This is a genomic window from Ornithinimicrobium sp. CNJ-824 (assembly GCF_001942405.1).
Taxonomy (GTDB): Bacteria; Actinomycetota; Actinomycetes; order Actinomycetales; family Dermatophilaceae; genus Ornithinicoccus; species Ornithinicoccus kibberensis.
In genome coordinates, this window is sequence record NZ_MKKA01000008.1 from 1 (window position 1) to 55819 (window position 55819).

The following is a 55819-nucleotide window of genomic DNA, read 5'->3' on the forward strand; positions in this document are numbered from 1 at the left end:
GGCTGCTCGTCGACCACACCAACATCATCCCGGCCAACCGCCCACCAGCCCCGCACGCCACCCCGGCACCGCGAAATGATCAGCGCTTCCCTAGGTCCGCCCACTCCTCGGGGGCATGCTCGGCGACCAAGGCATGCAGCCGGGTGATTCCGCCCAGCCCCTCGGGCAGGCGTCTTCGCGCGAGGATCCGACCCTGGCCGTCGACGAGCTCGACGTCGTGGTGGTCCTCGGCCCAGTCATCACCTATGAACAACATCGCTACTGCCCTCCTTCGCCTCGTTGCGATCCTTGCTCAGCAGCGTGGAGGAGGACTCCCGGCGATCTAATGGTCAAGTGCTCACCCGAATGATCTGGGGGCACGTCATCCCAGCAGCGGTCACGCCTCCTCACGACCGGCGGGCGCACGGTCTGCCGCAAGACCTCAACGATCAGATTCGGAGAGTGCTGACCCGCCGGCCGCTACCGGAACCGAGCCTGCCAGAGGATCGGTACAACCCATTAGATCCGGTCGTGGCGGTCGGCCCGCCAGGAGCCCAGGCATAGGATCCGGGCTGTGAGGGGTACCGGACTACGAGCCACCGCGGTGGCTTGCCTCGTAGTCGTTTTGGGTTGCGTGGCCCTGTTCGTCGCCTCTGCTGTGAACTGGCGAGCTGCAGAGCAGAAATGCGGGCTGCTCTTCGGATTCGATGAGCGCTTCGCTGACGCTCAAGAGGTCAGCTTCGAGAATCGCCTGTTTCCGTTGCCGGTTGAGTGTCGATTCGACAACGGCGTGACGCTCGCCAAGCGTTGGTGGCCCACCGCCTCTCCGTAGCCAGATACACGTGTCGCGACTCGCGGCATTTGAGGATGCGGCATGATGACCCGGTGATTGAGGACAGCTCCCTGACATCGGGTGGTAAGGGTTGGCCGCGCTCCCTGGAGCGTAGTGCTACGGCCGTAGGTCTAGGTGGGGTCGCCGCTTTCCAAGTTGCACTTGCCGCTGGCGCCCCTTGGGGTCGCGCCAGTTACGGCGGCGCTCACGGCGGTGTGCTGCCAAACCGCCTTAGGGTCGTGAGCGCTGGAGCGGCCCTGTTCTATTCGGGGCTCTCTATTGCGGTCGCGAACCGTCACACTTCGGTGAAGGTGCGCCGCCAGGTGCTCACTGGCGTCAGTGCGCTCATGGGGGTCGGCGCCATCATGAACGGCATCTCGCCGTCTTGGCCGGAGCGGACCATTTGGACACCTACTACTGCTGTGCTGGCGGCGTTAGCCTGGCGAGCTCGCAGGGACTCCTAAGGACGGTCGCCCTCCCCGCGGCAGTAGCGCGCACTGGATGAAGGCCCGCCGTGCCAGACTCGGGCATGCCTGACCAGCGCCTGCACACCCTTGTCGCCGTTAACGAAGCTCTGAAGGACCCCATCCGAGTTCTGCAGACGGTGACGGCATCGGCTGACTTCGAGGACGCCCTGCACGCGCTGCAGGATTCCTTCGGCTGGGATGAAGTTCAGGCGCGGCTGGTGATGCAGTTGCCCATAGGCAATACGCACAAGGACTTCAGGGATCGAGTCGCACAGGACCTGCAGCAACACGACCACTGACTCCGCGCTCCACGCGGCATGTCAGTGAGTTCGGATCAGTTGCTCGACGACGTCGGCTAGGTCGTTGACCGGGCGGGTGCCATCTACTTCAAGGGTCGCTCCGCGGCGGAGCAGGGGCTCGACGGTCTCCGCATACTCACGGATCTCCATCTGGTCACGCGTTGTCTTGCCGTAGGGGTTGTTGGTCCGACCTCGCACGCGGTCGAGCAGGACGCTGACCGGTGCACTAAGCAGAATGATGTGCTCGAATCGGTCGTAGAAGAGGACCTGGTTCTCAACGGTTCCGGAGACGACGATCGTGTCGTGCTCCGCAAGCAGGCTTGACATGCGTGTTTCGTCCCACCGCCCCGGATGGTCCTCCCACCCGCCGTAGTCGGTGTCGACCGTTTGATGGCCCCGCCGGCGAAGCTCGTGCAAGAGGGTCGTCTTGCCAGCACCCGACATCCCGGTCACCAAGATCCGTGCCATGACCGCAACCTACTGGCTGGGCGAAACTTCCCGGAAGCGGCAGAAGAGGATGCCGGGACGTCGGCCTCAGTGCAGCCTTCGGGAACCGCGAGCGATGGATGGACCAGTGACCGGAGATGAACCGACGAGGGCGGCAGTCCGGTTCGATGCTGTGTCCGAGCGGCGGGCGGCTCGTCGCCCCTCGCCAGCAGCCGGTTCCGGTCAGGGTCAGAAAAGCAAGGGTTGCGATCCACCATCCGGGGTGGCTCGGTTCCCAGTCCTGCAAGTACGCGGGGTCGGCCAACTGCGCGTTCAAGTGCGCCTGCTGTGCCGCGTAAGTATGCTCGCCGATCACTTCACCGAGGATGACTCCCACGCCGTATCCACCAAGGCTCCAAGGCACTGAGCGGGGCGCGAGCAGGGCCGCGATCAGGGCCAAGGGCCCAAATAGAACGGGGATTGCCTCGGCGGCCCAGTGGGGGGTGTAGAGCAGGGCCAGTGGTCCGGTGCCGAGCCAGAAGGCTAGGCCGAAGCTGGCGGTGAGGACGAGGACCGCGGTTCCCCTGCTGCGCATGACTGAACGTAGCGCCAGTTCGTCTGACCGCACCAGGACAGAGGGTAGAACGCGACCGAACCGTGACGTTGCGACCAGACCCGTCCGCATCTCGACGGCGATCCGAGCCTCCTCACCAGACTCATGGTCGGACGCTGCGCGCCGACAGCGGCAGGAGAGTAAGTCAAGCCCGGGTGGAGCGCACGTAGTCGACCTGTCCCTGCGCTCTCCAGAGCACAGTCGCTGGAGGGGCGAACGCACGAGCGACAACGGGTTGTCAGGACCCGTCGCTAGGCTTCGGTAATTGACCGAGAGCAGCAGAAGGGGCGTCATGTCATCCATCGAGTACTCCTTTCCAGTCGCGGTGTCACAACTGGGCGATCAGGACTCGCGAGAGACACAGAATCGGCGTGCGATTTCATGGCTGTTGAAGCAATCTGGAGGTTCGATCGTCGTGGTGACTCCTCGACGGCAGATCCCAGAAGAGAGCCTCCGGCGGTTGGTCTCACGACACGACGCGACGCATCTCACTTGGCGGGGATTGGCCGTAGAGTCGCTCGCACACCGGCGTGTCCTACATGCCTGGCCCGACCGTCAGCATCTCAACGATCTGTGGGGCGTCGACTGCGATGCACTCGTGGTGATCGAGTGGAACGTGGCGGAGACTGAGACTTGGGTTGAGGATGCTAGAGCCACGAGGCTCCTTCCGGGGGGTGAACTCAGGCCGTCTCTTGGGGTGGTCGAGGAGCAGTCCGTTGATGTGTTGCCCAATGGGGTCGGCGAGATTCTCGAGCACCTCGCGGCCTGGGCTGCCGGTTATGACTCAGGCCTCAAGTGGAACGAGGAGGACAAGCTAAAGGCGGACATGATGAACAGGCCTGAGCGATGGGCTCCCGTGACCGTCGAGCAGGTTCGAACGAAGTGCCGGGCGTGAAGATGCGGCCGAACGACATCGACAAGATCACTAGCCTCTTGGAGCGCCGGAAGCAGGGGCGTCGGTTCCAGGTAAGAAGTTCTTACCGGAACTTCCGCTTCGAATAGCATGGCTTGCCAGTCGACGCTTTGGAAAGGGAAGCCGTGAACCAAGTCTTTATTGCATCACTGTTGGTCTTAGGCACGGGTATGCAAATGGGTAGGTGGGTATACGAAACCGCGCGCGAGCAGAACCGCCAAGCGAGGTTGGCAGAGAGTCGATCTGAACGGAAGCGCTGGGAGCGGGCAGGCGCGCCACGCTATGACGGGGCGGCGTGGGGGTTCCTCTTCATGCCTGCCGTCGCCCATCTTGGAAACGTCGCTGGGTGGTGGACGATCGGGTAGCGCAAGCATGACCACGCTCAGAGCTGGTCGGCCCCGGTGCGTTGCGCTCGGAGCGGCAGAACAGGATGCCTACAGCTCGTCGAGTACGGCAAGGTCGTGGAGGTCTACGGCACGCATGGGATAGCCCCTTCGAAGCTCGCGGGCTCGCCCGGCACTGGCCACGACGACCGCTTGGCCGTCGATTAGGCCGGTAACTCTCTGCTCAGAAGGGTGGAGGTACACCTCGCCGTCCAGACCTTGCTGGACTCCGTTGCCGGCCGGGTCCAAGCGCATTGCATGGACGTCTACTTGCCCTGAGTGACTCGATAGCTGCACGCGGACTGGTCGCCAATCCTCGGTGACCCGATAGCCGCGGGAGGTGAGCCAGGCCATGAACTCGGCCTCGTGATCTTCGTCGATGAACACGTCGAGATCTTGGTGGGAGCGAGTCTGTCGTCCGACCAACGCATCGACACCCCATCCGCCGTTGACCTGATAGACCACCCCGTTGGCGTGAAGCCAGGCGACGATCTGCACCACCTCGGCGGCGGTCATCCGGGAGGAGTTCTTCATAGGAGAAGTCTCCCTTCCCGTGTACTAGGGTCCGTACGACCCGCGGCAGATCCGCGTGCTGTCTCCATGACGCACGCGCGCCCAGAGCCAGCCAGAATACGCGTACCAAGAGGAGGCCTTCCTTGCGTGATTCGACGCGACTACGTCAGTCCGCTCTCGGCCGGCCCTCCGGGAACCCTTCTGAAGCGTCTGACCCATCCGCATGATCGATCGCCTCGGCATCTTCCGTCTCCAGGAGGTCAAGATCCTGAGAGTCCTCGGACCCAGGCCCCACCAATGGCAGTGGCGACAGTGCGATGTTCATCTCGCTCATCTGCGTGAGGAGGCGTGAACGCACCAGCGGATGAACTAGGCGCTGTGCGGTCGAGAGCCAGGCCGCACTAGAAGCAATGGCGCCAGCACTTTCCGGGTCGCCACACGTCATAACTACAACGTACTGGAAAGAGGACCGGGCTATCTCGGTCGCGCCCTGTTCTCCGGGCTCACGAATAGAGAAATCGTTGATGATGCGAAAGAAAACGCTGTCTTCAACGGAAGCCCTGCTGTGGGCCCTTGCCCAGTCGACCTCGAGCCGTGACTCGTCCTCAATCGAACCCAGCCGTTGACACGATTCTGCATGCAGGGTGATCATATTGAGAGTCACATCGTTCACGTCTACGCCGTCTACGGCGTTACTCGCCTCAGAGGTCACTGCGGCGTCAATTCTCGTAGCGCAGTTCGGCCTGGCTCACTGACGCCGGCGCTTGGCTGAGGACGCCCATAAGTCCGAGCAATGGAGGCCATCGAATCGGCCTGCCTTGGCTCTCCCACTGGTTGCACGTCGTGCCCTCTGGCATGAACAAATCCGTAGGAGAGTTCATCCACCCCTTCGCTGGAGATGAACTTCTGCACCCACTGCTTGCTCTTAGAGGGGGACCGTCGAGCGGCCCGCGGACTCGAAGTGATCGGCACAAGTCCACTCCGGTCAACGCACGCGCTCGTGAGCGGTAGATCGTTGGCAACCATCTGGGCCCACTCGGCGGGACGAGCCCTCAGTTCGAGGCTGTAACCGAGAGCCGCAAGGGTCTTCGCCAGCGTGGCTACGTACAAGTTCCCGTCGGTCTGCTTGATTTGCGTGACCCGAGCTTCGGAAACTCCCAGAATTTGTGCGATCTCTGCCTGACTAATCGAAGCGTCCTTGAAAGTTTCTTGGATCAAGGATGCTACCTCGTCAGCGAAATCAGCCGCAATAAGTTCGACGCGCAAGCGGGGATCCGCCATGACCGATTCGAACACGGAATCAGGAGTCTCCCGGGCACTGGGTCGTCTTTCGCCCGATCGCCTTTCACGCCTTCTGGTCATGCTCCAGATCCTCCTCTCGCACTCTCAATGTTTGAGTGATGTCTTCAGGTGTAGTACGTTGTCCCGTCTTCCCGAAACAGTGGCCCAATCTAAGATCTTCATCGAAGTCGGGAACCTCGGGGAAGGCATTCTCCTCGCACCAGTCGGGGTCGCCTTCTCGGAGCTTCCCCTTCGGCACATACCCCCCCGTTACCGTCAGTGTCGAAGAATGAGACACGCATCTCTGCTCGCTTGAATTCCCATATGCCATCTTCCAAGGCGTTAACGTGGCCAGGCCGGCGAGGCTCACCGTTAATGGCGAAGTAGCGGAAGTTGGCCAGGAGTGCAGCATGGTCACTTATCTGGTCGTCAGCGCTGTTTGACGGTGGCCCCGGGAATCGTCCCTGAGAGAGGGCGGTCATGAACTCCTGCGCAGGCGCAGACCGGTCCGCACGGAGGGCGTAGGAGATGCGATACACCCTTCCCACTACAACGAGCTGCCTGGGTACGCATCCCCCCACTTTAGCCAAAACTTAACTCCTCCGCCACCGCCCTGACCTGCTGTGATGCGCAAACTACCCAAGTGATCGTACGCCTGCAACAGTAGTAGCCGCACGACCGGCGGCCTCCCAGCCGGAGGGGATCGCCGGAGGTTGGCGGCACCGAGGGGTGGCATACCCATCGAGTGGAGTCGACCGCCGGCCCTCCGGCGTAGTCGCCCACGATCCCGAAGCGGTTCTGGCCCGCCAGCGTCAGGTACCAGCGTCCTGACATGGGCGTGTCGGGCATCCGGAGGAAGTTCTCGAGCATCCGGACATCGGCGGAGTCGCGATGTCACGCACCTCGGCGGTACAGCGATGTATCGACCGCGCGCGCTTTCCGCATCCTTTGTGATCGACGTACGGTCATCGCGAAGGACCAGACGGCTGGCGGGTAGCACCGTCATGGAGTCGGTGGCGCTCTGCCTGTCGTTGACCGGCTCGGAGCCTGTCGGGCGCGGCGTCTACCGTGGACGCGGAGGAGACCGGTGACGGCACCGTCAGTCGGCGGATGAGTCGGCTCTGGTGCCTGGCTGCCTGGGGTTCCTTGATGGGCGGACCCGCCGGGCTGGGCTCCGTGTCGGGGATCTCGTGGGCGGCTCGCCAGGCGGCGAGGTCGCTGATGAGCTGGTCGTCGACGTCCGGGGGCAGGGTCCGCCGCCATGGCGTGCGGTCGAACGCGCCGGCCTGGCTGGCTTCGTCGGCGAGGCGCTGCTTGAGGTCGTCGATCCGACGGGTGAGTCGGTCGAGGTAGTCGCTCGTCTCCGCGCCCTGCCGTAGGACGTCCGGGATGTCGGGCAGCCAGGGCAGGGGTGCGTCGCGGTGGGACGGTGCGGTGGCGCCGGCGATGCGCCAGGCGAGAGCGGCTGCGGGGTCGTCGGCCTCGGTGAGGGTCTGGGTGCCGCGGTACCAGGTTGCCTGCTCGACCACCCTGAGCGGCGAGGTTCCGTCGACCCAGCGCAGCGCGAGCTGGCCCCGCAGGTGGGGGTAGGCGGGTGCTCCGGTGATGCTGGGAACCCGCTGCTCGAGCGCGGCGTCCAGGTCCGCCATGCGCTCGGGTCCGAGGTGCTGCTGGGCCAGGACGGGCAGGGCGTCCTGGTAGGCCAGCACCGCCTGCCGCAGCATCCGGGCGGCGTCGCCGCGCTCGACGGTGGTGGCCGAGAGCCCGCGGCCGTCGCGGGAGAGGATGTCGATCAGCACCTGCCGCGGATCGAGCACCGTGCCTTGCCCCTCCGGGCCAACACCGTCCAGCGAGGCGCTGGGCGTGTCGAGGTAGAGGTGGTTGGTGGCCCGGCCGCGGGAGAGGGCGACGTACAGCGCCTGCCGGGACTCGGTTCCCGTGAGGACGGTGTGGGTGGTGTCCACGGTGGCGCCCTGGGCGCCGTGGATGGTGCTGGCGTACCCCAGCTGTACGTGCTCCGCCACGTACCCGGCCGGCAGGGTGAAGTTGGCAGGGCGGCTCCTGCGGCCGTCGCGGTGGCGTTCGACAATGATGCTCCCGGCAGGGTGGACGGCGAGGACGTGCCACCGGTCGCCGTTCTTGACCCAGGACCCATCTCCAGCGCGCAGGGCGCGGTCGTTGCGGCGGGTGATGATCGTGTCGCCGGCGCTTGCGCGGGTGCCGTCGGCCAGGGCCACCTCGCGTCCGGGCGGTTGCCCGGCGGTGTCGAGGCGGTCGGTCCGGGCGCGCTGGTTCAGCTCACGCATGGTGTCCCGGGTCGCGGCCAGCAGCAGGCTCGACAAGCCGGCCTCCTGGTCGGCGGACCAGGCGGCGTACGCCGCCTCGACCACGTCCCCGGTGTCACCGGCGTGGACCCGGCCGTGGTCGAGGTAGTGGTCCAGTCCGGCGGGGTCACCATCGCGGACGGCGAGGGTGGCGATTCCTTCGGCGGGGGCGGTGAACCGGTGCAGCTCGGTCAGGGTCGCAGTGGTGCCGTGCGCGTGGCCCTGCTCGGCCAGGTCCCGGGAGATGCCACCGGCCGCCACGGCGGCCAGCTGCTGGTCGTCCCCGACCAGCCGCACGCTGCCACCGGCGTCGACGACATGCTGGACCACGGCCGCGAGGTCGCCGGTGCCGGCCATGCCTGCCTCGTCGATCAGCACCAACGTCCCCGGGCCGACGGCTCCGCCCAAGTCAGACGTCGTCCCGGTTCCCGGTGAGGCACCTGCCGCGCCCTTCTGGTGGAGGTGGTTGGCAAGGGTGTCGGCATGAATGCCGGTGGCGCGTCCGAGCTCCTCGGCCGCGACCGCCGTAGGTGCCAGCCCGAGGACGGTGCCGCCTGATTCCTCCCAGATCCGAGCCAGCACCCGTAGGGCAGCGGTCTTCCCCGCGCCGGCCGGGGCGAGAGCGACCTGGATCCGGCACCCGCTCGTGGCCAGGGTGCCGACCATTGCCACCTGAGACCGGTCCAGTCCCGGACCGTCTCCACTCTGGCCGGCCAGGACGTCCTCCACGACGACCCGGTCGGCCTGGCGGCCGTCGCGGCGCAACCCCAGGCCGAGGAGCTCCTCTTCGGCGGCCAGGATCGCCCTCGAGGTGTAGGCCTGCTGCCGTGCACCGTGTGCGCGGACTGCCCGTCCGGGCGGCGCAGAACCTCCGGCTCGCCCAGCTCCGGCGGCACCCCGACCGGCACCGAGAAGCCGTGCAAGACCCATCGCTGGACGTCACGTTGGTACGCCTCGAGCTTCTCCAGGGGGACCTGCGCGGTGCGGAGCTGGCGCAGGGTCTCGGCGCGCACGTGCCACACCTGCCACGTCGCCCGCGCGCCCTCCAGGACCTTCAGGACACGTGCGGCGACGACCTGGGGACGCACGTCCCCACCACGTCCCCGGAAACGTCCCTGGAGCGTCCCCACCCCGTGACCTGCGGCGATGCCCGCGTCTCTGCCACGTCCACGGTCGCGTCCCCACCCCGCCCCCAGTGCCGACGCGACCATCTCCTCCGGGGTCTTTCCGGGAATCGACCTGGGCGGCAGTCTCTAGGCGTCAGCAACTCATTGACCTGCACAGATGTGACGTGCCCCCGGCAGGATTCGAACCTGCGACACCCGCTTTAGGAGAGCGGTGCTCTATCCCCTGAGCTACGAGGGCAGACCCGGCCGGGTGGCCGGGCGCGGGGTCGATCTTCTCACGTCGGGCGCTCAGGAGGCGACGGCGGCCGCGAGCCGGTTGAGGCTCTCCTCCATCTGCTCCTCGGAGACGAGCGGAAGGCTGATCTTCTTGAGCAGCTCCTGGTCGGTGACGTTGCTCCAGTCGTAGGTGTGGCGCACCTCGGTGCTGTCCGGCCCCTGCGGCACCAGCTCCCACACCCACTGCCAGCCCTTGGGCTCGGTCCCTGCGGGGGCGGTCTGCCAGGCGAGCAGCTTGCCCTCCTCGTATCCGGTCACGTGGTTGTCGGTCTGGTAGTCCCCGCCCATGTGCTCCCCGGACATGTTCATCGTGAACGTCTGGCCGGTGCCGGTGATCCGGTCGCCGTGGTCGACCGACCGGACGAAACCTGCCCCGTCGATCTGGACGTGGTGCTCGGGGAGGGACAGGACGTCGAAGATGTCCTTGGCGGAGGCGTCGATGGTGCGGGTCACGGTGATGCTCTTCTGGTCGCTCATCCTTCGACGCTAACGGGGCTTCCGGACACGCGCGACCGGGCACCGCCCCCGGACAGCTCCGCCGCCGGCCGGCGCCGACCCGTGGGCGCTCAGGCGCTCCGGTCCAGGGAGGCGGGCCGTCGGTCCTCGACGTCCGCGCGACCTGAAGACACTGCGACCGGGTCCTCCGGGTCCAGCCGGATCGTGCGGGCGCCGGGCACGGAGGCGTAGCGACCCGGGGTGCAGGTGAGCAGGACCACCTGCAGGTCCGTGTCCGGCCCGGCGGTCGCTCCCAGCACCTCCCCCATCCTCCGCAGCCGCGCCGGGTCGCTGTAGCCGAGGGCGTCGTCGATGACGACGGGCACCCCCTGCGCCGGCTCGACCAGCCTCGACACGGCCAACCGGGCCAGGATGCCCAGCTGCTCCTTGGCCCCGCCGGACAGCTCCTCGAAAGGCACGGTGGAACCTTCCAGGCTGCGGGCACGGAGCGAGAGCTCCTCGTCGACGGTCACCGCGAACGTCGGCCCGTAGACCTGCCGTCCGAGCCGGTCCAGCGCCTCGGTGAAGGGCCGCACGTAGGCACGGTGGGCCGCGTCCCGGTGGCTGTGCAGGGTGGTGCGCAGGTGCCTGACCGCGCGTGCACGCCGGTCGAGGGCCGCCAGCCGACGCTCCGCCTCGTCGAGGCCGGCCTCGGCCAGCTCGTACAGCTCCTGACGCCCTTCGCTGGCGGCCAGCTCCACCTGGCCGGAGAGCGTGTGCAGCACCTCCCGGGCACGGTCCGCCTCCTCGGTGAGCCGGGCCGAGCGTCGCTCGGCCTCGTGGGCGCGGGCGGCGACCCTGTCGGCGTCCGCGGCGGTCTCGGCCGCCGCGGCACGCTCCAGCTCGGCGGCCGCGGCGGACTCCTCCGCCGCGCACCGTTCGGCGGCGACCGCGAGTGCATCGTCCTGGACGTCGGCGCGTGCGGACCGCACGGCTGCCTCCAGGTCGACCAGGCGTGTCCGGTCGGCCTCGAGCCGGTAGGCCAGCCGGTCCACCGCCGCCACGACGTCGGCGGCGCGCCGGCGGCACTGCTCCACGCTCGTCGTCGCCACGTCCAGACGCCGACGGCACCGGCTCAGGTCCTCGGCCGCGGCGCGCTCGGTCGTCCGGGCCGCATCGACGTCCTCAGGGAGGGGCTGCGCGTCCTGGCGCGCTCCCCGGAGCATGGCCTCGTCCTCGACCCGTGCTCGCAGGGCCGCGAGCTCGCGACGAAGCGGCCCAGGCAGGTCGCCACCCTCGACCACGTCGACCGCGCCGTTGCCGGTCGTCCCCTGCGCGGCCAGGAGCGTCTCCACCTCGCGCTCGAGCTCGCGGACAGCGGCTGCGCTCTCCCTGGTCCGGGTCGCCAGCTCGCGGGCCTCGTCGACGTCGGTGCACCCCAGCCGGTCGAGGGCCGCCTGCAGGGCGGCGTGCGAGACCTCGAGGTCGGCCCGCCGCTGCTCGGCGTCGGAGCCGGTGCCGACCCGGATGCGCACGGCTCCCGGCACCGTCACCTCCAGGTCCTGGGTGACCCGGAAGGTGCCCGTGGTGGCCGGCCCCACCCGTCGACCCCCGTCCGCACCGTCCTCCACCCCGCCGACGAGCGCCACGTCCACGTCGGCCCCGAGCGACTCGACCACGACGCTGGCGCTGGCCTGCTCGTGCCGGGCGGTGAGCACGGCCAGGTCCTGCTCCTGACGCTCCAGGGCGCGCAGCTCCTCGGCCGTCACAGGGGTCCGCGGCACCGCGGCCCGCGCCTGGGCGAGCTGCGCGCCACGCCGCTGCAGCCGGTCGGCCAGGCCCTGACGCTCGGCCAGCCTGGCGCGGTCGTGGCAGTGGTCCAGGTCCGCGCGGGCCGTGCGCAGCGCCTCCTCGGCCGCCGCGACGGCCTGCTCGGCCGCGCGACGCTGGTCCTCGGCCTCGGTCAGGGCGGGGGCCAGCCCCTGCGCCTGGGCCTCCAGGTCCGCCAGGGCCTGCTCGTCCTCCTGCACCCGCGTGGTCAGTCCGTCGAGGTCCGCCACCAGCCGTCTCCTGGCGTCCAGCTCGCGCCGGGCGGCCCGGGACCGTTCCTGGGCGAGCCGGTGGGCCTCGGTGGCGCCGCGCCGGGCGGCGCGGACGACCTCGAGCTCCTCCAGACGCTGCTGGGCCTCCCTCGCCTCGTCGCGCGCCGCGACGAGGCGCTGGTCCGCATCAGCGAGCTCGGTCCGTGCGGCCTGCTGCCGGTCCAGGAGCAGGTTCGCCTCCTCGAGGAGCCGGTGCGCCTCGGCCACCTCCTGCTGGGCCCGGTGGTGGGCCTCGATGGCGGAGCGGTAGTCGCCGGTGGGGCGCCCCGCCCGGGCGGTGAAGTAGCGCCGGTACTCCTCCTCGACCGCGTCGAGCACGCGCTCGCCGTCACCGTCGTGCGTGTGCGCCTCGACGGCGGCGTCGAGGGCCTCACGCAACGCCCCGCTCCCCACGAGGGGGGCGACGGCCCCGTCACCGGACTGGGTCAGGCGCAGGGCCCGCCACAGCGTCCGGTCGAGGGCACCGTCGAGCAGCTGGTCCAGCCGCGCCTGCGCCGCCGACCCCGTGAGGTGCTCCGGCGCCGACCCCAGGACGTCGAGCTCCACCAGGGGGGACCGGAGCCACCGCTTGGCGATGCGGATCCGTCGGCCTGCCACGGTGAGCTCGGCCTCCACGAACGGGCCGACGTCACGGCCGACGGGCTGCAGAGAGCGCGCCAGGGCGCTGGCCGAGGTGCACCGCAGGTCCAGGAGCCGGTCGAAGGCCTCCACCAGGGTCGTCTTGCCCACCTCGTTGGGCCCCTCGAGGACGACGACGCCCCGGTCGGGCAGGTCGACCGTGCGGTCGGCCACCCCCTTGACGTCCCGCAGGGTGATCCGGTGCAGCCTCATGCCGACCCCCTCGTGAGCCGGTAGAGCAGCGCGAGCGCGTCGCGGGCGCTCTCCTCGTCGTCGGGCCGACCGGCGACGAACGTCGAGGCGGACGCCGCCCCTCTCCCGGACCCTGCCGTGGCCGTCGGCACGGACGGTGGGCCGCCGGCCCGTGCCGCGACCTGGATCTCGGCCGCCGCTGCGGCGATGAAGCCGCCGACCGTCAGCGTCTCCCACGCGTCGTCGTCCCCCTCGACGACCACCACGTCCTGGTGGCGGTCGCGTTCGACCAGGGCCCCGAGCTGGTCGCGGTGCCGTTCCCGGAGCGCGTCCAGGCGGGCCAGGTCGGGCACGGTCAGGGTGCCCGCCAGCTGCAGGTGCACGATCGTGCGGTCCTTGTCGGGGAGGTCGTCCAGCTCGCGGTCGAGCGCGGCGAGGTCCGGCTCGCCGTCCACCCGACGGTCGACCACGCGGAACGACCACGTCGCCACCCGGTGGGGGGTCACCCGGGCGACCTCCTCCCGCCGGGGGTCGAGGTCCACGACGAGGACGTCGCCGGGGGCGACCTCGGTCTCCCGGGTCGGCTCGGGGGCCCCGGAGTAGCGCAGGTCGGTGCGACCGGCGACGGTCGTCCGCGAGTGCCGGTCGCCCAGCGCGACGTAGTGCACCCGGCCCTCCTCGAGCGCGGCCACCAGGGGCCCGGTACGGATGGTGCTGTCGCTGCGGCGGTCGGGGTCCAGCTCGTCGACGGCCCCGTGGCCCACGACGACTCGGACGACCCCGTCGGGGGCCGGCCCGGAGGGCACCGTGGCCAGCGCCTCGGCGACGAGGTCACGGCCGGGGTGCTTGCTCTCCCAGGGAGCCGCGACCAGCTCCACCCCCGGGGCCACCTCGTGGATCCCCGCACGGTCCAGCACGTGGACGTGGTCGGGCGCCTCGGTCCGGAAGAGCTCGCTGCGGTAGATCGAGGCGGCGTCCAGCGGGTCGTGGTTGCCGGGCAGGAGGTAGACGGGCACGGGGACCGACCGGAGCGCGTCGAGCGCGCGACGGACCGTCTGCGGGGTCAGGTGGTTGCTCTCGAAGACGTCTCCGCAGACGACGACGAGGTCGCAGCCCTGGTCGCGGGCGACTCCGCCCAGCCGTCGCACCGCGTCGGCCCGCGCCGCGGTGAACCGCGCCTGTGCCTCGGGCTCCAGGAAGCGCCGGGTCATGCCGATCTGCCAGTCGGCGGTGTGCAGCAGCCGGACTCCCACCCTCGCCCTCCTCGACCTCGATCGGCATCAGCGCCCGGTTCCTCGTCCCGGGCCTCCATCTGCTGACCACCGTAGGAGGTGGCACCGACAGACCCCCGCAGCAGGGGCCGTGTCGCCTCCGGGCCGTGCCCGGGGGCCGTCCGCCTCAGCGCCCCAGGGCCGACCAGGTGAGCAGGACGGCGGCCAGGCCACCCCCGAGCGAGCCCCCCAGCACCCGGGCCGCGACGCGCCACCGGCCCTGGACGGCGGCCCACCAGACCTGGGCGGCGAGCGTGCTCCACGAGGTCAGGGCCCCGCACACCCCGGTCGTCAGCAGCAGCACGACCGGCGCGGGCCATCCCGTGGCCCGGAGCACGATCGCGGTCAGCGCGGCCGACCCGACCACGTTCGCCAGGGCCAGGCCCGCCCCCTCCCCCAGCCACCGTGCCAGGGCCCAGCGCAGGACCGCGCCGACTGCACCTCCCGCGGCGACGGCCAGGGCGGCCAACCAGGGCGTCATGGGGCGCCGCCGTGGGAGGGAGGCGTGGGGATGCCGTGGTGAGGACGCACGGGTATGCCGAGCACGCGCCCCGCGAGCAACGCCCCCGCGGCGAGCGCGGCGAGGCACAGCACCGGGGTCAGGCCCAGGTGGACCAGCGCGGAGGTCCGCTCGGCGGAGGGGACGACGCGGGCCCACACCGCATACCCGGAGAAGGTCGTGAAGCCCCCGAGCACCCCGGTGCCGAGGAGGGGAGGAGCCCAGACGGGGACCGACCGAAGCCGGCGCCAGGTGAGGAGCACCCCCATGATGAGGCACCCCAGGACGTTGACCAGCAGGGTCCCCACGTGGCCTCCGCCCCATGCCTCCACCCACCCCTCCAGCCCCCAGCGGAGGAGGGAGCCGACCGCGCCGCCGAGGGCGACGAGGAGCACCACCGCACCGCCGGACACGCCGAGAACCCTACTGCCCGCCGTACACTGGGCGGATGAACGACGCGTCATCCACCGACCACCCCGGTAGTACCGGGCCGGGCTCGCCCCGGCTGCACATCCTCGGGGAGGGGACCCCGTGCTGATCGCGACCGGCGTGACGGTCGTGGTCGTCCTCACCGTCATGACGGGCTACTTCGTGGCCCAGGAGTTCGCCTACGTCAGCGTCGACCGGGGGCGGCTCCGCCAGCTGGCCGACGAGGGGGACGCGCCCGCGCAGCGGGCCCTGAAGGTCACCTCCCGGCTCTCCTTCACCCTCTCCGGGGCCCAGTTCGGCATCACCGTCACCGCCCTCCTCGTGGGCTACCTCGGGGAGGAGCTGCTCGTCCGGGGGCTGTCCGAGACCTTCGGGGACGCCGGGCCGCTGACCCGCGCCGCGATGGTCTCGGCCTTCTCGGTCGGCGTCCTCGTCTTCTCCACCGTCCTGCAGATGGTCATCGGCGAGCTGGGGCCCAAGAACTGGGCCATCGCGCGTCCCGTCCCCCTGGCCCGGGCGCTCTCCCGCTCCACCCTGGCCTACCTCGCCGTGCTCGGGCCGGTCATCCGCCTGTTCGACTCCGCGTCCAACGCCCTGCTGCGCTCCGTGGGCATCGAGCCGGTCGAGGAGCTGCCCCAGGGGGCGACCCCGGAGGACCTGACGCGGATCATCGCCGAGTCGCAGAGCGGCGGAACCCTCGACGAGGAGCTCTCCACGCTGCTGGAGCGTGGGCTCGCCTTCCGTGACCGTGTCGCCGGCGAGGTCATGACCCCGCGGCCGTCGGTCATGACCATCCAGGCCGACGAGACGGTGGCCGTGGTCCTGGAGGCCCTGGAGTCCGGGCACGCCCGCTTCCCGGTCGTCGGCCGGGACATCGACGACGTCGTCGGCGTCATCGGGCTGCACGACCTGCTGCAGGTGGACCCGGGCAGCAGGGCCGCCACCTCGGTGCGCGACCTGGCCGACGAGGCGCTCATCGTGCCGGAGTCGCTGCCGCTGCCCCGCGTGCTCGAGGAGCTGCGCTCGGCGCACCAGCAGCTGGCCGTCGTCGTCGACGAGTACGGCGGCTTCGCCGGGGTGGTCACCTTCGAGGACGTCGCCGAGGAGGTGGTCGGCGAGATCTGGGACGAGGACGACGTGGAGGAGTCCACCAGCCAGGCCCGGGCCGACGGCCTGTGGGACCTGTCGGCCCGGCTGCGCATCGACGAGGTCGCCCAGGTCACCGGGGTCGAGCTGCCCGAGGACGAGAACTACGACACCCTCTCGGGCCTGGTCCTGGACCGGCTCGGCCGCACCGCTGAGGAGGGGGACAGCGTGCTGGTCCGCTGGACCAGCCGGAACGGCGAGGGGGACGACGACGTGCACCAGACCCGTGTCGACGTGGTGACCGTGCACCGGTACGTGCCCGAGACCGTCACCCTGCACCCCGTCGTGACGCGGAGCGTCGGGGACTGGGCGCGGCTCAGCGAGGACGAGCGGGCCGCGCTGTCCTCCGACACCGCCCTGCTCATCACCACGGACGAGACGCTGGAGGTGGCCCGATGAGCACTGCCACCGCCATGGTCGTCAGCGTGCTGCTGCTGGCCGCCAACGCCTTCTTCGTGGCCGCCGAGTTCGCCATCGTGGCCGCCAAGCGGCACCGTCTGGAGGAGCGGGCCGAGGAGGGCAGCCGGGCGGCGCGCGCCGCCGTCGGCGCCTCCCGCGAGCTGTCCCTCATGCTGGCGGGCGCGCAGCTGGGCATCACCCTGTGCACGCTCGCCCTGGGGGCCATCGCCAAGCCGGCGCTGGCCTACGCCCTGGACCCGCTCATCGCCTGGCTCGGGGCGCCGGACGTCATGGTGCACGCCATCTCGGTGGTCATCGCGGTGGCCGTCGTGGTCTTCCTCCACATGGTCGTCGGCGAGATGGCCCCCAAGTCGTGGGCGATCTCCCACCCCGAGACCTCGGCGGTGCTGCTCGCCCTCCCCTTCCGCGCCTTCACCTGGGTCATGCGCCCGGTCCTGTGGGTGATGAACGAGCTCGCCAACCTCATGCTGCGGCTGGTGCGGGTCGACCCGGTCGACACGCTCGGCAACGCCCAGACCCCGGCGGACCTGCAGCTGCTCCTGGCCCAGTCCTACGAGCACGGGGTCCTGGAGGACGCCGACCACCAGATCCTCACCGGTGCGCTGCGGCTGGAGGAGGAGACGGTGGCGGCGGTGATGTTCCCGACGGCCGCCGCGGTCACGGTCCCCCGGACCGCCACCGCCGCGGACGTGGAGCGGGTCAGCCGCGAGAGCGGCCGGTCCCGGCTCTTCGTCGTCGAGCCGACCGGGCGGGCGGGCACGCGGAGGATCCGGGGACTGGTCCACGTGCGGGACGCCATCCTGGCCACCGCCCGCGACCGCGCCGACCTTCCCCTGGGGGACTTCCTCCAGCCGGTGGCCTCCATCCAGGCCACCATGCCCCTCATCGACGCCGTGGCCGCCCTGCGCCAGCAGCGCGCCCAGCTGGCCCTGGTCCGCGACGACCAGGGCCGGGTGGTGGGCATGACCTCGATGGAGGACATCCTCGAGCAGATCCTCGGCGAGTTCGACGACGAGTCGGACGAGGCGTCCGCGGAGGTGGCAACCTCCTGACCGGCCGTCGCCATGCAGCAGGGCCCCCGTCCGGCTCGGACGGGGGCCCTCGTCGTGCTGCGGAGGGGGCCGATCAGCCTCCGGTGACCCGACCGTAGCCGGAGACGCCGTCGAACATGGGCCGCAGGGAGGAGAACTTCCCTGGGCGCGGCGAGTCGTACATCATCCCGTTCCCGGCGTAGATCCCCATGTGGTAGGCGGGGTAGCCGTAGAACACCAGGTCGCCGGGCTGCGGGTTGCTCACCGGGGTGGCGTAGGCCTGCTGCTGGGCCGCCGTGCGCGGCAGCGCGATCCCGACCTGGGCGAAGACGTACTGGGTGTAGCCCGAGCAGTCGAATCCGGCCGGGGTGGTTCCTCCCCAGACGTACGGGATCCCGGTGTAGGCGGCGGCGACCGACAGGACACCACCGCTCGGAGCGGGAGCAGGCTGCGGGGCCGGCGCGGGGGCGGGCGTCGGCTCGGGGGCCGGCTCGGGCTGGGCCTGCTGGGCGGGGGCGGCCTGCTGCTGAGCGGGCGGCGCGGCCTCCCGCTCCTGGGTGCGGCTCGCCGCGGGCGCCTCCCGCTCGGCCACCTGCTGGGCGGCGCGTTCGGCCACCTGCTCCTGGGCTCGGTCGGCGGCCGGGGCCGCCGTGACGACCCGGGCGGCCGAGAAGCCGGTCGTCCCGAAGCTGCGGGCGGCCTCGACGACGTCGGGGGCCTTGGCGGCGACCGCGGGACGCTCGGCGGCCGCGACGTGGTCGACGACCCGCAGGAGCGCGTCGGCCGGCGCGACCCCGGTCGAGCGGTCCTGGGGCGTGGCGCCCGAGCTGAGGGCGGCGCCGGCGACGAGTCCGGTCGAGGTCGCGGCGATGGCGGCGGAGCGGGTCAGACGGGTGCCGGCCGTGGCCAGCCGGGTGGGCCGACGGTGGCGGCCGAGGGTGCGGTGGGTCACGGGGTGTCCTCCAGTGCCTGCGGGGTGAGCTGTCGGGCTGGGGATGGAAGGTCCCCCGGTCCGGTGGGCGCCGGGCCGTAAGCCCCAGGGGCGTCGCTGCCCCGAAGGTGGTTCCCCCGCTCCTGCCACGCGGTGCTCGTGCTGGTCCCGGACGCGCTGGCAGGACTCGGCGGTGCGCGCGGGTTCTCCTCCAGGGGAGAGGAGCGCAGCCGAGGCTACACAGCCCCCCGGGCGAATGTCACGTTCCGGTCACGGCCCTGTGGACGGGGGGCCACCCCTGCGGGTGGGGCATACCCTCCGACCTGCGCCGACGGGCGGTCAGGGCCAACCCCCACCGGGCAGATCGTGACGGAAGTCACATCCGGGGAGGACCGGGGGCGGGCGCCCGCCCGGCCTCGGCCTAGCGGCAGAATACGTGGGCGGCGACGTCCACGGGCAGCGACACCGCCTCGCCGTCGAGCGCCTCCACGATGGTGCGCTCGTCCTCGGTCCACACCCGCACGTGCGCGCCGGGACGGATCCCGGACTCGAGCAGCAGGCCGAGCACCTCCGGGTCCACCTGGACCGGTTCCCCGATCCGGGTGACCACGGCCTCGACCCGCTCCCCCGCCGCCGCCCGGGCCAGCTCGACGCTGGGACGGCCCTGGGCCGGCGCGGCCTCCGCCCGCCCCAGCTCGACGAGCCCGGGGACCGGGTTGCCGTACGGCGAGGTGGTGCCGTCCTCCAGCAGCTCGAGGATCCGTTGCTCGACCTGCTCGCTCATGACGTGCTCCCAGCGGCAGGCCTCCTCGTGCACGTAGGCCGGGTCCAGACCGATGACGTCGACGAGGAGGCGCTCGGCCAGCCGGTGCTTGCGCATGACGCGCACGGCCGCCAGCCGCCCCTCGTCGGTCAGCTCGAGCCGCCGGTCGGGCGCAAGCTGCAGCAGGCCGTCACGCTCCATCCGGGCGACCGTCTGGGACACCGTAGGCCCGGACTGTCCCAGGCGTTCGGCGATCCGCGCCCGCATCGGCACCACCCCGTCCTCCTCGAGCTCGAGGACGGTCTTGAGGTACATCTCGGTGGTGTCGATCAGCTCGCTCACGCGGTCATCCTACGAGCCGTCGCGTCGGGCGTCAGGGCTGCAGCCGCAGCCGGTGCCAGGCCGCCGGCTCGTCCAGCCCGCCCGGCCCCACCCGCTCCCACACGATCCGGTCGTGCAGCCGGCTGCGCCGTCCGGCCCACAGCTCCACCCGGTCGGCCACGAGCCGGTAGCCGCCCCACCCCTCAGGCACCGGGACGTCGTCCGGCGAACCGGTGTCGGGGAAGCGCTCCGCGCTCTCCCGGTATGCCGTCTCCAGCGTCGCGCGGTCCGGCACCGGCCGGGACTGGGCCGAGGCGTGCGCCCCGACGCGGGCGCCCCACGGCCGGCTGCGGAAGTAGTCCTCGACCTGTGCACGGGGCAGCGCCTCGGCATACCCGCGCATGCGCACGGACCGGAACATGGCCGGCCAGGTCAGCGCCACCGCCATCCCGGGGTTGGCGGCCAGCTGCTCGCCCTTGGCGGAGGTGGTCGAGGTGTAGAAGGCCGGGCCGCGCAGGTCCAGGTCGCGCAGCAGCACGGTCCGCACGTCGGGCAGACCGTCGGGGTCGCTCGTGGCCACGGACATCGACAGCGGCTCCGGCACGTCGCCCCGCTCCTGCTGCCGGGCGACGGCCGCGCCGATCCAGTCCTGCAGGAGCGTCCAGGGCGCGGCGGGGCAGCCCTCCTCGGACAGGCCCTCCCCCTCGTAGTCCACCCGGAGGGCCGAGAACGGACCGATGCTCACGGCTGCCGCCTCGTCCGGCGGGGCGTCCGGGGCAGCGAGACGGTCCGGCGCACCTCCTCGGGGCGGCGGCGCTTGCTCGGGTCGGCGTTGAGCAGCAGCGTCTCGTAGGGCAGGTTGGTGTGCGGGTGCACCCCGACGGGCTCGTTGCGGGAGAACACCACCCAGTAGGGCTCGCCCGCGTGGAAGACCTGCTGCACGGCGCCGTCGACGAGGCTGTCGGCGTGGGCGAGCGCCTGCTTCCTCGCGCCCGACCCGAGGCGCTGGCGCTGCCCGTCGACGAACTGCCGGGCCGGGGCGTCCTTGCGCAGGATCTGCTCGGCGACCTGGGGTCCGTACTTCTGGGCGAGCGTGTAGACGACGGGGCCGTACTTCATGGCCAGCTTGGCGAGGTTGACGGGGGTGGGCACGGATCCTCCTGGTCGGGGTGGGCGCGCGCCCCACGCTAGGTCATCAACGGGTGTCAACGCCCGACGGCGTACCCCTGCATCCCGCGGGGGTTGGCGGCGGCGGAGAGCACGCCGGTGCCCGGGTCGCGGGCGACGGCGCACAGCCGCCCCAGCGACCATGGTCCGGCGTCGACGACCTCGTGCCCCCGGGACCGCAGCCCGGCCAGCAGGTCGGGGCCCAGGCGCGACTCGGCGACCACGACCCCGGGCTCGGTGGCGCGGGGGGTGAAGCTGCCCGGGAAGCTGGTCGTGTGCAGCTGGGGCGCGTCGATCGCCTCCTGCAGCGACAGGCCGCCGACGAGGTGACGGAGCAGGAAGACGCTCTGCCACTGGTCCTGCTGGTCGCCCCCGGGGCTCCCGCAGGCGAGGACGGGTATGCCGTCGCGCAGCACGAGCGTGGGCGTCAGGGTGGTCCGGGGACGGCGGCCCGGGACGAGGGAGCTGGGCAGGCCCTGCTCCAGCCAGGTCATCTGCAGGCGGCTGCCGAGCGCGAACCCCAGCGAGGGGATGGTGGGCGAGGACTGCAGCCAGCCGCCGCTGGGGGTCGCCGAGACGAGCATGCCCCAGCGGTCGACGACGTCGACGTGGCAGGTGTCCCCCCGGGCGGTGCCGTCGGACCGCACCACGGGGTCGGTGCTGCGGGCGCCGGGCACGGTGGGCTCGCCCCCGGTGGCGTCGGTGGCGCCGGCACCCTCGACGGCCAGCGCCTGCGCAGCGATCCTCGGGGTGCGCCCGCCGGGCGAGCCGGGCCGCAGCGTCCGGTCGGCCGTCGTCCCGACGAGGGCGGCCCGGTCGGCCAGGTAGGTGCTCGAGAGCAGGTCGTCCGTCGGCACCTCGGCGCTGTCGCCCAGCCAGGCCTCGCGGTCGGCCATGGCCAGCTTCCAGGTCTCGACGAGGGCGTGGAGGCCGTCCACGGTGTCGAGGTCGGTGGCGTCGGCGGTGCCCGAGGCGGCGAGCTGGTCGAGCATCCCCAGGACCTGGAGCAGGGCCGGGCCCTGGCCCCACGGGCCGGTCTTGGCGATGGTGTGGCCCTGCCAGTCGGCCGTGACGGCGTCCTCCCAGGTGGCCTCGAAGGCCGCCATGTCGGCCCCGGTGAGCACACCGGGGAGCACCGGGCCGCCGGGGTGCCGGAAGGGGCGCCGGGCGAACTCGTCCACGGCCTGCGCCACGAACCCCTGGGACCAGGCCCGGCGGACGGCGTCGATGCCCTGCTCCCGGGTGCCGCCGGCCGCGCGCTCCTCGGCGACCAGCCGCTCCAGGGTGTCGGCCCAGGCCGGGTTCGCCAGCAGCGAGCCCGGCACGGGCGGGGCCCCGTCGACCAGCCAGGTGTCGGCCGAGGTCGTCCACTCCTGCTCGAAGAGCTCCTGCACCGAGGCGATCGTCGTTGCGACCCGCTCCAGCACGGGGTGACCGGACCGTGCGTAGTGCAGGGCCGGCGCCGCCACCTGCGCCAGGGTCATCGTGCCCCGGTCCCGCAGCAGGACCAGCCAGGCCTCGGTCGCCCCGGGGACCGCCGTGGCCAGCGGGCCGGCGCCGGGGACCCGGTCGAGCCCGGCCGCGGCGAAGTGGTCGGGCGTGGCGCCGGCCGGTGCCGGGCCCTGCCCGCAGAGGACGCGGGGCACCGGGTCGTCGGCGGAGGCCACGATCAGCGGCAGGTCGCCTCCGGGTCCGTTGAGGTGGGGCTCGACCACCTGCAGGACGAGGCCGGCGGCGACCGCGCCGTCGGCGGCGTTGCCGTCCAGCTCGAGCATCCGCATGGCGGCCTGCGAGGCCAGCCAGTGGGTGCTCGAGACCATCCCGTGGGTGCCGGTGAGGGTGGGCCTCGTCGTGAAGGTCGGCATCAGGCCAGGGTGGCCAGCACGGGCGCGAGCAGCAGCGCGGCCAGGGCCAGCAGGACGACGAGGCGGCGGGCACGGGCGTTCATCAGATCACCTTCTCGGGCAGGGGCTCGGTCAGCGTGCCACGTTCCAGGGCGAGCGGCCGCAGCCAGCTGGCCCTCAAGCGCAGCCGCAGGTTGTCGTGGCGCATGACGTAGATGGTCGCAGCGACGGCTGTGAGCCCGCAGGCGATGGTGCCGATGAGCAGGGTCCAGCGGGCGCCCCAGTGCTCACCGATCCAGCCGATCAGGGGGGACCCCAGGGGCGTCCCGCCGAAGAACACCGCCATGTAGAGGGCCATGACCCGGCCGCGGACGGCCTGGTCGACCGACAGCTGCACCATGGCGTTCGCGCTGACCATGACGGTCAGGGCGGTCAGGCCGGTGGGCACGAGCAGGACGGTGTAGAGCAGGAAGGTCGGGGCCGTCGCGGTGAAGAAGGTCATCACCGCGAAGGCGGCCAGGGAGCCCAGCAGCAGGCGCCACCGCGGCCGGTCGCGCCGGGCGGCCAGCAGCGCCCCGCCGAGGGACCCGATCGCCATGACCGACCCGGTGATGCCGTACTCCTCCACGCCCTTGCCGTAGATCTCGGTGGCCATCAGGGCGTTGGTGATCTGGAAGTTCATCCCGAAGGTGCCGTGCATGAAGGCGATCACCATGATGAGGATGATGTCCGGCCGCCGCCGGACGTAGGCCACGCCCTCCCGGACCTTGGCCCGCCCCTGCCCGGTCCGGTCCGGCGGCGGCGCGAGCAGGTCGACGTCCATCGCCAGCAGGGCGACGAGCACGGCGGCGAAGGTCAGCGCGTTGACCAGCAGGGTCGGTCCGGTGCCGAGCCAGGCGATGAGGAGCCCGGCGGAGGCCGGTCCGATCAGCGGCCGGAGTGGAAGGAGGCGCTGTTCAGACCCACCGCGTTGGTCAGCCGCTCCGGGGGCACCATCTCCGAGACGAAGGCCTGCCGGGCCGGCGCGTCGAAGGCCGCGGCGGTGCCCGACAGCAGGGCCATGACGTACATGTGCCACAGCTCCATCTGCCCCGAGAGCACCCACAGCCCCATGATCAGCGCGAACAGGCCCATGAGCGACTGGCTGGCCATCATCACCCGACGCTTGGGGAAGGCGTCGGAGACGGCCCCCGCGATCGGGGTCAGCAGGACGATGGGCAGGAACTGCAGCCCGGTGACGATGCCGAGCGCGGAGGCCGAGTTGTCCGTCAGCTCGGTCAGGACCACCCAGTCCTGCGCCACGCGCCCCATCCACGTGCCGACGTTGGAGACGAGCGCGCCGGCGGCGTAGATCCGGTAGTTGCGCACCGCGAGGGCGGCGAACATGGTGCTCACCGGTCGACCACCTGGGCCAGCAGGTCGGTGGCCTCGCGCAGCAGCCGACGCTGCGGGGCGGTGAGCCCCTCCAGCCGTTCGGTCATCCAGGCGTCCCGGTGGGCCCGTTCCCGCCGCACCGTCTCCTCCCCCTCGGAGGTGAGGGTGAGGCGGACGAGGCGACCGTCGTGCTCGTCGGCCGAGCGCTCCGCCCAGCCGGAGTCGCACACCTGCGTGACCGCCCGGCTCATGCTGGGGGCGGTGACCTGCTCGATGGTCGCCAGCTCGCCGACGGTGCGGGGCCGCTCGGCGAGGCGGACGAGGATGCTGAACAGGTGCGGCGGGATCGTGTTGTCGGCGTCGTAGCGCACCCGGCGCGCCACGCGCATGCACGCGATGCGGAGGTCGTGCGCCAGCGCGGACGTCTCGGGGTCGGGCGCAGGCATGATCCTTAGTCTAGGTCATTGCCTGCCTAACGACATCGTTCACAGACCGAGCCAGCCCTGGATCGGGTCGATCCCGAAGTAGACGAGGAACAGGAGCGCGACGACCCACATGAGGACGTGCACCTGGCGACCCTTGCCCCGCACGACCTGGAGCAGCACGTAGGCCACGAACCCGGCCCCGATGCCGGCGGTGATCGAGTAGGTGAACGGCATGAGCACGATCGTGAGGAAGGCCGGCAGGGCGATCTCCAGGTCGTCCCAGTCGATCCCGGTGACCTGCTGCATCATGAGGAAGCCGACGATGACCAGCGCCGGGGTGGCGGCCTCGTGGGGCACGACGGCGACCAGGGGCGAGAGGAAGGTGGCGAGCAGGAACAGCACGCCGGTGACGATCGAGGCCAGACCGGTGCGCGCCCCCTCGCCCACGCCGGCGGTGGACTCGATGTAGGAGGTGTTGCTGCTCACGCCGGCGGCCCCACCGGCGGCGGCGGCCAGGGAGTCCACGACGAGGATCCGGCGGGTGTTCGGCGGGTTCCCGTCCTCGTCGAGCAGCCCGGCCTCGGCGCCGACGGCGACCATCGTGCCCATGGTGTCGAAGAAGTCGGCGAGCATGAGCGTGAACACGAGCAGGAACACGGCGGTCAGGCCCATCGAGGAGGCCGAGCCCAGCAGGCTGAACTCCCCGATGAGGCTGAAGTCGGGCGTGCGCACCCAGGAGTCGGGCAGGGCGGGCACGTTGAGGCCCCAGCCGGTGGGGTTGCTGCCGTCGGGGTTGCGGGGCCCGACCTGGACGATCGCCTCGACCACGATCGCGAGCACCGTGGCGGTGACGATCCCGTAGAGGATCGCGCCCTGGACCCGCAGGGCCAGCAGGGCGGCGATGAGGAACAGCCCGATGAGGAAGACCAGGGTGGGCCAGCCGGCGAGGAAGCCACCGACCCCGAGCTCGACCGGCACCGGGCCGGCCGGCTTGCGCACGACGCCCGCGTCCACGAGGCCGATGATGGTGATGAACAGCCCGATGCCCACGCTGATGGCGACCTTGAGCTGGGCCGGGATCGCCCGGAAGACCGCCTCCCGGAACCCGGTGAGCACGAGCACGAGGATGATCAGGCCCTCGAGGACGACCAGGCCCATGGCGTCCGCCCAGGTCACGCCGTCGAGGCTGGCGATGCCGTAGGCGACGAAGGCGTTCAGCCCGAGGCCGGTGGCCAGGGCCAGCGGGTAGTTGGCCACCGCGCCCATGAGGATGGACATCACGCCGGCGACCAGCGCCGTCACGGCGGCGATGACGGCCAGGTCGCCGCCGGCCAGGAACTCGCCGGTCCCGTCCGGCACGGTGCCGATGATGAGCGGGTTGAGCACGATGATGTAGGCCATCGTGAAGAACGTGGCCAGACCGCCGCGGACTCGCGGGTCACGGTCGAGCCACGCTCGGAGATGCGGAAGTATCGGTCGACGGCGGATCCGGACGGGGCGGATCCGGGCACGGTGGCGCCGGCGGAGGTCTCGGGCATGCGCGCTAGCGTAGTGCCGTGGACCAGCTGCCCCGGACCCCGTCACCGACCGACATCACGGTCCCGGAGAGCCGGGTGCGCACCATCGTGGTCGTCCGCTGGGGCCTGCTGCTGTGGGCGGTCGCGCTGCTCGTCGTGCTCCTCGTCCCCGAGCTGCGCTCCGAGGGCCGCCAGTGGTGGGTGTGGGTCCCGGTGGCCGGCCTCGTGGGCGGGGCCCTGGGGCACGTCTACCTGGCCCGGGGGCGCGGCAACGCGGAGATGGCCTGACGTTCGGCAAGGCCTGACGTTCGGCAAGGCCTGACGCCGGGGGCCGGTCAGCGCTCGACGAACTCGATCTCGGCGGCGTCGTCCAGCACGGGCGGGTCGATCCGTTCCGGGGGGCGCCGCTCGACGTCCACCTCGCTGTGCGCCCCGCAGCCGAAGCCCAGGGTGACCACGGAGCCGTCGGCCGGGGACCACTCGTTGGCGCAGACGCCGAAGACCGAGCGCAGCGCGCCGGCCATCGGCACGAAGTAGCCGCAGGTCGAGCAGGGGGCCGGGGCCTTGCGGGCGGTCTCGCTCGAGGGACCGTGCTCCCCCTCCCACCAGCGGGTGGCTGCGGCCTCGCGACCCTCGGCCGAGAGCACGCGCGGACGACCCAGCCCCAGCTCCCAGAGGGCGGCCTGGTCGACGTCCTCCTCCCCGGTGGCCTCCCAGCCGGGCTCGAGCCGCGGGTCCTCCTCGACGTAGGGCGTGCGGTCCTGGGGACCGACGTCGCCGGGGGCGAGGCGCTCGGCGTAGGGGACCCACTCGGGCGAGAGCAGCGCCCCCTCGCCCGGGAGCAGGTGCACCTCGGAGACCGTGGCCTTGCGGGCGCGCGGCGGGCGGGCGAGGGTCACGGCCCAGCGCCAGCCCGGGTAGGCCCGGGCGGTGCAGGCGAAGGAGTGGGTCGCCACCCGGTCGCCCTCCATCGCGACGCCGACGTGGTCCCCGACGGTGCCGGGCTCGGCGATCTCCTCGGCGGCCAGCCGGGCCACCTCCACCGCGGAGGTCAGGACGGCGTCGGACCTGGGCGCGGCCACCGGCGTCAGCTCCCGGCCTCGAACTGGTCGGCGACGGCACGCAGCGCCTTGGCCAGCGTGCTGCCGTGGGCGCGGTCGGGGTAGTGCCCCTTGCGCAGCGAGGTCGACGTGCTGTCCAGCAGGGTGATGAGGTCCTCGACCACGACCACCATCTCCTCGGCGGGCTTGCGGTCGCGCAGCGTCAGGCCGCGCGAGACCGAGGGTGGCGGGTCGAGCAGCCGCACGTGGAGCGCCTGGTCGCCCTTGCGCCCGGCCACGATGTCGAACTCCACCCGGGTCCCTCGGGCAAGGGTCTCGACCCCGGCGGGCAGGGCGGTGCGGGGCACGAAGACGTCGTCGCCCTCGTCGCTGGAGAGGAAGCCGAAGCCCTTGTCCTCGTCGTAGAACCTGACCTTGCCGGTGGGCACGGGACACCTCACGAAAGTGGTTGGGGGTGGATGGAGCGTCGTCTCGAGGATATCGCCCCGCGGCGGGCGTGGCGAACGCCTTCCGAGGGGTCGCCCACGCCGTCAGGCGGCGAGGGCGACGGGCGCGCCCTCCGCGGCAGGGCCGACCCCGCCCGCCGCGACGAGCGCGGCATACCTGCCCCCGCGTCGGAGCAGGTCGTCATGGGTGCCCTGCTCGACGACCGCGCCCTCGTCCAGGACGACCACGAGGTCGGCGTCGCGCACGGTGCTCAGCCGGTGGGCGATCGTCACGACGGTCCGGCCGCGCCCGACCCGCCCCAGGGCCGCCTGCACGGCCGCCTCGGTGCGGGTGTCCAGGGCGCTGGTGGCCTCGTCGAGCACCAGCACCTGCGGGTCGCGCAGCAGCGTGCGGGCCAGGGCCAGCCGCTGCTGCTCGCCCCCGGAGAACCGGTGTCCGCGGGCACCGACGACCGTGTCGTAGCCGTCGGGCAGCGACCGGACGTGGTCGTGGATCTGCGCGTCGCGGGCAGCCTGCTCGAGCTGCTCGTCGGTGGCGTCCGGCCGGGCCAGGCGCAGGTTCTCACGGATGGTGTCGTGCAGCAGGTAGGTCTCCTGGGAGACGACGCCGACCACCGCGGCCCGCTCGGCCGAGGGCAGCTGCCGCAGGTCGGTCCCGTCGAGCAGCACCCGCCCCCGCGTGGGGTCGTCGAGCCGGGTGAGCAGCGAGGCGAGCGTGCTCTTGCCCGAGCCGGTGCTGCCGACGAGGGCCACCGTGGACCCGGCGGGGACGACCAGGTCGACGTCGGTGAGCGCGTCGCGGTCGGCCCCGGGGTGGCGGTAGCCGACCCCTTCCAGCCGCAGCTCGCCGCGGGCGGTGGCCGGGTCCAGGTGCCGGGCGGCCGCCGGGTCCGGCTCGGCGACCTCGACGGGCAGGTCGAGGTACTCGAAGATGCGGCTGAACAGCGCCATCGAGGCGGTGACCTGCACCCCCACCGAGAGCAGGCCCATGACCGGGCGGAAGATGCCGGCCTGCAGGGCGGTGAACGCGACCAGGGTGCCGATGGAGATCCCGGCCCCGGTCACGGGCAGACCGGCGACGAGGTAGAGCGCGGCCGGCACCACGGCGAAGACGATGCCCATGGTGGCCGTCCGCCAGCGACCGGCGATCTGGGCGGCGACCTCCAGCTCCAGCAGCCCGGCGCTGTGGTCGGAGAACCGACGGGCGAGCCGCTCCCCCGCGCCCAGGGTCTTGCTCAGCCGTGCCCCGCCGACGGACAACGACTCCTCCACCTGGGCGTGCAGCCCGGCGAGCGCCGCTGCCGACGCTCGGTGGCGTCGCGCCGCAGCCGGGCCACCGAGCGGGTGACGACGACCGCGGGCGGGATGACCACGAGGGAGAGCAGCGCCAGCACCGGGCTCAGGAAGACCATCGCCACGAGGGTGCCGACGACGGTGGCGACGTTGCCGGCCAGCGAGGTGGCCGTCGAGGTGACCACGCCCTGGAGCCCCGAGACGTCGTGGGTCAGCCGCGACTGCACCTCCCCGGAACGGGTCCGGGTGAAGAAGGCCAGCGGCTGACTCTGCAGGGAGGTGAACAGGTCCGTGCGCAGCCGGTGCATGATCCGCTGGCCGACCGTGGTGCTGATCCAGGTCTGCAGCACGCCGAGGACGGCGGTGAGGACCGCCGCGCCCACCATGAGGCCGACCAGCACCAGCAGCAGCCGCACGTCCTGCTCGGGGATCGCCACGTCGACGATCTCCTTGACGAGGAACGGGGCGACCAGGCCGAGGGCGGAGCTGCTGACGATGAGGACGAGCACCCCGGCGATGGCGCGTCGGTGCGGGGAGAAGAGCGCCAGGACGCGTCGCCCGCTGACGGGGTGGGCGACCAGCTGGGCGCGGTCGCGGGGGTCCGGACGGGCACCGGAGCCGGGGCCGCGCCGTTCGCCGGAGCCGGCGGCGCCGTGGGGAAGGGTCGGGTCGTGCATCCGTGTCTCCTCGGGTTCGGGGCCGGTCGTCGGTGCCGGCGGCCAGGACCTGTTCGAAGGTGACAACATAGTGAGGTTGCCTCTTTATTTCCTCACCTCTAGGATCCGGGGTATGCCGTCCCTCGCCGACCCCTCCGACCTCAGCGAGGTGGACCTGCTCCTGCGGCTGGCCCGCCGCTGGCGACGCGTGGGTGCCGACGCGGCGGCCCGCCACGGCCTGACCCCCCACCAGGAGCGGGGGCTGCTCGCGGTGGCCCGGCTGACCCGCCGTGCCGCCGAGCGCGGCGGGCCTCCCGGCGCCCGGGTGTCGACCCTCGCCGAGCACCTGGGCGTGGCCCCCCGGTCGGCCACCGAGGTCGCCGACGCGCTCGAGGCCGCGGGTCTGGTGGCGCGCACCCCCGACCCCTCGGACCGGCGCGCGGTGCTGCTGACCCTCACCAACCCCGGGCGCTCCCTCGTGGAGCGGGTGCGGGACGAGCGTCGGGCCGTCGGCGACGCGGCCGTGGCCGACCTCTCCCCTCCCGACCGGGCGCAGCTGCGGCGGATCCTGCTGACGCTGCTGGCGGCCGGGGACGCGGACGGGCGGGGCACCCCGACCCGAGGTGCCCCGCCCTGACCCGCGCGCGGTCCTGCTAGACGCGAGCCTCCTCGACGACGTCGGAGGCATCCCCGTCGCCGAAGGCGTAGGCGGACTCCCGGTGCTCGGAGAGGTCGACCCCACGGGCCTCGTCCTCCGGGCTCACGCGGAACCCGATGGTGCGGGCGATCGCCAGCCCGATGAGCGCGGTGAGCACCCCGGTGTAGACGACGGTGAAGACGGTCGCTGCCAGCTGGGCGACGAGCTGGTCGGCACCTCCGCCGTAGAGCAGGCCTCCGCCCGCCCCGTCGACCGGGAGGGCGAGGAAGCCGATGGCCACGGTGCCGATGATGCCGGCGACCAGGTGCACGCCGACCACGTCGAGGGCGTCGTCGTAGCCGAACCGGTACTTCAGCCCGACCGCCAGGGCCGACCCGACCCCGGCGACCAGACCGATGAGGACGGCACCGAGCGGGGAGACGCTGGCGCAGGCCGGGGTGATGGCGACCAGGCCCGCGACCACGCCCGAGGCTGCCCCGATCGAGGTCGGCCGGCCGTCGCGGACCCGCTCGGTGAGCATCCAGGCCAGCATCGCGGCGGCCGGGGCGACCATCGTGTTGACCCAGATCAGGCCGGCCTCCTCCACGGTGCCCGCGGCGCCGCCGTTGAAGCCGAACCAGCCGAACCACAGCAGCGCGGTGCCGATCATGACGAGGGGGATGTTGTGCGGCTTGTGGAAGCCCTTGGTCCGGCCGAAGTCCGCCCGCGAGCCGATGATGTAGACGAGCACGAGCGCCGCCAGTCCGGCGTTGATGTGCACGACCGTGCCGCCGGCGAAGTCGATGGCCTCGCCGAAGACCCGCCCGACGGCGCCGTCGGCCGACAGCAGCCCGCCGCCCCAGACCATGAAGGCCAGCGGGCAGTACACCAGCGTCACCCACACCGGGACGAAGACCGACCAGGCGCCGAAGCGGGTCCGGTCGGCGACCGCGCCGGAGATGAGCGCCACGGTGATGATCGCGAAGGTCGCGCCGAAGCCGATCCCGACGAGGTCGGCGGTGCCGACGTGCGCGGCCAGGCCCAGGTCGGCGAACGGGTCGCCCACGAGACCGCCGAGCACGCCGGGGGCCGAGGTCATCCCGTAGCCCCAGAGCACCCAGACCACGCCGACCATGCCGATCGAGACGAAGCTCATCATCACCATGTTGAGGGCGGCCTTGGCGCGGGCCATGCCGCCGTAGAAGAACGCCAGGCCCGGGGTCATGAGCAGCACGAGGGCCGCCGACACCATGACCCAGACGTCACCTGCGGTGAGTTCCATCTGTTGCCTCCTGAAGAGTTGCGGTGGACGGTGCGTCGGCCACGCCCTCGGGGCCGACGAACCGTGGTCACCACAGTCAAGGGCAGCGATGTTTCCGCAGGTGGTGCGCCGGGGTAAACGTTGCGTTTCCCGCGTTTCGGGCAGGTAAAAACCTGTCTCAGGACGAGCGGTCGCCGGCCCCGGGTCCGGGGTCGGCGGCCAGGACCGCGTGCGCGCGCCCCAGCCGGTCGCGCCACCACCGCTCCCGCTCCGCGGGACCCGGTATGCCGCCAGCAGGGCGGGGTCGACCGCGTTCCGGACCGTCGTGGCCCGGGCCGTCGTCAGCCGGCCCCCCACCGGGAGCAGGGGGTCGGGGACCACGTCGGCGGCCAGCAGCGCGGCGGTCCCCAGCCCGCAGTCGTGCTCCAGCTGCGGCAGCGCGGCGGCCAGGGCGACGCCGGCGGCCAGCCCCACCGAGGTGTCCAGGGCCGAGGAGACCACCGCCGGCAGTCCGCACGCCGCCACGACCTCCAGCGCCCGGGCGACACCTCTCAACGGGGCCACCTTGACCACGACCAGGTCCGCGGCGCCCTCCCGAGCCACCCGCAGCGGGTCCTCCGCCCGGCGGATCGACTCGTCCGCGGCGACCGGCACGTCGGTGCCGTCCCTGGCCAGGGCGACCCGCAGCTCGGCCAGCTCCTCGACGCGGGCGCACGGCTGCTCGGCATACTCCAGCTCGTGCCGGCCGAGCCGGCGCAGCGCCTCCCGGGCCTCCTCGACCTCCCAGGCGCCGTTGGCGTCCACCCGCACCCGGGCCTGCGGTCCGGCGATCCGCCGGACCTCGGCCACCCGGGCCAGGTCGTCCTCGAGCCTCTGACCGCGCTCGGCGACCTTGACCTTGACCGTCCGGCACCCGGGGAAGCGCTCGAGCACCCCGGCCACGTCCGGCGGGGACACCGCCGGGACGGTCGCGTTGACCCCGACGTCGGTGCGGACCGGCTCCGGCAGCCGGCCCCAGCCCAGCTCGACGGCCGCCGACAGCCACCGCGAGGCGTCCCGGTCGTCGTACTCGACGAACGGCGCCCACTCGGCCCAGCCCCGGGGTCCCCGCAGCAGGACCGCCTCCCGGTGGTCGACGCCGCGGAACCGCACCCGCATCGGCAGCTCGACCACGGAGGCGGCGGCGAGGAGCTCGTCCAGCGGGGGCAGCGGGGTCATGACCGCATCGAACCACGCCGACCGGTCGCGCGGCCTCAGCCCCGGTCCGCCCAGTGCACGACGTGCCCCAGCGGGGCCAGCGCGTCCTGGACCGGCCGGTAGTAGACCCAGGTCCCCCGTCGCTCGCTCTCGATGAGGCCGGCCTCCCGCAGCTTGCGCAGGTGGTGGGACACCGTCGGCTGGGAGACCCCCACGTCCCCCAGGTCGCACACGCAGGTCTCCCCGTCGGCGTCGGCGATCCGCGAGTAGAGCCGGAGGCGCACCGGGTCCGCGAGCGCCTTGAGCAGCCCGGCCAGCCGCTCGGCCTCCGCGACGGCCAGCCCCTCGGCCGGGCGGCAGGAGGGGGCGCACGCCGCGCCCGCGGGGACCGGGGCGGCAAGGACGGGGGAGCTCATCTGCATACTTTGACAAGGATCGAAGCCCTGGGCAAGACTGCGGGTTCCGATGCATCGACGGACGTCGATGCAGCCCCGTCCGTCGCGACCTCGAGGACCTCCATGACCTCCCCTCCCCTGGCCCCGCCGCGGCCGGCCGCGCAGCTGTCGACGACCGACCGTTACCTGCCGGTGTGGATCGGCGTGGCCATGGTCGCCGGCCTGCTGCTCGGCCGGTTCGTGCCTGGCCTGGACGCGTGGCTGGGGGCGGTGGAGATCGACGGTATCTCCCTGCCGATCGCCCTGGGCCTGCTGGTCATGATGTACCCCGTGCTGGCCAAGGTCCGCTACGACCGGCTGGACACCGTGGTCGCGGACCGGCGGATGCTGCTCAGCTCGTTGGTGCTCAACTGGCTGGCCGGCCCGGCGCTGATGTTCGCCCTCGCCTGGCTGTTCCTGCCCGACCTGCCGGAGTTCCGCACCGGCCTGATCATCGTCGGCCTGGCCAGGTGCATCGCGATGGTCGTCATCTGGAACGACCTGGCCTGCGGCGACCGCGAGGCCGCGGCGGTGCTCGTGGCCCTCAACTCGGTCTTCCAGGTGGTCGCCTTCGCCGGCCTGGGCTGGTTCTACCTCACCGTCCTGCCCGGCTGGCTGGGGCTGGACCAGGCGGCCCTGGACGTCAGCCCCTGGCAGATCGCGAAGTCGGTGCTGATCTTCCTGGGCATCCCTCTCCTGGCCGGCTACCTGTCCCGCGTCTGGGGCGAGCGTGCCCGGGGCCGGGAGTGGTACGAGGAGCGCTTCCTGCCGGTCGTGGGCCCGTGGGCCCTGCGCGGGCTGCTCCTCACGATCGTGCTGCTCTTCGCCCTCCAGGGCGAGCGGATCACCTCCCAGCCGCTGGACGTGGCCCGGATGGCCGTGCCGCTCCTGCTCTACTTCGCGATCATGTGGGGTATGGGGTTCGCGCTCGGGTGGGTCCTCGGCATGTCCTACGAGCGCACGACGACCCTGGCCTTCACCGCGGCCGGCAACAACTTCGAGCTGGCGATCGCCGTGGCCATCGCGACCTTCGGCGTCACCTCCGGGCAGGCCCTGGCCGGGGTCGTGGGCCCGCTCATCGAGGTGCCCGTCCTCGTCGGCCTCGTCTACGTGTCCCTGGCCCTGCGCCGCCGCTTCCCCGTCCGCACCCCAGCCCCCCAGGAGATCTCGTGAGCGTCCCCAGCGTCCTGTTCGTCTGCGTCCACAACGCGGGCCGGTCCCAGATGGCGGCCGGCTGGCTGCAGCACCTCGGCGGCGACCGGGTGGAGGTTCGCTCCGCCGGCTCGGCCCCCGGCGACGCGGTCAACCCCGCCGCCGTCCAGGCCATGGCCGAGGTGGGCGTGGACATCTCCGGCGGCATCCCCAAGGTCCTGACCACCGAGGCGGTGCAGGCCTCCGACGTCGTCGTCACGATGGGCTGCGGCGACACCTGTCCGATCTACCCGGGCAAGCGCTACGAGGACTGGGAGCTGGACGACCCCGCCGGCCAGGGCGTGGAGGCGGTGCGCCCGATCCGCGACGAGATCCGCCGCCGGGTCGTCGACCTGCTGGACTCCCTCGGGGTCGCCCCGGCGGCCCGGTAGGCCGCGGCCGTGCCCCCGGCTCGCCGGGCACGCCGGGCACGCCGGGCTAGGGTGTCGGGCGTGGACGAGCAGCGCACCCCCGACCCCACCCCCGCCGCCGGCGGCGACGGCGACGGCACCGGCCCCCGGCGGACCGTCTCGGAGATCTTCGACCCGCAGGTGTGGGAGGAGGTGCCCGGCTTCGAGCTGACCGACGTCACCTACCACCGGGCGCGCGACGTCGGCTGCGTCCGGATCGCCTTCGACCGGCCCGAGGTGCGCAACGCCTTCCGCCCGCACACGGTCGACGAGCTCTACCGGGTGCTGGACCACGCCCGTCGCTCCCCCGACGTCGGCGTGGTGCTGCTCACCGGCAACGGGCCCTCCCCCAAGGACGGCGGGTGGGCCTTCTGCTCCGGCGGCGACCAGCGGATCCGGGGACGGTCCGGCTACCAGTACGCCAGCGCACCGGACGCGGACCCGACGGCCCAGGGGGTCGACGAGGCGCGGGTGAAGGCCGAGGGCGGCCGGTTGCACATCCTCGAGGTCCAGCGGCTCGTCCGCACCATGCCCAAGGTCGTCGTGGCGGTCGTCAACGGTTGGGCCGCCGGCGGCGGGCACAGCCTGCACGTGGTCTGCGACCTGACGATCGCCTCCCGGCAGCACGCCCGGTTCAAGCAGACCGACGCCGACGTCGGCAGCTTCGACGCCGGCTACGGCTCGGCCTACCTGGCCAAGATGGTCGGGCAGAAGTTCGCCCGGGAGATCTTCTTCCTCGGGCGGGCCTACGACGCGGAGACGATGCACCGGATGGGCGCGGTCAACATCGTCGCCGACCACGCCGACCTGGAGGCCGAGGCGTTGCAGGTGGCCCGGGAGATCATGGGCAAGAGCCCGACCGCGCAGCGGATGCTCAAGTTCGCGCTCAACCTCACCGACGACGGGCTCATGGGCCAGCAGGTCTTCGCCGGGGAGGCCACCCGGCTGGCCTACATGACCGACGAGGCCGTCGAGGGCCGGGACTCGTTCCTGCAGAAGCGCGACCCCGACTGGTCCGGCTACCCCTGGTACTACTGACCGCCGCCGACGGGACCTCGCCCCCGGGCCGTGGGAGACTGGAGCCCGCCGTCCGTCCGGCCGAGGGGAGGAACCACCCGTGCGACGCACACCTGTGATCGCCGCGACCGCCGCGCTGCTGGCCCTGTCGGCCTGCACCGGGAGCGGCACCCCCGGCCCGACGTCGACGCGCCGGCCACCGAGGCTCCCGGGACGCGGCCCCCGCGACCGGCGGGGCCGCCTCGACCGACGGTCCGGGCACGACGTCGGCCCCGGCGCCCGACGGGACGCCGGACGGCGCGGACGCGACCGCGGGGCCCGACGCGGCCGGCGCGACCGTCGACCCGGACGAGGTCGAGGGCGGGGCCGACGGGCAGGCCGCCGCCGACGTGGCCCGGCAGTTCCTCGTCGCCATGGTGGACGCGGACGCCGCGGCCTGCGACCACATGATCTCCTTCACCGACGTGCAGACCCCCATGGTGCAGGTCGAGGAGGACTACGCGCTGTGCACCGAGCTGCTCCCCGCGGTGCTCGCCGAGGAGGTGGACGCCCAGGGGCTGGACGAGGACGGCGCCACCCTGCTCGAGGCGCTGCAGATCACCGGGGCGGACGTCGACGGCGACACCGCCGTGGTCGACGGCGACAACGTCTCCCCGCTGTTCGCCGACTCCCTGGGGCAGGAGACCATCACGCTGACCCGGGTCGAGGGCCGCTGGTACGTCGACCTCGACCGTTCCTTCGAGCCACCGGCCCCCCGCTGACCGTGGACGCCCGCCCGTCGGCGTCCTCCTCCGTGCCGGCGCACCCCGACGACCTCGTCGTCCCGGACGGTGCGCGCTGGCAGGACCTGGCCCCACGTCTGCGTCGGATCCTCGACCCGGCCGCGGCGCGCTCCGCGCCGGCGGTCGTCGTCGCCACCTCGGGGTCCTCGGGCCGGCCCAAGCGGGTCCGGCTGGCCGGGTCCGCCCTGCGCGCCTCGGGCGAGGCGACCGCGACGGTGCTGGGGGGCCACGGCCGCTGGGTGCTGGCCCTGCCCACGCACCACGTGGCGGGCCTGCAGGTCCTGGCCCGGTCGGTGCTCGCGGGGACGGTCCCGGTGGCCCTGGACCCCGAGACACCCTTCACCGCCGACGCCTTCGCCCGCGCCGTGCGGGACGCGGGCGGGCGGGCCGGGGAGGGGGACGGTGCCGGCGTGGGGCGGGTCCCGCTGTACGCCTCCCTGGTGCCCACCCAGCTGCACCGGCTGCTGGCCGACCCGGGGGGCAGTGCGGCCGCCGCCCGGTTGGACGCGGTCCTTCTCGGCGGGGCCGCGGCCGACCCGGGCCTGCTGGCCACGGCCCGGGCCGCCGGGGTCCGGGTCGTCACCACCTACGGCATGAGCGAGACGGCCGGGGGCTGCGTCTACGACGGCCGGCCGCTGCCGGGGGTCCTCGTGCGCACCGACCCGGCCGACGACCGGGTGCTGCTCGCCGGGCCGGTGCTGGCCGACGGCTACGTCGACGACCCGCGACTGACGGCGTCCTCCTTCGTCGTCCAGGAGGGCCGGCGCTGGTTCGTCACCGGCGACCGGGGACGCGTCCGGGACGGCCGGCTGGAGGTGCTGGGCCGGGTCGACGACCTCGTGGTCACCGGCGGCCACAAGGTCGAACCGAGGGACGTGGAGAACGCCCTGCGGGCGCTCCCGGACGTGCGGGACGCGGCCGTGGTCGGGGTCCCGGACGCCGAGTGGGGCCAGGTCGTGGCGGCCCTGCTCGTGCCCGCCGACAGGACTCTCACCCCCCTCACCGACCTCGCCCGGCTGCGGGAGGCCCTCTCCCCCGCCCTCCCCCGCCACGCCCTGCCGCGCAGGTCGCGGTGCGCGACGGCATACCCCTCCTCCCCTCGGGCAAGCCCGACCGGCTCCGGGTCGCCCGCCTGCTCGGCGGCCCCGCAGGATGACGGACCTGTCGGTCCGGGGTGGCAGAATGAGGGTTCGCTACGTTCCCGCAGGAGGTGACGGTCCGTGCTGAGGGTGGTCCTGTCGGTCGCGCTGGTCGCGCTGACGATCTACTGCGTCGTGGACGCGGTGCAGACCGAGGACGAGAAGGTCCGCGGCCTGCCCAAGCCCCTCTGGCTGGTGATGATCCTGCTCTTCCCGCTCGTCGGCGGCGTCGCCTGGCTGATCGCCGGCCGCCCCGTGAGCATCCTGGACACCGTCCTCGGGCCCCGCGGCGGCGACGGCCCGCCCCGCGGCCCGCTGGGCCCGGACGACGACCCGGACTTCCTGAAGGGACTGTAGGCCCCGCCCCATGGCTACCCTCGCCCAGTGGATCGAGGGGGCACGCCCCCGCACGCTCCCCGCCGCCGTCGCCCCCGTCATGGTGGGCACCGCCGCCGCGCACGCCGCCGGCAGCTCCGACCTCGGCCTGGGCCTGCTGGCCCTGGTCGTGTCCCTCGGTTTCCAGGTGGGGGTCAACTACGCCAACGACTACTCCGACGGCATCCGCGGCACCGACGAGGACCGGGTGGGGCCGCTGCGCCTGGTCGGCAGCGGGGTGGCCGACCCCCGGAACGTCAGGACGGCCGCCTTCGCCTGCTTCTTCGCGGCCAGCCTGGCCGGCCTGGCCCTGGTGGCCCTGTCCAACACGATGTGGCTGGCGCTGGCGGGCGCCGCCGCGCTGTGGGCCGCCTGGCACTACACGGGCGGCCGCAACCCCTACGGCTACCGGGGCCTGGGCGAGGTCATGGTCTTCGTCTTCTTCGGGCTCTTCGCCGTCCTCGGCACGACCTGGACGCAGGCCCACACCATCGACCTGGGGGCGGTCGGCGGGGCGATCGGTTGCGGCCTGCTGCCCTCGGCCATCCTCGTGACCAACAACCTGCGCGACCTGGAGGGCGACCGCGCCGCCGGGAAGCGGACGATGGCGGTGCGCCTGGGCTACCCGCGCACCCGCCGGCTCTACCTCTGGCTGGTCGTCGGAGCCTTCCTCGCCGTCCTGCTGGCCGCCGTGCAGCACCCCACGGCGCTGGTCGGGCTGCTGGCGGCGCCGCTGGCGGTCCGCCCCGTGCGCTCGGTCCTCGGGCAGACCTACGGCCGGGAGCTGCTGCCCGCGCTCACCCAGACCGGGCTGCTCCAGCTGGGGTATGCGGTCGCGCTGACCGTGGGGCTCGCGCTGGCCTGACCCCGCCCGGCGAGGACCCTCCTCAGGCCTCGCCGGACCTGCGGGGCGGCTCGATCTCCGCGTCCTCCTCGTCCTCCAGGGTGCGACCCTCGTCGACCTTCTGCTCCCGGCGGGCCATCCGCTCCTCGACCTTGCGCTCGACGCCGCGGGCGAGCCGCTCCCGGTCGGGCGCGAGCAGGAAGTAGGAGGTCACCATCGAGAAGAGGGCCGCGAAGACCAGGGCCCAGATCTGGTCCAGCCCCACGAGCACGAACAGCGCGAGGAACCCGACGAAGATCATCAGGCGCATGACGGTGTAGCGGAAGGCGATCACGTGCTCACTCCGGAGTAGCTGTGCAGGCCGGTCATGAGCAGGTTCACGACCGTGTAGTTGAGGATGACGCAGGCGAACCCGGCCAGGGCCACGAGGGTCGCCCGGCGGGTGCTCCACCCGCTGGTCGCCCGGGCGTGCAGGTAGGCGGCGTAGACGACCCAGATGACGAACGTCCACGTCTCCTTGGGGTCCCAGCCCCAGTAGCGGCCCCAGGCCTGCTCGGCCCAGATGGCCCCGGAGACCAGGGCGAAGGTCCACAGCGGGAAGGCGAAGATGTGGATGCCGTAGGTCATCCGTTCCAGCGCCTGCGCGCCCGGCAGGGCCGCCAGCCAGCCGCGGGACCCCTCCGTCCGCTCGGCCCGGTCCTTGAGCAGGTAGGCCGTGGCGAGCGCGGCGCCGATGGTGAACAGGGCGATGGAGAGGGTGGCGATGGTGACGTGGATGACCAGCCAGATGTTGTCCAGCGCCGGCATCAGCTGGGAGGCCTCGGTGTACCACCACAGCCGGGCCGCGCCGAGGATCACCAGCGAGGGCAGGACGACGAAGGCGCCCAGCCACAGCCGGTCCTGCCGCAGGCTCCACGCGGAGTAGACGACGAGGGCGAAGGCCACGGTGACGAGGGCGAACTCGTACATGTTGCCCAGGGGGGCACGCGAGACCGACATCGCCCGCAGGACCGTGCCCGCGACCACCGCGAAGGTGCCAGCCAGGTCAGCTGCAGGCCGACCACGCCCCACCGGCGGGTCGGTGCGGGCCGGTCGGACGGCTCGTCCCCGGGGGCGGCGGCGTGGTCGCCCGGGGCGTGCGGGGCCGGCACGCCCGTGTCCGCACCGCCGCCCGCCCCGACGACCGCTGCCTGGGGCGCGCGCTCCTGCGCGCGGCGGTCCGCGCGACGGGTGCGGGCGGACCCCGTCACGGCCAGGTGCACCGAGAAGGCCAGCAGGGCCAGGGCGAGCACGACGACCGCGCCCCAGACGAGGTAGTCGGAGGCCAGGGCCTGGGAGGTGTTCGTCATACGGTTCCGTCCTTCTGCGTCGCGCGACCGCCGGCCGCCTGCACGATCTGGTCCAGGACCTGGTCGGCCAGGTCCTCGAGCCCGGGGTCGGTGCCCTTGGGAAGGGCGGCGACGGTGATCCCAGTATGCCGTCGCTCCCCGGCCGGGGGCTCCACCCGGACGAACACCCGGCGTCGCCGGACCCCGAGCATCAGCAGGAGCCCGACCATCGCCGCGGCCGCGGAGAGCAGGGCGGGGATCCGGCCGGGGTCGTGCCGCACGAGCAGTCCGCCCCAGCGCACCACGCTCTCCAGCTCCAGGGTGCCCCGGGCGCCGGGCAGCTCGACGACCTCGCCCGGGCGCACGAGCAGCCGGGTGGGCGAGCCGTCCTCCTGCATCACCTGCTCCATGGTGTCGGTCTCCAGGCTGAAGACCGACTGCGCCCGCCCCTCGGGGTAGAGGTCCCCCTCGAAGGCGGTGAGCACGAGCGCGGGGTCGACCAGACCGGGGAAGGCGGAGGTGGGTCCCAGCTCGGGGTCGAAGGTCAGCGTCGGCAGGAAGCCGCCGGCGAACCCCAGCCCGGGGTCGGCGGCGGGCACCTTGATCGCGCCGGTGGATGAGTAGGTGTTGTCCTGGGGCAGGAAGGTCACGGCGTCGCTGAAGAGGATCTCGCCGTCGGGGTCACGGACGGTGACCACGGGGGCATACCCGTTGCCCAGCAGGAAGACCGAGGTGCCCGAGACGCCGACCGGGGCGTGACGGCCAGTTCCTGGGTGACGGGGGCCTCCTGCCCCTCCTGGACGGTGACCTCCCCGGCGAAGACCCGCGGCTGACCGAACTGGGCGCCTCGGCCTCCGCCTCGAACTCGACGTCGAGCCGGTCCAGCCGCAGCGAGAACACGGGCAGGTCGGCGGGGTCCACGAGAGGCCCCAGGTCGAGCGTGTCGAAGGCCGCGGGACCGGTCGTCACCGTCTCCCCCTCCTTGACGATGACCTCGGCCCGCCAGCCGAACAGGTCGCCCACGGCGACCGAGACGATCACGCCGAGGATGGCCAGGTGGAAGACGAGGTTGCCCGTCTCCTTGAGGTAGCCCCGCTCCGCGGACACCACGAGGGCGCCGTCCTCCTCGGGACGGACCCGGAAGCGGCGCCGCCGCAGCACCTCCCGGGCGGCGACGAGGACCTCCTCGGCGGGGGCGGGGACCTCGGCCTCCCGGTGGACCGGCAGCCGGCCCAGACGTCGGGGGGTGCGGGGCGGCTGCTCCCGCAGGGCCCGAAGGTGCTGGGCCGACCGGGGCAGGATGCACCCCACGAGGCTGACCATCAGGAGCAGGTAGATGGCCGCGAACCACGGCGAGGAGTAGACGTCGAACATCCCGAGCCGGTCCAGCCACGGTCCGGCGCCCGGGTTGTCCTCCAGGTAGCGCCGGACCCGGACGGGGTCCACGCCGCGCTGGGGGAAGATCGAGCCCGGGATCGCGGCGACGGCGAGCAGCAGGAGCAACGCCAGGGCGGTGCGCATGCTCGTCAGCTGGCGCCAGGCCCACCGGGCCCAGCCCACCGGGCCCAGCCGCGGCCCACCCAGCGTCGCGCGGTTCTTCGGGTAGGACGGCTCGATCCGCTGCGGGGCCTCGGGGTCGGTCGTCCCGGGCCGGGTGCCCTGGTCGGTGCCCATCCTCAGATCACCGTGGTGAAGCCGCTGGTGAGCCTGGTCTGGATCCAGGCGGTGACCTCGGCCCACACCCCGGCCACCATGAGCAGGCCCAGGAGCACGAGCAGGCCGCCCCCGACGCGCTGGATCACCAGGTAGTGGTCACGCAGCCAGGAGGAGCCCCGGGAGACCCAGCCCATGCCGGCGGCGACGAGCAGGAAGGGGATCCCCAGCCCGGCGCAGTAGGCCAGGGCCAGCACGACGGCCCGGCCCACCACCTCCGGGCCCGTCCCCGGCATGATCGAGGTGCCCAGCGTCTGGATCGCCGCGAGCGCCGGACCGGTGCACGCGGAGAAGCCCAGCCCGAAGACGACGCCCAGGAGGGGGGCGCCGGCCAGTCCGGCGGCCGGGCGCCACCGCGGCTGCCAGGCCACCGACGGCTGCAGCGCCATGACCAGCCCCAGGGCGAGCACGACCACCCCGCCGGCCCGCAGCAGCACCCCCTGGTGCTCGATCAGGGCCAGGCCGAGCCCGGAGATGACCACGCTCATGGCGATGAACACGACGGAGAACCCCAGCACGAACAGGGCGGCCCCGGCCACCGGGCGCCACACCTCGGACCCGCGCGGGGCAGACGGCCGACCCGACGGCCCGGGGGCGGCGCCGCCCCTGGCCGGAGTCATCCCGCTCAGGTAGCCCAGGTAGCCCGGCACCAGCGGCAGGACGCACGGAGAGGCGAAGGAGACCAGGCCGGCGAGCGCGGCCACGAGGACGGCGCCCAGGAGCGGGCCGGAGAGGACGAGCTCACTCACCCTGCAGGCTCCTCCGCCAGCACGTCGTCCACGAGACCGCGCAGGGTCCCGGCGTCGACCTGGCCGCTGACCCGGGCGGCCAGCCGGCCCTGCCCGTCGACGACGAGCGTCGTCGGGGTGGCCACGGCGATGCTGCCCAGCTGCGCGCGGGTGCGGCCGCCGTCGTCCTGCAGCGAGGGGTAGGAGACGTCGTACCTCTCCTGGAAGGCCTGGGCGCTGGGGACGGAGTCACGGGAGTTGACCCCGATGAACTGCACGGGCTCCCCGGCCTCGCGCAGCGCGGTCGCCACCTCCTCCAGGTCGGGGGTCTCGGCGATGCACGGGCCGCACCAGGACCCCCACACGTTGACCACGACGACGGTCCCGGCGAGGTCCTCGATGGCCCACGGTTCGTCCTCCAGCGTGGTTCCCGTGAGCGCGACCTCGGTGCTGCGCTGGTCGGGGGCCAGGCTCTCGATGGACCCGTCGCCGGCGACGTAGCCCTTCTGGTCCCCCTCGCGCATCTGCGCGGTGATGGTTCCGCCCTCGTCGCTGCAGCCCGCCAGCAGCCCGGCGAGCACCAGCGCGGGGAGGACCGCGCGGAGGAACCTTCTCACTCCTCGATCACCCCGGTGGAGGTGCCGGTGACGTCGAGGGCGCCGGGCAGCAGGTGGGCCGCCGGCTCGTCGTAGAAGACGCGGACGGGGTAGGCCCCGTGGAACAGCACGCTGGTCACCGACGCCAGGGAGCACTCCCGCCGGCGGGGGTGGTGCCACAGGCGTCGGCCGTCGATGGAGCGCCGCAGGATCCACACCGGCAGCTGGTGGCTGACCATGACCGCCTCGTGGCCCTCGGCCTGCCCGCGCACGTCGTCGAGCGCCGCGCGCATGCGGACGGCCACCTCGCGGTAGGGCTCGCCCCACGACGGGGTGAACGGGTTGACGTAGGCCGCCCAGTGCCGCGCCCGCCACAGGGCGCCGTCGCCGCGGCCCACGGTGAGGCCCTCGAAGTGGTTGGTGGACTCCAGCAGCCGCTCGTCGGTCCCGACCGGCAGGTCGTGGGCGGCGGCGATCGGGGCCGCCGTCTCCTGGGCCCGCTCCAGCGGCGAGGCGACGACGTGGGTGAGGTCGTGCTCGGTCAGCGACCCGGCCACGGCACGGGCCATCTCGTGCCCGCGCGCCGAGAGCCGGTAGCCCGGCAGCCGCCCGTAGAGGACCCCGGCGGGGTTCTCCACCTCCCCGTGCCGGACCACGTGGACGGTGGTGACCGGGGTGCCGTCGGGCAGGACGCGAGGTTCGCGGGCGGCGGAGGGCATGGCCCGGAGTGTCCCACGGCATCCTGGGACGGGACTGGACGGTCAGGCGATGTCCGCGGCCGCCCCCTCGACCGCCTCGACGACGTTTGCGACCGCCTCCTCGTCGTGGCTCGCGGACACGAACCACGCCTCGTAGCAGCTGGGCGGCAGGTGCACGCCGCGCCGCAGCATCGCGTGGAAGAACCGCCCGAAGCGCTCGGTGTCCTGGTCCCGCGCGTCGTCGTAGTCGCGTACCTCGCCCTCCCGGAGGAAGACGCTGAACATCGAGCCGACCCGCTGGATCCGGTGGGGTATGCCGTGGCGCCCGAAGGAGTCGGCCACCGCTGCGGTCAGGGTGTCGGCGACCTCGTCCAGCCGGGCGTACACCTGCGGCGTGCAGGCCTGCAGGGTCGCCAGCCCGGCGGCGGAGGCGACCGGGTTCCCCGACAGCGTGCCGGCCTGGTAGACGGGACCGGACGGGGCCAGCATCGCCATGACGTCCGCGCGCCCCCCGAAGGCCGCGGCCGGGAAGCCGCCGCCCATGACCTTGCCGAAGGTGAACAGGTCCGGCGGGCCCTCCTGCGGGACGCCCTCCAGCCCCAGCCAGCCTGCGGCCGAGACGCGGAAGCCGGTCATCACCTCGTCGCTGACCAGCAGCGCCCCGTGCCGCGCGGTGATCCGCCGCAGCCCGGCGGTGAACCCCGGCGCGGGGGGCACGATGCCCATGTTGCCCGGCGCGGCCTCGGTGATGACCGCGGCGATGTCCGCCCCCCGCTCGGCGAAGGCGGCCTCGACCGCGTCGAGGTCGTTGTAGGGCAGCACGATCGTCTCCCCGGCGCTGCTGGGCGGCACCCCGGGCGAGTCGGGCAGCGCGAAGGTGGCCACCCCCGACCCCGCGGAGGCCAGCAGCGCGTCGACGTGCCCGTGGTAGCAGCCGGCGAACTTCACCACGACCGAGCGGCCGGTGAAGGCCCGGGCCAGCCGGATCGCGCTCATGGTCGCCTCCGTCCCGGAGTTGACCAGGCGCACCGACTCGACCGGGCGGACGCGGCGCACGATCTCCTCGGCGAGGGCCACCTCGCGGGCGGTCGGGGCGCCGAAGGAGAACCCGTCCGTGGCCGCCTCGGTGACGGCCCGGAGCACGTCGGGGTGGGCGTGGCCAAGGATCATCGGGCCCCAGGAGCAGACCAGGTCGACGTAGCGGCGGCCGTCGGCGTCCACCAGCCACGGACCTGAGCCGGACGCCATGAACCGAGGGGTGCCGCCCACCGAGCCGAAGGCCCGGACCGGGGAGTTCACCCCGCCGGGGATGACGGCGCGGGCGCGCTCGAGCAGGGCCTGGCTGGCGGGAGCCTCGTCGGGGTATGCGGTGCCACTCATGGGCCCCAGCCTGCCACCTCGCTCAGGCGGCGTCGCCCGCCTGGTCCTCGGAGGCCCGGTTGGCCCGGACGACGCGTCGCATCTGCTCCCCGTGCGCCAGCAGGTGGTCGCGGTCGAGGTGGTCCAGCAGCGCCGCGCGGACGCTGGCGACGTGCACCGGGGCGAGCCGGCGCACCACGGCATACCCCTCGTCGGTGAGGCTGAGCACCACCCCCCGGCGGTCGTCGGCGGTGGGCAGCCGCCGCACCCAGCCCCGGCGCTCCAGCCGGGAGGCGGTGTGGCTGACCCGGCTGCGGGACTGCACGACCAGGTCGGCCAGCTCGGCCATCCGCCGGCGCCGGTCGGGGGCCTCGGCGACCATGGAGAGCAGCTCGTACTCCCCCAGGCTGACCCCGTGCGGCGCCAGGGCCTCCTCCATCGCCAGCGTCACCAGGTGCGTCCCGCGCAGGATCGCACGCCAGGCGCGTTGCTCGTCGTCGTCGAGCCAGCGCACCTCACGGGTGGCGTCGTCGTCCTCGGTCATCGTCCTCCCCCTGGAGCAGTCGGGCCGCCTCCACCGCATGGTAGGTGAGCACGATCGAGGCACCCGCCCGGCGGATCGAGGTGAGCGTCTCCAGCACCATCCGGTCGCGGTCGATCCACCCCTGGGCCGCCGCAGCCTCGATCATGGCATACTCCCCGCTCACCTGGTAGGCGGCCACCGGCACGTCCGAGACGGCGGCCACGTCGGCCACCACGTCCAGGTAGGGCAGCGCCGGCTTGACCATGACCAGGTCCGCCCCCTCCGCCAGGTCGAGGCGCAGCTCGCGCAGGCTCTCCGTGCGGTTGGCGGGGTCCTGCTGGTAGGTCGCCCGGTCGCCGCGGAGGCTGGAGCCGACGGCCTCCCGGAACGGCCCGTACGCGGCGGAGGCGTACTTGGCGGTGTAGGCCAGCACGGCGACGTCCTGGTGCCCGGCGGCGTCGAGCGCCTCCCGGACGACGCGCACCTGCCCGTCCATCATCCCGCTGGGGCCTACGACGTGGGCCCCGGCCCGGGCCTGCTCGACCGCCATCACGGCGTAGCGCTCCAGCGTGGCGTCGTTGTCGACCCGTCCCTGGTCGTCCAGCACCCCGCAGTGCCCGTGGTCGGTGAACTCGTCCAGGCACAGGTCGCTCATGAGGACCGTCTCGTCCCCCAGCTCGGCACGCAGGGACCGCAGGGCCCGGTTGAGCACCCCGTCGGGGTCCGTGCCGCAGCTGCCGGTGGCGTCCTTGTCGTCCTCGGCGGGGACCCCGAAGACCATGATCCCGCCGACCCCTGCCGCGACCGCCTCGGACGCCGCACGCAGGAGGGAGTCCGGGGTGTGCTGGACGACGCCGGGCATGGAGGTGATCCCCCGGGGCTCGGGGATGCCGTCGCGCACGAAGACCGGCAGCACGAGCTCTGCGGGGTGCACCCGGGTCTGGGCGACCAGGCGGCGCACCGCAGGGGTGGTGCGCAGCCGTCTTGGCCGCTCGTGCGGCCGGGCGAGCGGGCCGGCGGCCGCGCGCCCGGTCATCGGCGGGACCGGGTCCGCCGCCCGGCGGTGCGGCGCTGGCTGGGACGCAGCACGGGCTGCCCCTCGGCCCGGGCCCGGGCAGCCACCTCACGGGCGTGCTGGGCCAGGGCGTCCACGAGCATCGTGGCGCTGGGCTCGGGCGGGACCACGTCCACCCGCAGCCCGTGCTCCTCGGCGGTCCTCGCCGTCGCCGGGCCGATGCAGGCGATGATCGTGCTCGGGTGCGGCTTGCCGGCGATGCCGACGAGGTTGCGCACCGTCGAGGATGAGGTGAAGCAGACCGCGTCGAAGGCTCCACCCTTGATCGACTCCCGCACGGGGGCGGGCGGCGGCGCGGCGCGCACGGTCCGGTAGGCGGTGACGTCGTCGACCTCCCAGCCGACCTCCTGCAGCCCGGCGACGAGGGTCTCGGTGGCGATGTCGGCGCGGGGCAGGAACACCCGGTTGATGGGGTCGAGCACGTCGTCGTAGGGCGGCCACTCCTCGAGCAGGCCGAGCGCCGACTGCTCCCCCTGGGGGACGAGGTCCGGCTCCAGCCCCCACTCGCGCAGGGCGGCGGCCGTCACCCCGCCCACGGCGGCGATCTTGAGCCCGGCGAAGGCGCGGGCGTCCAGGCCCAGGGCCTCGAACTTCTCCCGCACGGCCCGCACCGCGTTGACCGAGGTGAACCCGATCCACTCGTAGCGTCCGGTGACCAGCCCCTTGACGGCCCGGTCCATCTGCTGGGGGGGTGCGCGGGGGGCTCCACGCTGATGGTGGGCACCACCGAGGAGGTGGCCCCGTAGGCCGCGATCCGCTCGGTCATGCTCACCGACTGCTCCTTGGTGCGCGGCACGAGGATGGACCAGCCGAAGAGCGGCTTGGTCTCGTACCACGACAGCTCGGCGCGCAGCTCGACCTGGCGACCCACGACCGCGACCGAGGCGTCGGGGCAGTCCGGGCAGCCCCGCTCCAGCGCCTGGATCGCCCCCGCCAGGGTGGTGACCTTGGTGTGCTGGGTCGTGGTGGTGCCGTGCTCGGTCAGCGCCACCGGGCTGTCCGTCGGCCGGCCGGCGTCGAGCAGCCCCTGCAGCGCCTGCCGGAGCGGGTCGCCGGAGCCGAGGACCACGACGGTGATGTCGTCGCGGGCCGACAGCGACCAGTCGACACCGGACTCCCCGGCAGTGATCATGTGCAGCTCGCCGCCACCCTCGGAGGTGGTCAGCGGGACCCCGGCGTAGGCCGGGACCGACCAGGCGGTGCTCACGCCGGGGACGATCTCGAAGGGCACGCCCGCGTCCCGGCAGGCGAGGGCCTCGGCGGCCAGCCCGCTGAAGGCGCTGGGGTCGCCGTCCATGAGCCGCACGACCAGGTGCGACGGTGCGTCGAAGGCGGCGGCGGCGCGCACGAGCAGCTCGCACCGGCGCCTCTCGGTCGGGGACGGACCGTCCAACTCGTCGGCGACGACGAGGTCGACGTCCTCCCGCGTCCACGCGGCGAGCTGGTCGGCCTGCGCGGCGGTGTCGAGGACGACCACGTCGGCGGCGGCCAGGTAGTCCCGGGCGCGCACGGTGAGCAGGCCGGGATCACCCGGTCCGGCGCCGACGAAGGCGACGCGTCCGCAGGTGGCGGGCCGCGTCTCGGCGGCCGTGTCGATCGGGGCGGCGTCGGTGCTCACTTCTCACGCTCCGGTGAAGAGGGACCCCCCGGCCGCGGCGTCGTCGCTGCGGCCGACCACGGGGTCGGGACGGGACAGCAGGTGCTCGGCCACCTCGTAGCCGAGCGCGACCGGGTCGGACCCGGTCTCCGCGTGGCGGCGGGGGACGTCCCCCAGGGCCACGAAGGCGGTGAGGGCCAGGGCGCCGTCGGCGCCGGCCCGGGCGAGGGCGCCGACGGGTGCGGTGCAGCCCGCCTCGAGGCGGGCGAGGACCGCCCGCTCGGCCGTGACGGCGGCCCGGGTGGGGGCGTCCTCCAGGACGTCGCGCAGGAAGCGGGCGAGGGGCCGGTCGTCCTCCCGGCACTCCACCGCCAGCGCGCCCTGACCCGCGGCGGGGAGCATCACGTCGGGGTCGAGACGGTCGGTGGCCTCGCCCGCCCGACCGAGCCGGGACAGGCCGGCGCAGGCCAGGACGACGGCGTCGAGCTGCCCGTCGCGCACCAGGCCGATGCGGGTGCCGACGTTGCCCCGGATGTCGCGCACGTCCAGGTCCGGCCGGGCCAGGGCCAGCTGGGCCGCCCGCCGCGGCGACCCGGTGCCGACCGAGGCCCCCCTGGGCAGGGCGTCCAGCGTCAGGCCGTCGCGCGCGACGAGGGCGTCGCGGGGGTCCTCCCGCTCCGGGACGGCGGCCACGACCAGGCCGGGCTCGGCCGCGGTGGGCAGGTCCTTGAGCGAGTGCACCGCCAGGTCGACCTCGCCCGCACGCAGCGCGTCCCGCAGGGCCGAGGCGAAGACGCCGGTGCCGCCGATCTGCCGCAGGCTGGCCCGGGACACGTCGCCCTCGGTCCGCACGTGCACGAGCTCGACCCGGACGCCGGCGGCCCGCAGCCGGTCGGCGACCCAGCCGGACTGGCTGGTCGCCAGGGCGCTGGCCCGGGTGCCGAGGCGCAGGGGGCGGTCGGGCAGGTCGTGGCCGGAGGTGCTGACCGCTGTCGCGGGCGTCGTCGTGGTCGTCGTCATGGACGGGCCCCCCTGTCCGCGGGCGAGGAGGGGAGCGACGCCTCCGAGATCGGTGCGGCGGTCACCTCGGGCGGCGCGGTGCGCACGACCGCCGGCTCCGCCGGGTCGAGGTCGAACAGCTCCCGGAGGGCCTGCCCGTAGTCGGCCGGCTCACCACCGTGCTGCAGCTCCTTGACCCGCACCGAGGGGGTGTGGAGGAGCTTGTCGACCACCCGTTGCACGGTCCGGCGCACCTCGGCCCGCTCGTCCTGGGCCAGGTGCGGCACCCGCTGGTCGAGCCGGACCATCTCCTGGTCGACGACCCGGGCGGCCTGGGCACGGAGGGCGGCCAGCGTGGGGCCGAGGCGGGCGGCCCGACGCTCGGTCAGGTAGGTGGCGACCTCGGCGGTGACCAGGTCGCGCACGGCCTCCACCGCCACGCGGTCGCCGGACCCGGAGGCTGCGCCGCCGCCGGACCCGGACGTCATCTCGCGCTGGAGGTCGGCCAGCGCCCACAGCCGCACGCCGTCGATCCCGGTCACCGCCGGGTCCACGTCGCGCGGGAGGGCCAGGTCGAGCAGCACGGCGGGGCTGTCCACCCGTCCGGCGCCGGCGCGCGCCTCCTGCAGGGCGTCGGCCTCCAGGACGTGGCCGACCGCACCGGTGCAGGTCACCACGAGGTCGGCGCCCGCGGCCAGGTCCAGCACGTCCACCCAGTCGCCGGTGCCCGCCCCGTGCTCGCCGGCCAGGCGGTCGGCCCGGGCGGCCGTGCGGTTGACCACGGTGAGGTCCCGGACACCGGCCCGCGCCAGCGTGGCCACGGCGAGGCCGGACATGGCCCCGGCGCCGACGACGACCGTGCGGGCACCGGCCAGGTCGGGCAGGACGGTGGCCGCCAGGTCGAGCCCCGTGCTCACCAGCGACCGGGACACCTCGTCGATGGTGGTCTCGGCGTGGGCCCGCTTGCCCACCCGCAACGCCTGCTGCAGCAGCGGGTTGAGCACCGGCCCCACCCGCCCGTCCTGCTGGGCGGAGGCCAGCGCGTCGCGCAGCTGCCCCAGGATCTGGCTCTCGCCGACGGCCATCGAGTCCAGGCCGCAGCGACCCCGAACAGGTGGCTGACCGCCCGCTCGTCGTAGTGGACGTAGAGGTGGGGGTTCAGCTGCTCGCGCGGGATCCCGGTGAGCTCGCACATGCGCTCCCCCACCTCGGTGAGGGCACCGTGGAAGGTGCCGGCCTCGACGACGACCTCGAGCCGGTTGCAGGTGGCCAGGACCAGGGCCTCCTCGACGTGCTCCCCGGCACCGACCCGGGAGGCGAGGTCGCGCGCGCCCTCGGGGCCCAGCGCGGCCCGCTCGAGCAGGTCCATGGGGGCGGTGCGGTGGGACAGCCCCACGACGAGGACGCTCATCCCACGTCCTCCCCGTCGGCCGTGGACAGGGCCTGCTGGTGCTCGTGGAAGGCCAGGATGGCCAGCTCGGCGGCCAGGTCGACGGCCCGCACGTGCACCGTCGGCGGCACCCTCAGGACGGCGGGGGCGAAGTTGAGGATCGACCGGACCCCGCCCTCGACGAGAGCGTCGGCCACCTCCTGGGCGGCGCCGGCCGGGGTGGTGATCACGCCCACGCCCGCCCGGGTCGACCCGGGCGTGAGCCGGTCCATGGTGGTCACGGTCAAGCCGTCGATCCGTCGGCCCACGACGGCCGGGTCGGTGTCCACGAGGGCGGTGACCTGGAAGCCACGGGTGGTCAGGCCCCCGTAGGAGGCCAGGGCCCGCCCCAGGTTGCCCATGCCCACGATGACCACCGGTCGGGTTCGGCTCAGGCCCAGCTCGGCGGCGATCTGGTCCGACAGCCGGGGGACGTCGTAGCCGACTCCGCGCACGCCGTAGGAACCCAGGCTGGAGAGGTCCTTGCGCACCTGGGCCGACCGTACGCCGCTGAGGTCCGCCAGCTCCTCGCTCGACACCGACGCCCGACCCTCGTCCCCCAGGGAGGTCAGGGCCCGCAGGTAGCCGGGCAGTCGCCCGACGGTGGCCTCCGGTACCCCGCGTCGGGTGGGCTCGGCCGTCATGGGCGCAGCGGCTCCTCTCGGATGACTGACGTCGAGCGGGGCCTTATATCAGACCGGGACCGACGCTCGACGAGGACCCCCTCACTCTAGGGTCGTCGCCGCCGTCGGACCAAAACGCGGGCCGGGAGGCTCCGACCCGCGGGCCCCACGGCGGCCCGCACGGTGCGCTCGTCCACCCGCCAGTGGGCGACCTCCCTCCCGTCGACGAGCAGCACGGGCACGAGGGCCGTCCACCGTTCGCGGGCGCCGCCGGGCACCGGGCCCACGTCCAGATCGACGAGGTGCACCGGGACCTCCGGCCCGACGGCCCGTCGGACCACGTCGATCATCTCCTGGCACAGGTGGCAGCCCTGCCGGGTCACCACCTCCACCCGGGGGCCGGACCCGGCCCGCGGCGCGGACGGGCGCCACCACGGCATACCTGCTCCTTCCGGGACAGCACGACGGCGCCGCCCGGGGGCGACGCCGTCACAGGGCTCGGGCCACGACCGCACCCGGTCGTGGCCGTTCGCTCACTTCTTGTTGCGACGCTGGTGACGCGTCTTGCGCAGCAGCTTGCGGTGCTTCTTCTTCGCCATCCGCTTGCGGCGCTTCTTGATCACAGAGCCCATGGGCCGTCCTTCGTCTCGATGGTCGGGTCGTGCCTCGGCGTCACGCGGGGCGACCGGCCAGGGTCGCGGCCCAGGCACCGGCAGGTGACGGCACCGGCGACGGCATCGCTGCCACGCTCACCCGCACGACGAACCGGCCCAGCCTAGCGCGCGGGTCCACCCTGCCCCAAACGGCGCAGCCACGCCGACCACGGGGCGGACACCCCGGGGCCGGCCGGCCCCGGCGGGCCGCCGCTCAGGCGGTGCCGTGGTAGGAGTCCTGCAGGTAGTCGTGGACCGCCTTCTCCGGGACCCGGAAGGAGCGTCCCACCCGCACCGCGGGGAGCTCGCCGGAGTGCACCAGCCGGTACACCGTCATCTTGGACACGCGCATCACCGCGGCCACCTCGGCCACGGTCATGAACGTCATCTCGCCGAGCTGACGCTCTTCAGCCATTAGGACGCTTCCCGTCTCTTCGGTATAGACGTGGGAACGGTCGCGGCTTCCCCTCCGGCCCGCCTCCACGTGTGCTGTCGAAGACACACTAGGGGCAGAAGTGGGTGCAGGGGAAGTCCGGGACCCCGGTGTCCAGCGCGACACGCGGGACGGGGCGGACGGGACGGGAGGGACGGCCGGTCAGTCGAAGTACGGGTCCAGGCCCCAGCCGGGGAAGATCGCGCGACGGGTGGCCATGATCGCCGAGTCGACGGCGTCCTCGGGGTCGTGGCCCTCCGACCACTCCCCGTAGCGGATCGGCCGGCCCCCGCGGTCGCCCATGAGCGTCGGCGCCTCCCTCCCGTAGACCTCCTGCACGTGGTCCCGCCAGGACTGCGGCACCGGAGTCACCGGGTCCACGGGACGCCCGGTGACCACTCCCACGACGTGGGTCCACGCCCGCGGCACCACGTCGACGAGCTCGTAGCCACCGCCGCCCAGGGCGATCCAGCGGCCGTCCGAGGTCCCGTCGGCCAGCTCGCGGACCCACGCCGTCGCCACGGCCATGGCGTCCACCGTGACGCTCAGGTGGGCCAGCGGGTCGGAGAAGTGCGCGTCGCACCCGTGCTGGCTGACGATCACCTCGGGGTCGAAGGCCTCGACGACGGCGGGCACCACCGCGCGGTAGGCCCGGAGCCAGCCCTCGTCGCCCGTGCCCGGCGGCAGCGCGACGTTGACGGCGGTGTCCATCGCCTTCGCCCCTCCGGTGTCCCCCGGGAAGCCGGTGCCGGGGAAGAGGGCCCGGCCCGTCTCGTGGATCGAGAGGGTCATCACCCGGTCCTCGTTCCAGAAGCAGCGCTCGACCCCGTCGCCGTGGTGCACGTCCAGGTCCAGGTAGAGCACCCGTCGCGCGCCCAGGTCGAGCAGGCGACGGATCCCCACGGCGATGTCGTTGTAGACGCAGAACCCGCTGGAGGACTCCGGCATCGCGTGGTGCAGGCCACCCGCGATGTTGACCGCCCGCCGGGCGCGGCCCTCCCAGACCGCCTCGCAGGCCTCCACGGTGCCCCCGACCGCCAGGCTGGAGGCCTCGTGCATGCCGCGGAAGGCGGGGGTGTCCTCCGTGCCGACGCCGTGCCTGCCGGTCGCGACCCGGGGTCGGCGGATGCCGCCCTGACGGCCTCGACCAGCTCGGGGGTGTGCACGCTCAGCAGCTCGGCCTCCGTGGCCTCCCGGACGGGGCGGACCTCGACGTCCGGATGGTCCAGCAGCCCGAGGGAGTCGGCGAGGCGGTGGGTCAGGTCGAGCCGGGAGGGGTGCATCGGGTGCCCGGGACCGAAGTCGTACGCGGTGTAGCGCTCGTCCCACATCACCCATGACCCGGTCATGGAGCCCACGCTAGACCACGGTGCGCGGGGCCCGGTCGGGGCCCGACCCGCTCAGAGCGAGGTGGGGACGCCGCCGGTGTCGCTCAGCGGGTAGACCATCATCATCTCCTCGGAGTCGGCGTCCTCGTCGTCGACCCCCCGGATGCGCATCGGCCGGCGGTCGTCGGTGGGCCGGAAGCCGAAGCTGGACGCGAACGCGACCGCGCGGCCGTTGTCGGTGCCGACCCAGTAGACCAGCTGCTTGAGCCCGACCTGGCGGCCGACCCTGGCTGCCTTCTCCATCAGGCGCCGGGCCACGCCGCTGCCGCGACGCGGCGGCTCCACCCACAGCCCGAACAGTTCGCCGGCCCCGGGGATGTTGGTGCGGTGACCGGTGCCGACGCTGACGACCCCCACGACCTCGTCGCCGTCCTGGGCCAGGATGCGTCGCGAGCGGACCATCCGGTCCTTCCAGCGCTGGTCGTCGAACGCCTCCTCCTCCTCGGCGGAGGCGACGAACGCCTCCGGGGACTCACGCAGCGCCCGCAGCCGGACGTCCCGGTAGGTGGCCCATTCGTCCTCATCGAGCACGCGCACGCGGATGTCGTTCATGGCCCTACTCTGTCACACGGCCGGACGGCCCCGTCGAGGTGCCCGGGTGGGCCGACCGGGGCCCGCCCGGGACCCTCCGGGGACGTCAGGACGGGGGTGGGGACAGCTCGTGCGACCGGCGGGCGGCCGCCTCCATCGCGGTGAGGAAGGCGGCCCGGACCTTGTGGTCCTCGAGCGCGCGGAGGGCGGCGACGCTCGTGCCGCCCGGGCTGGACACCTGCTCGCGCAGCACCGTGGGGTGCGTTCCGGTCTCCCGGATCATGGTGGCCGCGCCGTACAGCGTCTGGACCACCAGCTCGGTGGCGGTGTCCCGCGGCAGGCCCAGGAGGACGCCCGCCTCGATCATGGCCTCCACGACGTAGAAGATGTAGGCCGGTCCGCTGCCGCTGATGGCGGTGACGGCGTCCTGGTGGGACTCGTCCAGCACGATGACCTGCCCGACGCTGCGCAGGAGCTGGCGGGCCTGGTCCAGCTGGTCGGGGCTGCAGTGCCGCCCGGGGCTGATCCCGGTCATGCCCTGGTCCACGAGGGCCGGGGTGTTGGGCATCGCGCGGACCACGGAGGTGCCCGCGGGCAGGTGGTGCTCGAGGAACTCGGTGGTGATGCCGGCCGCGATGGACACGACGAGCGTCCCCGGCCGCACCTCGTCGTGGACCTGCTCCATGAGGGCCGCCATGTCCTGGGGCTTGACCGCCAGCACGACGACGTCGGCCTCGGCGACCGCCGCGTCGGAGGCCGCCGTCCGGGCCCCGTGGTCGCCGGCCACCTGGGCGGCGCGCTCGGCCCAGCGGTCGCCACGACGAGGTCCTGCGGGTCGTGGCCGGAGCGGACCAGCGCCGCGAGCAGGGTGCTGCCCATGACCCCGGCGCCAGGAGGGCGATCGTGGTCCCCATCCTCAGCCCCGCGTCGCCAGGCCGCGCAGGAAGAACCCCAGGTTGGCCGGACGTTCGGCCATCCGCCGCATGAGGTAGCCGTACCACTGCTCCCCGTAGGGCACGTAGACGCGCATCCGGGCGCCGTGGCCGCCAGCCGCAGCTGCTCCTCAGGGCGGATGCCGAGCAGCATCTGGAACTCGAAGGTGTCCGGCTCGCGCTGGGCCTTGTCGGCCAGCACGGTGGCGATCTCCACGATCCGGGGGTCGTGCGAGGCGACCATGGGGTAGCCGGGACCCTCCATGAGGATCTTGAGGCAGCGCACGAAGGACCGGTCGACGTCCGCCTTGTCCTGGAAGGCCACGGACTCCGGCTCCTTGTAGGTGCCCTTGCACAGCCGAACCCTGGAGCCTTCGGTGGCGAGGTCGCGGCAGTCCTGCTCCGTCCGGTACAGGTAGCTCTGCAGGACGGCCCCCACCCAGGGCCAGTCCTGACGCAGGTCGCGCAGCACCGACAGGGTCAGGTCGGTCGTGGTGTGGTCCTCGGCGTCGAGCGTCACCGTCGTGCCGGCGTTCGCGGCCGCCTGGCAGAT

At 73.1% G+C, this 55819-nt stretch carries 55 protein-coding genes, 1 tRNA gene and 7 pseudogenes (1 of these 63 cut by a window edge); 14 read left to right on the plus strand and 49 right to left on the minus strand.

Going from position 1 to position 55819, the window contains the following annotated elements; genetic code table 11:
- Positions 1–106: 106 nt before the first annotated feature.
- A pseudogene (locus BJF81_RS17160) lies at positions 107–256 on the minus strand (IS110 family transposase); the annotation flags it as partial.
- 357 nt (positions 257–613) lie between these two features.
- Between BJF81_RS17160 and BJF81_RS17165 the strand changes: the two are divergent.
- Together BJF81_RS17165 and BJF81_RS03315 are read left to right on the plus strand one after the other, a co-directional pair.
- The gene (locus BJF81_RS17165; RefSeq protein WP_143780643.1) at positions 614–811 is read left to right on the plus strand and encodes a hypothetical protein; all 198 of its coding nucleotides are present in this window, start codon (positions 614–616) and stop codon (positions 809–811) included.
- 529 nt (positions 812–1340) lie between these two features.
- On the plus strand, positions 1341–1577 hold the full coding sequence (locus BJF81_RS03315; RefSeq protein ID WP_058891358.1) for a hypothetical protein: 237 nt from the start codon (positions 1341–1343) through the stop codon (positions 1575–1577).
- Between the two features lie 21 nt (positions 1578–1598).
- On the opposite strand, the gene BJF81_RS03320 is transcribed toward BJF81_RS03315, so the two are convergent.
- The gene (locus BJF81_RS03320; protein WP_075957153.1) at positions 1599–2045 is read right to left on the minus strand and encodes an AAA family ATPase; all 447 of its coding nucleotides are present in this window, start codon (positions 2043–2045) and stop codon (positions 1599–1601) included.
- A gap of 836 nt (positions 2046–2881) precedes the next feature.
- Here BJF81_RS03320 and BJF81_RS03325 point away from each other — a divergent pair.
- A complete protein-coding gene (locus BJF81_RS03325) occupies positions 2882–3511 on the plus strand; it encodes a hypothetical protein (protein WP_202817415.1) in 630 nt (209 codons plus the stop codon).
- A gap of 452 nt (positions 3512–3963) precedes the next feature.
- Here BJF81_RS03325 and BJF81_RS03330 read toward each other — a convergent pair whose 3' ends face one another.
- From BJF81_RS03330 to BJF81_RS03375, 10 genes are all read right to left on the minus strand, one after another.
- Positions 3964–4446: a nucleotidyltransferase domain-containing protein gene (locus BJF81_RS03330; protein ID WP_029202545.1), complete on the minus strand. Its 483-nt coding sequence runs from the start codon at positions 4444–4446 to the stop codon at positions 3964–3966.
- 145 nt (positions 4447–4591) lie between these two features.
- Positions 4592–5077, minus strand: coding sequence for a hypothetical protein (locus BJF81_RS03335; protein WP_075957154.1), 486 nt, complete (start codon positions 5075–5077; stop codon positions 4592–4594).
- Positions 5078–5133: 56 nt separating this feature from the next.
- Positions 5134–5721 carry an XRE family transcriptional regulator gene (locus tag BJF81_RS03340; RefSeq protein WP_075957155.1) on the minus strand — a complete coding sequence of 196 codons (588 nt, stop codon included), beginning with the start codon at positions 5719–5721 and terminating at the stop codon, positions 5134–5136.
- A 950-nt stretch (positions 5722–6671) separates the two neighbouring features.
- A complete protein-coding gene (locus BJF81_RS03345) occupies positions 6672–8960 on the minus strand; it encodes an AAA family ATPase (protein WP_269087300.1) in 2289 nt (762 codons plus the stop codon).
- A gap of 362 nt (positions 8961–9322) precedes the next feature.
- Positions 9323–9395: transfer RNA gene (locus tag BJF81_RS03350), tRNA-Arg, on the minus strand.
- A 50-nt stretch (positions 9396–9445) separates the two neighbouring features.
- Entirely contained in the window at positions 9446–9910 is a 465-nt protein-coding gene (locus BJF81_RS03355; RefSeq protein WP_075957157.1) for an SRPBCC family protein, read from the minus strand.
- A gap of 89 nt (positions 9911–9999) precedes the next feature.
- Positions 10000–12801, minus strand: coding sequence for an AAA family ATPase (locus tag BJF81_RS03360; protein ID WP_075957158.1), 2802 nt, complete (start codon positions 12799–12801; stop codon positions 10000–10002).
- Entirely contained in the window at positions 12798–14033 is a 1236-nt protein-coding gene (locus BJF81_RS03365) for a metallophosphoesterase family protein (RefSeq protein ID WP_237769989.1), read from the minus strand. The genes BJF81_RS03360 and BJF81_RS03365 overlap by 4 nt, the downstream gene beginning before the upstream one ends.
- A 145-nt stretch (positions 14034–14178) precedes the next feature.
- Positions 14179–14532 carry a CrcB family protein gene (locus BJF81_RS03370; protein WP_075957159.1) on the minus strand — a complete coding sequence of 118 codons (354 nt, stop codon included), beginning with the start codon at positions 14530–14532 and terminating at the stop codon, positions 14179–14181.
- Positions 14529–14963, minus strand: a complete 435-nt coding sequence (locus tag BJF81_RS03375; protein ID WP_202817416.1) for a fluoride efflux transporter FluC — start codon at positions 14961–14963, stop codon at positions 14529–14531. Before BJF81_RS03375 ends, BJF81_RS03370 begins: the two co-directional genes overlap by 4 nt.
- A 118-nt stretch (positions 14964–15081) precedes the next feature.
- On the opposite strand from BJF81_RS03375, the gene BJF81_RS03380 reads away from it, so the two are divergent.
- Complete coding sequence (locus BJF81_RS03380; RefSeq protein WP_075957160.1) at positions 15082–16524, plus strand: hemolysin family protein; 1443 nt, start codon at positions 15082–15084, stop codon at positions 16522–16524.
- The gene (locus BJF81_RS03385) at positions 16521–17597 is read left to right on the plus strand and encodes a hemolysin family protein (protein ID WP_075957161.1); all 1077 of its coding nucleotides are present in this window, start codon (positions 16521–16523) and stop codon (positions 17595–17597) included. The genes BJF81_RS03380 and BJF81_RS03385 overlap by 4 nt, the downstream gene beginning before the upstream one ends.
- Positions 17598–17670: 73 nt before the next feature.
- Here the strand turns inward: BJF81_RS03385 and BJF81_RS20530 are convergent, their stop codons facing one another.
- The 9 genes and pseudogenes from BJF81_RS20530 to BJF81_RS03425 form a co-directional block, all read right to left on the minus strand.
- On the minus strand, positions 17671–18528 hold the full coding sequence (locus BJF81_RS20530) for a C40 family peptidase (RefSeq protein WP_075957162.1): 858 nt from the start codon (positions 18526–18528) through the stop codon (positions 17671–17673).
- A gap of 400 nt (positions 18529–18928) precedes the next feature.
- Positions 18929–19612: a metal-dependent transcriptional regulator gene (locus BJF81_RS03395; protein WP_075957163.1), complete on the minus strand. Its 684-nt coding sequence runs from the start codon at positions 19610–19612 to the stop codon at positions 18929–18931.
- Between the two features lie 31 nt (positions 19613–19643).
- A complete protein-coding gene (gene pdxH / locus BJF81_RS03400) occupies positions 19644–20336 on the minus strand; it encodes a pyridoxamine 5'-phosphate oxidase (protein WP_237769990.1) in 693 nt (230 codons plus the stop codon).
- Positions 20333–20743 (minus strand): hypothetical protein, encoded by a 411-nt coding sequence (locus tag BJF81_RS03405; protein WP_075957164.1) that lies wholly within the window; start codon positions 20741–20743, stop codon positions 20333–20335. The genes pdxH and BJF81_RS03405 overlap by 4 nt, the downstream gene beginning before the upstream one ends.
- Before the next feature lie 53 nt (positions 20744–20796).
- Complete coding sequence (locus tag BJF81_RS03410) at positions 20797–22623, minus strand: gamma-glutamyltransferase family protein (RefSeq protein ID WP_075957165.1); 1827 nt, start codon at positions 22621–22623, stop codon at positions 20797–20799.
- An 82-nt stretch (positions 22624–22705) separates the two neighbouring features.
- Positions 22706–23533: an MFS transporter gene (locus BJF81_RS03415; protein WP_342447066.1), complete on the minus strand. Its 828-nt coding sequence runs from the start codon at positions 23531–23533 to the stop codon at positions 22706–22708.
- Positions 23530–23988: an MFS transporter gene (locus BJF81_RS20750; protein ID WP_342447067.1), complete on the minus strand. Its 459-nt coding sequence runs from the start codon at positions 23986–23988 to the stop codon at positions 23530–23532. The genes BJF81_RS03415 and BJF81_RS20750 overlap by 4 nt, the downstream gene beginning before the upstream one ends.
- A 5-nt stretch (positions 23989–23993) precedes the next feature.
- The gene (locus BJF81_RS03420) at positions 23994–24422 is read right to left on the minus strand and encodes a MarR family winged helix-turn-helix transcriptional regulator (protein ID WP_075957166.1); all 429 of its coding nucleotides are present in this window, start codon (positions 24420–24422) and stop codon (positions 23994–23996) included.
- 39 nt (positions 24423–24461) lie between these two features.
- Positions 24462–25939, minus strand: a pseudogene (locus tag BJF81_RS03425) (NCS2 family permease).
- A gap of 18 nt (positions 25940–25957) precedes the next feature.
- Here BJF81_RS03425 and BJF81_RS03430 point away from each other — a divergent pair.
- Positions 25958–26206: a DUF2530 domain-containing protein gene (locus BJF81_RS03430; protein ID WP_075957167.1), complete on the plus strand. Its 249-nt coding sequence runs from the start codon at positions 25958–25960 to the stop codon at positions 26204–26206.
- 47 nt (positions 26207–26253) lie between these two features.
- Here BJF81_RS03430 and BJF81_RS03435 read toward each other — a convergent pair whose 3' ends face one another.
- From BJF81_RS03435 to BJF81_RS20760, 4 genes are all read right to left on the minus strand, one after another.
- Positions 26254–27000, minus strand: coding sequence for a DUF3027 domain-containing protein (locus tag BJF81_RS03435; RefSeq protein ID WP_075957168.1), 747 nt, complete (start codon positions 26998–27000; stop codon positions 26254–26256).
- 5 nt (positions 27001–27005) lie between these two features.
- Positions 27006–27407, minus strand: a complete 402-nt coding sequence (locus BJF81_RS03440) for a cold-shock protein (RefSeq protein ID WP_075957169.1) — start codon at positions 27405–27407, stop codon at positions 27006–27008.
- 102 nt (positions 27408–27509) lie between these two features.
- Positions 27510–28697 (minus strand): ABC transporter ATP-binding protein, encoded by a 1188-nt coding sequence (locus BJF81_RS20755; protein WP_342447061.1) that lies wholly within the window; start codon positions 28695–28697, stop codon positions 27510–27512.
- The gene (locus BJF81_RS20760; RefSeq protein WP_342447062.1) at positions 28661–29395 is read right to left on the minus strand and encodes an ABC transporter transmembrane domain-containing protein; all 735 of its coding nucleotides are present in this window, start codon (positions 29393–29395) and stop codon (positions 28661–28663) included. Before BJF81_RS20760 ends, BJF81_RS20755 begins: the two co-directional genes overlap by 37 nt.
- A 112-nt stretch (positions 29396–29507) precedes the next feature.
- Between BJF81_RS20760 and BJF81_RS03450 the strand changes: the two genes are divergently transcribed.
- On the plus strand, positions 29508–30011 hold the full coding sequence (locus BJF81_RS03450; RefSeq protein ID WP_075957170.1) for a MarR family winged helix-turn-helix transcriptional regulator: 504 nt from the start codon (positions 29508–29510) through the stop codon (positions 30009–30011).
- Positions 30012–30027: 16 nt separating this feature from the next.
- Here BJF81_RS03450 and BJF81_RS18970 read toward each other — a convergent pair whose 3' ends face one another.
- From BJF81_RS18970 to BJF81_RS03465, 3 genes and pseudogenes are all read right to left on the minus strand, one after another.
- Positions 30028–31293, minus strand: a complete 1266-nt coding sequence (locus BJF81_RS18970; protein WP_075957207.1) for an ammonium transporter — start codon at positions 31291–31293, stop codon at positions 30028–30030.
- Between the two features lie 318 nt (positions 31294–31611).
- Positions 31612–32490 (minus strand): annotated as a pseudogene (locus BJF81_RS18975) (o-succinylbenzoate synthase); the annotation flags it as partial.
- Positions 32491–32525: 35 nt separating this feature from the next.
- On the minus strand, positions 32526–32885 hold the full coding sequence (locus BJF81_RS03465) for an ArsR/SmtB family transcription factor (protein WP_075957208.1): 360 nt from the start codon (positions 32883–32885) through the stop codon (positions 32526–32528).
- A 102-nt stretch (positions 32886–32987) separates the two neighbouring features.
- Between BJF81_RS03465 and arsB the strand changes: the two genes are divergently transcribed.
- The 7 genes from arsB to BJF81_RS03500 all read left to right on the plus strand — a co-directional run bounded on the left by arsB (position 32988) and on the right by BJF81_RS03500 (position 38682).
- Positions 32988–34076 (plus strand): ACR3 family arsenite efflux transporter, encoded by a 1089-nt coding sequence (arsB, locus tag BJF81_RS03470; RefSeq protein WP_075957171.1) that lies wholly within the window; start codon positions 32988–32990, stop codon positions 34074–34076.
- Positions 34077–34126: 50 nt separating this feature from the next.
- Positions 34127–34486, plus strand: a complete 360-nt coding sequence (locus BJF81_RS03475; RefSeq protein ID WP_083663966.1) for an arsenate reductase ArsC — start codon at positions 34127–34129, stop codon at positions 34484–34486.
- A 144-nt stretch (positions 34487–34630) separates the two neighbouring features.
- A complete protein-coding gene (locus tag BJF81_RS03480) occupies positions 34631–35542 on the plus strand; it encodes a 1,4-dihydroxy-2-naphthoyl-CoA synthase (protein ID WP_075957209.1) in 912 nt (303 codons plus the stop codon).
- A gap of 368 nt (positions 35543–35910) precedes the next feature.
- Positions 35911–36282, plus strand: coding sequence for a hypothetical protein (locus BJF81_RS17180; RefSeq protein WP_075957173.1), 372 nt, complete (start codon positions 35911–35913; stop codon positions 36280–36282).
- Positions 36283–36284: 2 nt separating this feature from the next.
- Positions 36285–37517 carry an AMP-binding enzyme gene (locus BJF81_RS03490; protein WP_075957174.1) on the plus strand — a complete coding sequence of 411 codons (1233 nt, stop codon included), beginning with the start codon at positions 36285–36287 and terminating at the stop codon, positions 37515–37517.
- Between the two features lie 6 nt (positions 37518–37523).
- Complete coding sequence (locus BJF81_RS03495) at positions 37524–37799, plus strand: PLD nuclease N-terminal domain-containing protein (RefSeq protein WP_075957175.1); 276 nt, start codon at positions 37524–37526, stop codon at positions 37797–37799.
- Positions 37800–37809: 10 nt separating this feature from the next.
- Entirely contained in the window at positions 37810–38682 is an 873-nt protein-coding gene (locus tag BJF81_RS03500) for a 1,4-dihydroxy-2-naphthoate polyprenyltransferase (protein ID WP_075957176.1), read from the plus strand.
- Between the two features lie 22 nt (positions 38683–38704).
- Here BJF81_RS03500 and BJF81_RS03505 read toward each other — a convergent pair whose 3' ends face one another.
- From BJF81_RS03505 to BJF81_RS03605, 21 genes and pseudogenes are all read right to left on the minus strand, one after another.
- Complete coding sequence (locus tag BJF81_RS03505) at positions 38705–38995, minus strand: DUF4229 domain-containing protein (RefSeq protein WP_075957177.1); 291 nt, start codon at positions 38993–38995, stop codon at positions 38705–38707.
- Positions 38992–39660 carry a c-type cytochrome biogenesis protein CcsB gene (gene ccsB, locus BJF81_RS03510; protein WP_237769995.1) on the minus strand — a complete coding sequence of 223 codons (669 nt, stop codon included), beginning with the start codon at positions 39658–39660 and terminating at the stop codon, positions 38992–38994. The genes BJF81_RS03505 and ccsB overlap by 4 nt, the downstream gene beginning before the upstream one ends.
- Before the next feature lie 346 nt (positions 39661–40006).
- Complete coding sequence (locus BJF81_RS18980) at positions 40007–40687, minus strand: cytochrome c biogenesis protein ResB (protein ID WP_237769991.1); 681 nt, start codon at positions 40685–40687, stop codon at positions 40007–40009.
- On the minus strand, positions 40671–41663 hold the full coding sequence (locus BJF81_RS18985) for a cytochrome c biogenesis protein ResB (protein WP_237769992.1): 993 nt from the start codon (positions 41661–41663) through the stop codon (positions 40671–40673). Before BJF81_RS18985 ends, BJF81_RS18980 begins: the two co-directional genes overlap by 17 nt.
- A 2-nt stretch (positions 41664–41665) precedes the next feature.
- Positions 41666–42451 (minus strand): cytochrome c biogenesis CcdA family protein, encoded by a 786-nt coding sequence (locus BJF81_RS03520; protein ID WP_075957178.1) that lies wholly within the window; start codon positions 42449–42451, stop codon positions 41666–41668.
- Positions 42448–43047 (minus strand): TlpA family protein disulfide reductase, encoded by a 600-nt coding sequence (locus BJF81_RS03525; RefSeq protein ID WP_075957179.1) that lies wholly within the window; start codon positions 43045–43047, stop codon positions 42448–42450. Before BJF81_RS03525 ends, BJF81_RS03520 begins: the two co-directional genes overlap by 4 nt.
- On the minus strand, positions 43044–43745 hold the full coding sequence (locus BJF81_RS03530) for a histidine phosphatase family protein (RefSeq protein ID WP_075957180.1): 702 nt from the start codon (positions 43743–43745) through the stop codon (positions 43044–43046). The genes BJF81_RS03525 and BJF81_RS03530 overlap by 4 nt, the downstream gene beginning before the upstream one ends.
- A gap of 42 nt (positions 43746–43787) precedes the next feature.
- Positions 43788–45104, minus strand: coding sequence for a glutamate-1-semialdehyde 2,1-aminomutase (gene hemL / locus BJF81_RS03535; protein ID WP_075957181.1), 1317 nt, complete (start codon positions 45102–45104; stop codon positions 43788–43790).
- A 22-nt stretch (positions 45105–45126) separates the two neighbouring features.
- A complete protein-coding gene (locus tag BJF81_RS03540) occupies positions 45127–45627 on the minus strand; it encodes a MarR family winged helix-turn-helix transcriptional regulator (protein ID WP_075957182.1) in 501 nt (166 codons plus the stop codon).
- The gene (hemB, locus tag BJF81_RS03545; protein WP_075957183.1) at positions 45599–46642 is read right to left on the minus strand and encodes a porphobilinogen synthase; all 1044 of its coding nucleotides are present in this window, start codon (positions 46640–46642) and stop codon (positions 45599–45601) included. Before hemB ends, BJF81_RS03540 begins: the two co-directional genes overlap by 29 nt.
- Positions 46639–48299 (minus strand): annotated as a pseudogene (locus tag BJF81_RS03550) (uroporphyrinogen-III synthase). Before BJF81_RS03550 ends, hemB begins: the two are co-directional and overlap by 4 nt.
- A gap of 3 nt (positions 48300–48302) precedes the next feature.
- A complete protein-coding gene (gene hemC / locus BJF81_RS03555; protein ID WP_075957184.1) occupies positions 48303–49298 on the minus strand; it encodes a hydroxymethylbilane synthase in 996 nt (331 codons plus the stop codon).
- Positions 49295–50688: pseudogene (locus BJF81_RS03560) on the minus strand (glutamyl-tRNA reductase). The gene hemC and the pseudogene BJF81_RS03560 overlap by 4 nt, the downstream one beginning before the upstream one ends.
- Entirely contained in the window at positions 50685–51350 is a 666-nt protein-coding gene (locus BJF81_RS03570; RefSeq protein WP_075957187.1) for a redox-sensing transcriptional repressor Rex, read from the minus strand. Before BJF81_RS03570 ends, BJF81_RS03560 begins: the two are co-directional and overlap by 4 nt.
- A gap of 86 nt (positions 51351–51436) precedes the next feature.
- Entirely contained in the window at positions 51437–51769 is a 333-nt protein-coding gene (locus BJF81_RS03575; RefSeq protein WP_075957188.1) for a glutaredoxin family protein, read from the minus strand.
- A gap of 93 nt (positions 51770–51862) precedes the next feature.
- Positions 51863–51961, minus strand: a complete 99-nt coding sequence (locus BJF81_RS03580; RefSeq protein WP_003792170.1) for a 30S ribosomal protein bS22 — start codon at positions 51959–51961, stop codon at positions 51863–51865.
- 235 nt (positions 51962–52196) lie between these two features.
- Complete coding sequence (locus tag BJF81_RS03585; RefSeq protein WP_075957189.1) at positions 52197–52397, minus strand: helix-turn-helix domain-containing protein; 201 nt, start codon at positions 52395–52397, stop codon at positions 52197–52199.
- A gap of 180 nt (positions 52398–52577) precedes the next feature.
- Positions 52578–53764, minus strand: a pseudogene (locus BJF81_RS03590) (acetoin utilization protein AcuC).
- A gap of 51 nt (positions 53765–53815) precedes the next feature.
- The gene (locus BJF81_RS03595) at positions 53816–54355 is read right to left on the minus strand and encodes a GNAT family N-acetyltransferase (RefSeq protein ID WP_075957190.1); all 540 of its coding nucleotides are present in this window, start codon (positions 54353–54355) and stop codon (positions 53816–53818) included.
- 85 nt (positions 54356–54440) lie between these two features.
- Positions 54441–55121, minus strand: a complete 681-nt coding sequence (proC, locus tag BJF81_RS03600) for a pyrroline-5-carboxylate reductase (protein ID WP_342447063.1) — start codon at positions 55119–55121, stop codon at positions 54441–54443.
- A 272-nt stretch (positions 55122–55393) separates the two neighbouring features.
- Positions 55394–55819, minus strand: a pseudogene (locus BJF81_RS03605) (proline dehydrogenase family protein); its annotated part runs 396 nt beyond the window's last position; the annotation flags it as partial.

Coding starts and splice junctions, on each gene's coding strand:
- BJF81_RS03465 (WP_075957208.1), bottom strand. CDS start 32,885: ATGAGCTCCCCCGTCCTTGCCGCCCCGGTCCCCGCGGGCGCGGCGTGC.
- arsB (WP_075957171.1), top strand. CDS start 32,988: ATGACCTCCCCTCCCCTGGCCCCGCCGCGGCCGGCCGCGCAGCTGTCG.
- BJF81_RS03410 (WP_075957165.1), bottom strand. CDS start 22,623: ATGCCGACCTTCACGACGAGGCCCACCCTCACCGGCACCCACGGGATG.
- BJF81_RS18985 (WP_237769992.1), bottom strand. CDS start 41,663: ATGGGCACCGACCAGGGCACCCGGCCCGGGACGACCGACCCCGAGGCC.
- hemB (WP_075957183.1), bottom strand. CDS start 46,642: ATGACCGGGCGCGCGGCCGCCGGCCCGCTCGCCCGGCCGCACGAGCGG.
- BJF81_RS03530 (WP_075957180.1), bottom strand. CDS start 43,745: ATGCCCTCCGCCGCCCGCGAACCTCGCGTCCTGCCCGACGGCACCCCG.
- BJF81_RS03540 (WP_075957182.1), bottom strand. CDS start 45,627: ATGACCGAGGACGACGACGCCACCCGTGAGGTGCGCTGGCTCGACGAC.
- hemC (WP_075957184.1), bottom strand. CDS start 49,298: ATGACGACGACCACGACGACGCCCGCGACAGCGGTCAGCACCTCCGGC.
- hemL (WP_075957181.1), bottom strand. CDS start 45,104: ATGAGTGGCACCGCATACCCCGACGAGGCTCCCGCCAGCCAGGCCCTG.
- BJF81_RS03450 (WP_075957170.1), top strand. CDS start 29,508: ATGCCGTCCCTCGCCGACCCCTCCGACCTCAGCGAGGTGGACCTGCTC.
- BJF81_RS03385 (WP_075957161.1), top strand. CDS start 16,521: ATGAGCACTGCCACCGCCATGGTCGTCAGCGTGCTGCTGCTGGCCGCC.
- BJF81_RS03585 (WP_075957189.1), bottom strand. CDS start 52,397: ATGGCTGAAGAGCGTCAGCTCGGCGAGATGACGTTCATGACCGTGGCC.
- BJF81_RS03595 (WP_075957190.1), bottom strand. CDS start 54,355: ATGAACGACATCCGCGTGCGCGTGCTCGATGAGGACGAATGGGCCACC.
- BJF81_RS03315 (WP_058891358.1), top strand. CDS start 1,341: ATGCCTGACCAGCGCCTGCACACCCTTGTCGCCGTTAACGAAGCTCTG.
- BJF81_RS03355 (WP_075957157.1), bottom strand. CDS start 9,910: ATGAGCGACCAGAAGAGCATCACCGTGACCCGCACCATCGACGCCTCC.
- BJF81_RS03360 (WP_075957158.1), bottom strand. CDS start 12,801: ATGAGGCTGCACCGGATCACCCTGCGGGACGTCAAGGGGGTGGCCGAC.
- ccsB (WP_237769995.1), bottom strand. CDS start 39,660: ATGTCGGTCTCGCGTGCCCCCCTGGGCAACATGTACGAGTTCGCCCTC.
- BJF81_RS03475 (WP_083663966.1), top strand. CDS start 34,127: ATGGCGGCCGGCTGGCTGCAGCACCTCGGCGGCGACCGGGTGGAGGTT.
- BJF81_RS03345 (WP_269087300.1), bottom strand. CDS start 8,960: ATGGGTCTTGCACGGCTTCTCGGTGCCGGTCGGGGTGCCGCCGGAGCT.
- BJF81_RS03420 (WP_075957166.1), bottom strand. CDS start 24,422: ATGCCTGCGCCCGACCCCGAGACGTCCGCGCTGGCGCACGACCTCCGC.
- BJF81_RS03570 (WP_075957187.1), bottom strand. CDS start 51,350: ATGACGGCCGAGCCCACCCGACGCGGGGTACCGGAGGCCACCGTCGGG.
- BJF81_RS20750 (WP_342447067.1), bottom strand. CDS start 23,988: ATGTTCGCCGCCCTCGCGGTGCGCAACTACCGGATCTACGCCGCCGGC.
- BJF81_RS03580 (WP_003792170.1), bottom strand. CDS start 51,961: ATGGGCTCTGTGATCAAGAAGCGCCGCAAGCGGATGGCGAAGAAGAAG.
- BJF81_RS18970 (WP_075957207.1), bottom strand. CDS start 31,293: ATGGAACTCACCGCAGGTGACGTCTGGGTCATGGTGTCGGCGGCCCTC.
- BJF81_RS03330 (WP_029202545.1), bottom strand. CDS start 4,446: ATGAAGAACTCCTCCCGGATGACCGCCGCCGAGGTGGTGCAGATCGTC.
- BJF81_RS03320 (WP_075957153.1), bottom strand. CDS start 2,045: ATGGCACGGATCTTGGTGACCGGGATGTCGGGTGCTGGCAAGACGACC.
- BJF81_RS03575 (WP_075957188.1), bottom strand. CDS start 51,769: ATGCCGTGGTGGCGCCCGTCCGCGCCGCGGGCCGGGTCCGGCCCCCGG.
- BJF81_RS03500 (WP_075957176.1), top strand. CDS start 37,810: ATGGCTACCCTCGCCCAGTGGATCGAGGGGGCACGCCCCCGCACGCTC.
- BJF81_RS03335 (WP_075957154.1), bottom strand. CDS start 5,077: ATGATCACCCTGCATGCAGAATCGTGTCAACGGCTGGGTTCGATTGAG.
- BJF81_RS03370 (WP_075957159.1), bottom strand. CDS start 14,532: ATGACGCCCTGGTTGGCCGCCCTGGCCGTCGCCGCGGGAGGTGCAGTC.
- BJF81_RS20760 (WP_342447062.1), bottom strand. CDS start 29,395: ATGCACGACCCGACCCTTCCCCACGGCGCCGCCGGCTCCGGCGAACGG.